The following is a 56,988-nucleotide window of genomic DNA, read 5'->3' as shown; positions in this document are numbered from 1 at the left end:
CCCGCCCGCCTTGGGCTTCTTCAGCTGCGAAGCCTGCTGCCAGCGCTGGTCGTTCGCCGAGCGCCAGTCGCCGGAGCCGTTGCTCTCCGAAGCCGAAGCCGGAGCCGATGCCGGAGCCGACGCTTCCTGGTGCGCGTGCCGCGTGCCGTTCGAGCCGTTCGTACCGCTCGCGAAGGATCCGCGGCGGGGCAGCCCGGCGTCGGTCAGCTGGTGGGCGGCGGAAGGAGCCGGTCCCGGACGGTCGAAGCCTACGCGGTCGCGCTCACTCACGTCAGCGGCCTGCGCAGGTTCCGCTTCCGGAGCGTACTGGTCCGCGTAGCCGTTCTGGTAGCCGTCCTGCTGCGGCCAGTCGTCCTGGTAGCGACGCTGCTCGAAGGCCGAGTAGGTCTCCGGGGCGGCGGCGTGGGCGACCGAGGGCTCCTCCTGCGCCGACTCCGAATAGCCGGGCTCGGGGTAGCCGCCGTTCGACGAGAAGCTGTCGTTCTGCGGCAGGGAGCCGTTCTGCGTGTAGTACGGATCCTGGTACGACGGCTGCTGGGCGGTCTCCTCGTACGCCGGAGCGGCCTGCTCCTCGTACGGGTTCTGCTGCTGCTCCTCGTACGCCGGGCGGGGGTCGAACGAACCGGTCTGCTGCTCGGGGAAGCCGTTGTCGTAGGCCGGCTGCGCGTCGAAGGCGTCCGCGTACGACGACGTCTCGGCGGCCGGGTCCAGCGACTGCGGGTCCTGCGTCTGCTGGGCCTCCAGGGCCGCGCGGCGCTCCTCGCGCATCAGCGAGCGGCCGACCGGGTCGAGCTCGCGGATGTCGTCCGGGACCTCGGAGTAGCGGGTGTCGTCGAAGCCGAGCTCCGCGGCCGTGCGCATCGGCTGGCTGAAGTCCTCACCCTGGAAGTTCTGCTCCGGGATGATCTGCGAGACGGTGAACTCGTCGCGCTGCATCTGCTGCTCGCCGCCACCACCGTGGGTGATCGCGTCCGGCAGCATGACCAGCGAGGTGGTGCCCGCCTGCTCGCCGGAGGGGCGCAGCTGGACGCGGATGCCGTGCCGGTCGGACAGGCGGCCGACCACGAACAGGCCCATGCGCTGCGAGATCGCGGCGTCCACGGTCGGCGGGTTGGCCAGCTTGTGGTTGATGTCCGCGAAGTCCTCGGCGGTCAGGCCGATGCCCTTGTCGTGGATCTCGATCATGATGCGGCCGTCGGGGAGACGGGTCGCGGTGACGCGGACCTTGGTCTGCGGGGAGGAGAACGTGGTGGCGTTCTCCAGCAGCTCGGCGAGCAGGTGCACGAGGTCGGTCACGGCACGGCCGTGGATCTCGGCCTCCGGGACGCCCGACAGCTCGATGCGCTCGTACTGCTCCACCTCGGAGGAGGCGGCGCGCAGCACGTCGACCAGCGGGACCGGCTGGTCCCAGCGGCGGCCGGGCTCCTCGCCGGCGAGGACCAGGAGGTTCTCGCCGTTGCGGCGCATACGGGTCGCGAGGTGGTCCAGGCGGAAGAGGTTCTCCAGCTGGTCCGGGTCGGCCTCGTTGTTCTCCAGGTCGGTGATCAGGGTCAGCTGGCCCTCGATCAGCGACTGGTTGCGCCGAGAGAGGTTGGTGAAGATCGCGTTGATGTTGCCCCGCAGCAGGGCCTGCTCGGAGGCGAGCCGGACGGCCTCGCGGTGGACCTGGTCGAAGGCGCGGGCGACCTCGCCGATCTCGTCCTTCGTGGTGATCGGGATCGGGGCCACCCGGGTGTCGACCCGGCCGGGGTCGGTGCGCGAGAGCTGGTCGACCAGCATCGGCAGACGCTGCTCGGCGATGCCGAAGGCGGCGTTGCGCAGCTGGCGCATGGCGCGGGACATCTGCCGGGCGACCGCACCGGCCAGGATGAACGCGAGGAGCAGGGCGACGATGACGATGGCGCCGGTGATCAGGGCGTCCCGCTTGGCGTTGTCGGCGATGGTCGACGCCTCGCTCACCGCGGTGTCGGCCTTGTCCTTCTCCAGCTTGCGGTACGCGTCGAACTTGAGGGTCGTGAGACCCCACCAGTTCTGCGCGCTGATGCCCTGCTCGGCCAGCGCCTCACGAGCGGCCGGAGCCGTCGTCTGCAGCTGGGACATCCCCGCGATCATGTCCGTGGGGTTGGCCGGCGGCGGCACGTACTTCGGGTTCTGCGCGGCTGCCTGCTTGGCCATCGCCGCGCCGTCGACCTTGATCTGGTTCTCGGCCGTCTTGAGCTTGGCGAGGTCCTCGTCGGTGCCACCGGCCTGGTACTCCTGCAGGGCGATGCCCTCCAGGTAGGCGTACGAGGTCAGGGCGGTGCGCTGGCGCGCAAGATCGGTGTCCTTGGGGCCCGGGTTCACCAGCAGGTGCGTGCCGATGGAGCGCTCGAGCGAGAGCGCGCCCTTGGCCAGGGCTATCGCGTAGACCGAGCGGCCGTAGCTGGTGATGTTGCCGGTGCCGAGACCGAGCTCGTTGGAGAACTCCAGCAGCGGGTGCTCGATGTCGACGTAGGTCTCTTCGGTCTCCACCCCCTTGAACTGGGAGGTGTAGGCCTTCTTCCGGATCGTCGCGAGCTCCGGCTCCACCTTGCGGAAGCGCTCCAGGCGGCGGACCAGGTTGGGCCGGTTCGGCATGTTGCGAGCGGCGGCGTCGAACTCGTCGGCGGCCTGGTCGGTCTGCTTGCGGAGCTTGGCGACCAGGGCCTTGTCGGCGGCGGTCTGGCTCTTGCCCTTCAGCAGCGGCGCGGCGGTGGAGTCACGCTCGACGAGGATCGCGTTGCTGTAGGTGAGGGCGGCCGCCACGAGCCGGGCGGTGTTCTCCGCGTCCTGCGCGTCCTGCCAGGTGTCGATCGAGTTCTTCACCTGGAAGCCGCCCATGACCAGGCCGACGGCCACGGGTATGAGCAGGATCGCGTTCAGCCGGGTGGGCACCCGCCAGTTGCGAGGGGAGAAACGGCCGCCGCTCGAAGCGGGCGCGGCCGTGGGCTCGGATACGGGCACAGGGGCGGGCGCCGCTCCGCGCGGCGGCGGGGTGAAGTTGCCCCGGGCCGACGGCTCGGGACCGTTCTTGCTTCGCCTCACTCGACCAACAACCTCTCGGCGGCGGGCACCAACGTCGTGCCGCAGTGTCTCAGAGCCCAGTACGTCATTGAGTACGCAGTACTACGGAGTACGTCTTTGACTAATAGGCAGTTCAGGCATTCCAGCACGACGGCCTGCGCTCTTCCAAACAGTGGAAAGCGCTGATTCCATGTGATGTAAGCCCCAGATAAAACGGTCATAAAGAGCGAGCCCCGTCAAAAGACGGGGCCTTTGTGTGCGCAGCGACACCAGTTGGCAACGACCCGTGGCCGTACCACCCGATTCCTCTGCCGAAACGTTATGAACACCGGGGCCGACCGTGTCAAAGGCCACAGCCGGCTCCGATGCGTCTACGACAACTGCCGTACGACATGGCTGATTTGAGTGCTATCGCAGCCGTGCCATGAGCGCGTGCTCCACCAGCGTGATCAGCGCACTCTTGGCATCCGCGCGGTGGCGGGCGTCCGTCGTGATGATCGGCGTGTCCGGGCCGATCTGCAGCGCTTCCCGAACCTCCTCGGGGGCGTACGGCTGGTGCCCGTCGAAGCCGTTGAGGGCGACCACGAAGGGCAGACCGCTGTTCTCGAAGTAGTCGACCGCCGGGAAGCAGTCGGCCAGGCGCCGGGTGTCCACGAGCACCACCGCGCCGATCGCGCCACGGACCAGGTCGTCCCACATGAACCAGAAGCGGTCCTGGCCGGGCGTGCCGAACAGATACAGGATCAGGTCCTGGTCGAGCGTGATACGTCCGAAGTCCATGGCCACCGTGGTGGTGGTCTTGTCCCCGGTGTGCGTGAGGTCGTCGATGCCCGCGGACGCGGACGTCATGACGGCCTCGGTGCGCAGCGGGTTGATCTCGGAGACGGCACCCACGAACGTGGTCTTGCCGACGCCGAACCCTCCCGCCACGACGATCTTCGCGGAGGTGGTCGCCCTACCTCCGTCAGAGCTTGCGAAGTCCACTGAGCACCCTTTCGAGCAGGGTCACGTCCGGTGCACCGGTGGTCTCGTCGCCACCCGGCTGGTGGATGGCGACGAGCCCGGCCTCGGCCAGGTCCGCGACGAGAATGCGGGCCACACCCAGTGGCATGGCGAGGAGTGCCGACACCTCGGCCACCGACTTGACCTCACGGCACAGGTGGCAGATGCGCTGGTGCTCCGGGAGCAGCCCCATGAGTGCTGCCGGGTCGGCCGTGGTGCTGATCAGTGCCTCTATGGCGAGCTGATAGCGCGGCCGGGTCCGGCCACCGGTCATCGCGTAAGGACGTACCAGCGGCTGGTCGCCCTCATCCTCGTACGGCTCCGCGTACGGATCATGAGAGGCGGTGGGCGGGGTCATGAATCCTCCGGGCGGGACAGCAAGTCGGTCGGGCAAGCCGTCTGACGGGGCCGGTGGGGGGATTGTGGCGGCCGGACGGTGGTTTGGTGAGACAGGTGGTGCCGGTGAGGGTCAGTGGAGCAGACTGCCTTGGAGTTCGGCGCGCAGGTCGGGCGTGAGGACCGCGCCCGCGCGGTCGACCAGCAGCGCCATCTCGTAGCCGACCAGGCCGATGTCGCACTCCGGGTGCGCGAGCACGGCGAGGGACGAGCCGTCCGAGACGGACATCAGGAAGAGGAAACCCCGCTCCATCTCGACGACCGTCTGCGCCACGGTGCCGCCCTCGAAGATCCGGGAGGCCCCGGCCGTCAGCGAGGTGAGACCGGACGCGACGGCCGCCAGCTGGTCGGCGCGGTCACGCGGGAAGCCTTCGGACATCGCCAGAAGGAGTCCGTCGGCGGATACGACGACGGTGTGGGACACCCCTGGGGTGTTGTCCACGAAGTTGGTGATCAACCAGTTGAGGTTTTGTGCCGCCTGGCTCATCTGGCTCAACTATCGCTCCTGCTGGTGAGTGGGGCTGGGGAAACTTCCGGTCTGGCCGGTACCCGTACCGGCCTGTCGACCCTGTGCGATGCCCCGACGGAGATTGGTCAGCCGGCCGCGTACGTCGTCAGGCGCACGCGAGACCTGCGGACCCGTTTGGTGCTGTTGCTGCTGAGCCGTGCCCGGGACGAGGTTCGCCCGGGGCACCCGGCGCGGCAGGCCGGAGGTGGTGACGCCGCCCGCGGCCGGCTGCCGTACGCGCTCCGCCTGCCGAACGAGGTCGTCGTTCGGAGAGGTGCGCCAGGAAGAGGTCGCGGGACGTTGAGGTGCAGCGGCCTGCGGCTGCTGCTGTGCCGGAGCGGAACCGTTGGCGTCGCCCGGCCGGCCTTCGCCGCCCGGACCGCCGTGGAACCAGTTGGTCTCCAGCGTGTCGTACAGCGGAGTACGGCCGTCGCCCGGACCGGTCGCCGGCGGCAGGGCCTCGGGCTCCTGCCGGACGGGCCGCTGCGGACGCGGCGGGACGGGCTGGCGCGGGGCACCGAAGTCGGCGCCGTTCTGCGGGCGTTCGAACTGGCCGTTGCCGGACGGGTTCTGACGCCCCGGCAGGGAGTGCTGCCCGGTCGAGGAGCCGTCGTAGCCGGGCACCGCGAACTGGCCGGTGGAGCCGACGTCGAACGACGACGGGCTCGCGTACTGGCCGGTGTTCTGCGGGTTGCCGCCCTGGCCCTGGCCGTTCGGGCTGCCGAAGACGTCGGGCCGGACGAACGAGCCCTGGCCCTGCGTGCCGCCGTTCTGCGGAACGCCGTAGTCCTGACGCGGGTACTCGCCGGGGTTCTGCGAACCGTTCGCACCGGGACGGGCGAACTGGCCGGTGTTCTGCGGCGAGTCCGTGCCGGGACGGGCGAACTGGCCCGTGTTCTGCGGGTCGTTGCCGAAGGCGGGCCGGTCGAAGTCGGCGGCCGGACCGAGGCCCTGACGGTCGTCGCCGCGCCCGATGGCCGGCATCTCCGTCGTGGCGCCCGGACCCTGGTGGTCGTCGAAGCGGGGCATCCGCGAGGTCTCGTCGTGGCCGCGCGGGGTGTCCAGCGAGGCACGCGGCACCGGCGGCTGGGCGTTCTCGTCGCTCCAGCTCGGGGTGCGCGGCTGCGTGTCGCCACCGGGCAGCTCGGCGCGCGGACCACCACGGCCCGGCAGCTGCGGCCGGCGGCCACGGCGGCCGCGGCCCTCGTTCTCGGCGGGAGCCTGGGGCTGGGACTGCGGCGGTACGGCGCCACGAGCGCCGCCGAAGCTGTCCTGGCCCGTGGCCTGCAGACCCTGCGGCGCACCCGGCGCCTGACCGAACGCGGCACCGGCGCCCGCGGGGGCCGGCCGGCCCTGCTGCGGAGCGTTCGGAGCCTGCGGTCCGCGCGCGCCACCCGGCCCACCGGGGCGGCCGTTGCCGCCCTGGCCGGTGCCCGGCAGTGCGGCCCGCGGCCCCTGACCGGCCCCGAGCCGACCGCCACCGCTCGCACCGGCACCCAGCGCACCGGCACCCGGAGCGCCGCCGAGGGCGGGACCGCCCTGGGCGCCCGCACCGGCCGCCTGGCGGCGGGCCGCGGCCGCACCGGCTGCGGCCTGCGCGGCGGCCGGACCACCGGCGGCACCGGCGCCCTGACCGGGCTTGCCCTGCGGCTTCTTGCCACCCTGGGCGACGTCGACGGGGAGCATGACCAGCGCGGTCGTACCACCGGAGTCGGACGGACGCAGCTGGATGCGGATGCCGTGCCGCTGCGACAGACGACCGACCACGAACAGACCCATGCGGCGGGAGACCGAGACGTCCACGGTGGGCGGCGAGGCGAGCCGCTCGTTGATCGCCGCGAGGTCCTCGGGGGAGAGGCCGATGCCGGTGTCGTGGATCTCGATCAGGACGCGGCCGTCGGGCAGCGCGTGACCGGTGACCTTGACCTTGGTCTGCGGCGAGGAGAAGGAGGTCGCGTTCTCGAGCAGCTCGGCGAGCAGGTGCACGAGGTCGTTGACCACGCGGCCGGCGACCTCGGTCGTCGGCACGGCGGCCAGCTCGATGCGCTCGTACTGCTCCACCTCGGACGCGGCGGCGCGGAGCACGTCGACCAGCGGGACCGGGCGGGTCCAGCGGCGGCCGGGCTCTTCACCGGCGAGGACGAGGAGGTTCTCACCGTTACGGCGCATACGCGTCGCGAGGTGGTCGAGCTTGAACAGCGAGGACAGCTGGTCCGGGTCGGCCTCGCGGGACTCCAGCTCGGAGATGAGCGAGAGCTGACGCTGGATGAGGCCCTGGGAGCGGCGCGAGAGGTTGGTGAACATCGCGTTGACGTTGCCCCGCAGCAGGGCCTGCTCGGCGGCGAGGCGGACCGCCTCGCGGTGCACGTCGTCGAAGGCCGCGGCCACCTGGCCGATCTCGTCCCGGGAGTGCACACCGACCGACTCGACGGAGGTGTCGACGTCCTGCGGGTCCGACTCCGACAGCTGGGCGACCAGCTCGGGCAGACGGTCCTGGGCGACCTTGTTGGCGGTCTCCTGCAGGCGGCGCAGCGAGCGGATCATGGAGCGGGCGATGACGAAGGCGCCGACGAGCGAGACACCGAGCACGAGCAGGATCAGCGCACCGGAGATGATCGCTTCCTGCTCCGAGGAGTTGCGCAGCTCGCGGGCCTTCTGCTCCATGTCCTCGAGCAGCGAGTGCTCGATCTTCTTCATCTGCTCGATCTTGGTCGAGCTGTCGTCCACCCAGTCCTGGTACGACCGCTTCTGCAGGTCGTCCAGGCCGTTCTGGGCGGCCAGGGCACGGCTGGCGTAGGTGTCGGACGCCTTGATGGTGGCGTTGTTCTCCTCGATGGGCTTGAGGAGAGAGGTCGCCTTGTCCGTGCCGTAGATGCTCCGGAAGCTGCGCAGCTCGGACTTCTGGCTCTCCAGCGCCGACTGGGCGTAGAGCCGGTCGTTCTCGGAGAGCCGGCCGACCGTGGTGTTGTTCGCGGGCAGGGCCGCCGCGAGGACGGCGCGCTGCATGGACGCGTACTCCTTGGCCGAGGAGAAGGCGGCCAGGGAGCGCGTGCGCTGGATCATCTCGGGGTTGCTGGTGGCCTCCGCCATGTCCTGGGAGAGGTCCAGCAGGTGCGTGATCAGACGGTGGTAGGCCTCGACCGTCTGCGAGGAGTTGAGCTTGGCCTCGTACGCAGTGGAGCGGACCTTGGACAGCGTCTCGAGGTCGCCGACGACGCCGACGAGGCTCTCGCGCACACCGAGGAGCGAGCCGTCCTTGTTGGAGGTGTCGATCTCCTCGGCGGCGTCGATGAAGTTCTGCTTGGCCCGGTCCGTCTTGTCCCGGTAGCCCTTGACCGTGTAGTCGCTGACCTTCGAGCCGTGCGCCAGCGGACCGGCGGACTGGTCGCGCTCGTCCTGCAGCGCGGCCGCGAGCTCGGTGGCCTGCTTGGTCATCTCCGTCAGCAGCCGCATGTTGTCGAGCTGCTGGATGTCGTCCATGTTGTCGCTGATGCGCAGCGCGCCCAGCGAGGTGGCCGCGACCACGGGGAGGGCGAGCAGCGACACAAGGCGCGTGGAGATACGCCAGTTGCGCAGCGCTATTCGCGACCCCGGGCCGCTCGGGCCCTGGACCGGCTTGATCGGCGGAGCCGCGGGGCTCGGCGACCCGGCGGGTGCCGACGCGCCGGGGCGCCCTGAGCGCTCACCGCCGTCGCCGGACGCTGCCGGGCCCGGGTTCTGGGCGTGCTGGGGGGAGGGACTGCCGGCATTGGGGCCAGTCCCGCCGTGCGGCTCCGGCTCCGCCGAAGCACTGCCATCCCTCTTGAAACGTCCCTGCACTAGCGTCGCAACCTCTGGACCAGGCGCCCCTCCGCGTGAACGGAAAGACACGGTGTCGGCGTTTTCGAAGGCGCCCTGAACGCGCCCCCTGGTGGTCGTGAGTGACCGGCGCTGGCTCCCCCTTCTCGCCGCCACCCGGCGCTCGTAGCGCCCCCTGTGCGCCGGCTCGATCCTGCGGCGGTCCGTGGCATTCCAGCACAGTGCAGGATCTCCAACAAGGCTCATGGGTCATGCCGTGACCTACGTGACAGCATGTGAGTGCCGAGTCACCTGCCGTAGAAAGATAACTCCCGCATAAGGGGCGTATGCACGCGAGTTCCACAGGATCGGACGCTGTCCCAGTCGCCATGATCAGGAGCGGAATGGTGGCTTCAGGGGGTCAATGTCCGTTTCGGTGGGGTGGGTTGGGGGTCGGAATTGACCGGTTTGTCCATGGGGCCGTGAGCAAACTCACACGGTGATCATGGGGTCTTCACGACTTCGCCGGGGAATCCGATGTTTAGCCTGGCGCTTTACAAGACGTAGGCAACTGCCAACCCCCGACGGACGACAGGGTCGAGAACAACCGTGAAGACGACGATGATGTTCCGCAACATAGCCAACCCGCGGCGCACGACGCTGGCCCACCTCGAGGACGCCGGCGAACTGCAGACCCCGGAGCTGCCGGAGCACTCCCTCGATCTTCCCACCCAGACCGCCAATCCCAGGCGCACCGTCCTCGTGGAGGTCCCCGTCGCGGCCTCCGTCGCCGAGTAGTACGCACGCCGGCGGCTGATCATTCAGCCCGCCCGGCGGAAGATCCTTCGAGGCGCCCCGCGCGGTAATGCGCAAGTCGGCGCCCCCCTGCCGCGTTAGCCTGGAGCGTCAGACTCCAGCCGGCCAAGTGAGGGGCGCAAGGATCCCGTGCGCATCGCCAGATTCTCCATCGACGGGAACGTCGCCTTCGGCGCGGTCGAGGGCGACAAGCCGGACGAGCTCGTCCTCGACATCATCAAGGGCATCCCGTTCGCGGACTTCGAGCTCTCCGGTACGAAGGTCCCGCTGAGCAAGGTCAGGCTGCTGCCGCCGGTGCTCCCCAACAAGGTCGTGGCCTTCGGCCGCAACTACGCGGAGCACGCCCGTGAGCTGGGCAACGAGGTGCCCGACGCCCCGTTCGCCTTCTTCAAGCCGTCCACCTCCGTGATCGGCCCCGGCGACGAGATCCGCTACCCGTCCTTCACCGAGGACCTGCACCACGAGGCCGAACTCGCCGTGGTCATCGGCCGCATGTGCCGCGAGGTCCCGCGTGAGCGGGTCGCCGACGTGATCTTCGGCTACACCTGCGCGAACGACGTCACCGCGCGTGACGTGCAGAAGCGCGAGAAGCAGTGGGCCCGGGCCAAGGGCTTCGACACCTCCTGCCCGCTCGGCCCCTGGGTGGAGACCGGCCTGGACCTCGAGACGGCCTCGGACCTGACCGTCCAGCTCACGATCAACGGCGAACAACGCCAGCTCGGCCGCACCAGCGAGATGATCCACTCCATCGAGGACCTGATCGTCAACATCACCGAGGCCATGACGCTGCTCCCCGGCGACGTGATCCTCACGGGCACCCCGGCAGGCGTCGGACCGCTCACCGTCGGCGACGAGGTCGCCGTCACCATCGAAGGCATCGGCACTCTCACCAACAAGGTTGTCAAGCGTGGCTAGCGCACCCGTCCGCGTACGTTTCTGTCCCTCGCCCACCGGTAACCCCCACGTGGGCCTGGTCCGCACCGCCCTGTTCAACTGGGCCTTCGCCCGGCATCACCAGGGCACCCTGGTCTTCCGCATCGAGGACACCGACGCGGCCCGCGACTCCGAGGAGTCGTACAACCAGCTCCTCGACGCGATGCGCTGGCTGGGCTTCGACTGGGACGAGGGCCCCGAGATCGGCGGCCCGCACGCGCCGTACCGCCAGTCGCAGCGCATGGACATCTACGCGGACGTCGCGCGGAAGCTGCTGGAGGGCGGTTACGCCTACCACTGCTACTGCTCCCAGGAGGAGCTGGACACCCGCCGCGAGGCCGCTCGTGCCGCCGGCAGGCCGTCCGGCTACGACGGCCACTGCCGCGACCTCACCGACGCGCAGGTCGAGGAGTACAAGGCCCAGGGCCGGGCTCCGATCGTCCGCTTCCGCATGCCCGACGAGACGATCACCTTCACGGACCTGGTCCGCGGCGAGCTGACGTTCACGCCGGAGAACGTCCCGGACTACGGGATCGTCCGCGCCAACGGCGCCCCGCTGTACACGCTGGTCAACCCGGTCGACGACGCCCTGATGGAGATCACCCACGTCCTGCGCGGCGAGGACCTGCTCTCCTCCACCCCCCGGCAGGTCGCCCTGTACAAGGCGCTGACCGAGCTGGGCATCGCCAAGCAGACCCCGCACTTCGGCCACCTGCCCTACGTCATGGGCGAGGGCAACAAGAAGCTGTCGAAGCGCGACCCGCAGTCGTCGCTGAACCTCTACCGCGAGCGCGGCTTCCTCCCCGAGGGCCTGCTCAACTACCTCTCGCTGCTGGGCTGGTCGCTCTCGGCGGACCAGGACATCTTCTCCATCGAGGAGATGGTCGCGGCCTTCGACATCGCCGACGTCAACCCCAACCCGGCGCGCTTCGACCTGAAGAAGTGTGAGGCGATCAACGCCGACCACATCCGGCTGCTCGACGTGAAGGACTTCACGGAGCGCTGCGCCCCCTGGCTGCGGGCGCCCTTCGCGCCCTGGGCGCCGGAGGACTTCGACGAGGCGAAGTGGCAGGCGATCGCCCCGCACGCGCAGACCCGTCTGAAGGTCCTGTCGGAGATCACGGAGAACGTCGACTTCCTGTTCCTGCCGGAGCCGGTGTACGACGAGGCATCCTGGGCCAAGGCGATGAAGGAGGGCAGCGACGCCCTGCTCCGCACGGCCCGCGAGAAGCTGGAGTCGGCCGACTGGACCTCCGCGGAGTCGCTGAAGGAGGCCGTCCTGGCCGCCGGCGAGGCCCACGGCCTCAAGCTCGGCAAGGCCCAGGCCCCGGTCCGCGTCGCCGTCACCGGCCGCACGGTCGGCCTGCCGCTCTTCGAGTCCCTGGAGATCCTGGGCAAGGAGCGCACGCTGGCCCGGATCGACGCGGCCCTGGCGAAGCTGACGGCGTAGGCACACCCGCGCGCAAGAGGGGCGGCGGCCGTTGCGGCTGCCGCCCTTCCGCTTTCGTCCATGCCTGCTTGTCCTGATCGACAAGGCGCGTTCATGATCGGTTGGTCCAGGCGTCGCGGGCCGTCTCGATGCTCATGATCATGTCATCCTGGAGAACGTCCCTGAGACTGAGCACCCCGGTGGGCCTCGCCGTCGTGCTTCTCGCGGCCGCCGGCACCCTGACCCCGGCGTCCGCCCAGACCGACTGGACCTACACGAACGACTACGAGGGCAACTGCCTGGTGGCGTCGCCCACCACCGCCAACGTCTGGTCGGGCACCTGCAACGACTCGCTCGTCACCCGCAACTGGCACTGGGGCGCGACGACCACCACCGCATTCGGCTACACCTTTCGCCGGTTGGTGAGCAACGCCAACGGAGACTGCCTCACCACGGACTGGAAGAGCCAGAACAACGCCGTCTGGACGAGTCCCTGCGGCGGCAGCGGTCAGCAGTTCTGGAACGCCGACGACCACCGCATCATGAACACCTGGGGGCATCAACTGCGCACCTCGGACAACGGCGACGCCATCTACAGCAGCACGGCCGAGGTCACGGACCAGATTCCCCTCGCACGGTTCGACTGGTACGGCGCCCACGACTGACGGTTCCGGGGACGGGCCGGCGCGGCCCGGGTTACCGTCGGATCATGAGCATTCGCGCCGTGGTCTGGGACGTCGACGACACCCTCTTCGACTACACCACCGCGGACCGCGAGGGCATGCGGTCGCATCTGTCGGCCGAGGGCCTGCTCGCCGGGGGCGAGACCCCGGAGCAGGCCCTCGCGCGCTGGCGGGAGATCACCGACCGGCAGTGGGTGCGGTTCTCGGCGGGTGAGCTGTCCTTCGAGGAGCAGCGCCGCGAGCGCATCCGGGTGTTCCTGGACACACCCCTGGACGCCGCCGAGGCCGACGCCTGGTTCCGGCGGTACATGACGCACTACGAGGCCGCCTGGGCCCTCTTCCCGGACGTCGTGCCCGTCCTGGACGCCCTCGCCACCAGCCACCGGCACGCCGTGCTGTCCAACTCCAGCCTCACCGTCCAGGACCACAAGCTGCGCACCCTCGGGGTGCACGACCGTTTCGAGACCATCCTGTGCGCCGCGGAACTCGGCATCTCCAAGCCCCAGGCCGGCGCCTTCCTGGCCGCCTGCGCGGCCCTGGACCTCGCCCCGCACGAGGTGGCGTACGTCGGTGACCACCCGGAGATCGACGGGCGGGGCGCGGCCGACGCCGGACTGCTGTCGGTGTGGATCGACCGCAACGGCGTGTACGCCGGCGGCACCGCCCCCTTCGGGCCCCACCGGATCGCCTCCCTCGCCGAACTCCCCGCGATCCTCGGCGCGGATACCCGTTTTGGAGCCCCGTCCACCTTCGGGTAATGTTCTTCCTGCGCCGCCGGGAAGCGGGCCGAAAGGCCGGGAACCGGAGGAGCGAACTAGAACGAGATCCCCGCAGGGGCTTGCGTTCCAGTGGCCTATGGTGTAATTGGCAGCACGACTGATTCTGGTTCAGTTAGTCTTGGTTCGAGTCCAGGTAGGCCAGCTCGCGGATGCTTTGATCCCACACAGCATCCGCACCGCGGATCCCATCCGCAAAGCCCCCGTTGTGTAGCGGCCTAGCACGCTGCCCTCTCAAGGCAGTAGCGCCGGTTCGAATCCGGTCGGGGGTACTGGTTCCGATCAACTCGGGATCGCTAGGGCCCCCGTTGTGTAGCGGCCTAGCACGCCGCCCTCTCAAGGCGGTAGCGCCGGTTCGAATCCGGTCGGGGGTACTGACTGGTCTAAACCATCATTGGTCTATGGTGTAATTGGCAGCACGACTGATTCTGGTTCAGTTAGTCTTGGTTCGAGTCCAGGTAGACCAGCTCGGACCTGCGGAAACGCAGAGTCCAGGCCCCCGTTGTGTAGCGGCCTAGCACGCCGCCCTCTCAAGGCGGTAGCGCCGGTTCGAATCCGGTCGGGGGTACAAACCGGGAAGGCCCTCCGCTTCGGTGGAGGGCCTTCTTCGTGTCCCGGCTCACTCGAAGCCGTATCGCCGTGCCGACTCCTCCTCCTGCGCCAGCCGGTGCAGCGCCCGCAGCACCGGCTCGTTGAGGATCGCGCCCAGGACGGCGAACTCGACCCGCTCGGGCTCCGACGGGTACGCCTCCATGGTGTCCAGGTCGAGGACGGCCGTCCGGTGCATCAACTCGGCGTACGGGGCGAGCTGTTCGGCCCCCCAGCCGTAGCCGAGCCGGCGGAACGCGGCCACCCCGACGACCAGGGAGCGGTACGCGGGGGAGATGGTCGAGAGCCGCTCGGCGTTCCGCCAGCCCAGTCGTTCCAGGAGTGCCCCGATCTCCCGGTGCGCGGCCCGGACGTACTCGTCCTCCTCGTCCGGCTCCGGCACCTGCGGCAGCGCCCACAGGGCCGCGCCCAGGCGGATCGTGCGGCCCAGGGAGTCGTCGTCCACATGGCCGAGCACCTCCCGGACCGTCGTCACCGGGATGCGGCCGACCTGGATCATCGCGCGCACCAGCCGCAGCCGGCGCAGGTGCTCCTCGTCGTACTCGGCGGTCGTCGCGTTGATCTGGCGGCCGGGCGGCAACAGGCCCTCGCGCAGGTAGTACTTGATCGTCGCGGTGGACACCCCACTGCGTTCGCTGAGCTCCGCCAGCCGCATCTCTTGCGCCTCTCCTTGGGAAGTGTCACTATCCAAGCATCGTCCAGAAGGATAGTGCTGCTATCCGAGGGAGCGCAGGGGGCTGCCGTGTTCACGAAACCGGTGCTGGGTCGCACGACCGCGGATGCCGAGGGGGACGTGGTGGTCCTGCTCATCGGGATGCGGGTCAACCGCTTCTGGGCGGTGCACCAGTGGCTGCCGGTCATGCTGGCGATGTTCCGCATGCTTGGGGAGCTTGCGCGGAACGGTGACCGGGGGCTGCTGGGGCACGTGATGCTGACGGCCTCGCCGCGGACGTACTACGTGGTCCAGTACTGGGAGTCCAAGGAGAAGCTGTACGCCTACGCGCACTCGCCCGAGATGTTCCACCACCGGGCGTGGGCGACCGTCAACCGCAAGGAGCGCGCGGGCAGGATGCGCGGGCACGTGGGGCTGTGGCACGAGGCGTACGTGGTGCCCGAGGGGTCGTACGAGGCGATCTACCTCGACATGCCGGCGCTCGGGCTGGCCAGGGCCCACGGACAGGTGCCGGTGGAGCGGCGGGGCCGCTACGCCGAGGACCGGTTCGCGCACCGCTCGGGGCGGAAGGCGGCCGAACAGGCCGGGTGAACGGGGGGATCGGGGGATCGGGGAGGGCCTGCCGCGGCGTTGGGGCGGGCCCTCCCCGATGACGTTCCCGTGGGAAGGCGCCGGGGGTCAGCCCGTGCGGCGCAGGGCCTCCGAGAGGCGGGCGGCGGCGTCGATGACCGCCTGGGCGTGCATACGGCCGGGGTGGCGCGTCAGGCGCTCGATGGGACCGGAGACCGAGACGGCGGCCACCACGCGGTTGGACGGGCCGCGTACGGGCGCCGAGACGGACGCGACGCCCGGCTCGCGCTCGCCGATGGACTGGGCCCAGCCGCGGCGCCGTACGCCCGACAGGGCCGTCGCCGTGAAGCGGGCGCCCTGCAGGCCGCGGTGGAGGCGCTCGGGCTCCTCCCAGGCCATCAGGATCTGCGCGGAGGAACCGGCCTTCATGGTGAGCGTCGAGCCGACGGGCACCGTGTCCCGAAGGCCGGACAGGCGCTCCGCCGCGGCCACGCAGATGCGCATGTCGCCCTGGCGGCGGTAGAGCTGGGCGCTCTCGCCGGTGACGTCCCGCAGGTGCGTGAGCACCGGGCCGGCCGTCGCGAGCAGCCGGTCCTCGCCGGCCGCCGCAGCGAGCTCGGCCAGACGCGGGCCGAGAATGAAACGGCCCTGCATGTCGCGTGCCACCATGCGGTGGTGCTCCAGGGCCACGGCCAGTCTGTGGGCCGTTGGTCGTGCCAGTCCGGTGGCCGCCACCAGTCCCGCGAGGGTGGCCGGGCCGGACTCCAGGGCGCTCAGGACAAGGGCTGCCTTGTCCAGAACGCCGACGCCGCTACTGTTGTCCATGCAACGATACTCACGTCTCACTCTGTGAAACGCAAGTTCCTTTTTTCGTGAGACGCGCAACCCTTGTATGCACAACGGCCCGCCGACCGAACGGGCCGGGTGGCGGGTGCCCGTGAACACGGGCCGGGCACCGTCTCCTCAAGATCTCTAGTTGGGCCGGTGGACGTTTGCCGGCCGAAGGGAAAGCGATGGGTAGGACACTCGCGGAGAAGGTCTGGGACGACCATGTCGTCCGGCGCGCCGAGGGCGAGCCCGACCTCCTCTTCATCGATCTGCACCTGCTGCACGAGGTGACCAGCCCGCAGGCCTTCGACGGCCTGCGCCAGAACGGTCGCAAGGTGCGCCGCCTCGACCTCACCATCGCCACCGAGGACCACAACACCCCGACCCTCGACATCGACAAGCCCATCGCGGACCCGGTCTCCCGGGCCCAGCTGGAGACGCTGCGCAAGAACTGCGCCGACTTCGGCGTCCGGCTGCACCCGCTGGGCGACGTCGAGCAGGGCGTCGTGCACGTCGTCGGCCCGCAGCTGGGTCTGACCCAGCCGGGCACGACCGTCGTCTGCGGCGACTCCCACACCTCCACCCACGGCGCCTTCGGCGCGCTGGCGTTCGGCATCGGCACCTCGCAGGTCGAGCACGTGCTGGCCACCCAGACGCTGCCGCTGGCCCGCCCGAAGACCATGGCCATCACGGTCGACGGCGAACTGCCCGACGGTGTCACCGCCAAGGACCTGATCCTGGCGATCATCGCCAAGATCGGTACGGGCGGCGGCCAGGGCTACATCCTGGAGTACCGCGGCTCCGCCATCGAGAAGCTCTCGATGGAGGCCCGGATGACCATCTGCAACATGTCGATCGAGGCCGGCGCCCGCGCGGGCATGATCGCCCCCGACGAGACCACCTTCGAGTACCTCAAGGGCCGCCCGCACGCCCCCGAGGGCGAGGACTGGGACGCCGCCGTCGCGTACTGGAAGACGCTGAGGACGGACGAGGACGCCGAGTTCGACGCCGAGGTCGTCATCGACGCCGCGTCGCTGTCGCCGTTCGTCACCTGGGGCACCAACCCCGGCCAGGGCGCGCCGCTTTCGGCGTCCGTCCCCGATCCCGCTTCGTACGAAGACGCTTCGGAGCGCCTCGCCGCCGAAAAGGCCCTGGAATACATGGGGTTGGAGGCCGGGCAGCCGCTGCGCTCGATCAAGGTGGACACCGTCTTCGTAGGCTCGTGCACCAACGGCCGCATCGAGGACCTGCGCGCCGCCGCCGAGCTCGTGAAGGGCCGCAAAGTCGCCGACGGCGTACGGATGCTGGTCGTCCCCGGCTCCGCCCGCGTCGGTCTGCAGGCCGTCTCCGAGGGCCTGGACGTCGTCTTCAAGGAGGCCGGCGCCGAGTGGCGGCACGCCGGCTGCTCGATGTGCCTGGGCATGAACCCCGACCAGCTGGCCCCCGGTGAGCGCTCCGCGTCCACCTCCAACCGCAACTTCGAGGGCAGGCAGGGCAAGGGCGGCCGTACGCACCTGGTCTCGCCGCAGGTCGCCGCCGCGACCGCCGTGCTGGGTCACCTGGCCTCGCCCGCCGACCTGTCCGAAGCCCCCGCGCCCGCTGGAGTCTGATCAGTCATGGAAGCATTCACCAAGCACACCGGCCGGGCCGTCCCGCTGCGTCGCTCCAACGTCGACACCGACCAGATCATCCCTGCTCACTGGCTCAAGAAGGTGACCCGGGACGGCTTCGAGGACGGTCTGTTCGAGGCCTGGCGCAAGGACGCGGACTTCATCCTCAACCGCCCCGAGCGGCAGGGCGCCACGGTCCTGGTCGCCGGCCCCGACTTCGGCACCGGCTCCTCCCGCGAGCACGCGGTGTGGGCGCTGCAGAACTACGGCTTCAAGACCGTGATCTCCTCCCGCTTCGCGGACATCTTCCGCGGCAACTCGCTCAAGAACGGCCTGCTCACGGTGGTTCTGGAGCAGAAGATCGTGGATGCGCTGTGGGACCTCACGGAGAAGGACCCCACTGCTGAGGTCACTGTGGACCTTGAGGCGCGTGAGGTGCGTGCCGAGGGCATCACCGCCGCCTTCGAGCTCGACATGAACTCCCGCTGGCGGCTGCTGAACGGGCTGGACGACATCTCCATCACCCTCCAGAACGAGGCCGACATCTCCGCGTACGAGGCGAAGCGGCCGTCCTACAAGCCGCAGACGATCCAGGTCTGACCCCCGGCAGCCGGGCAAGACCAGTTTCGGCCACTCAGTACCCCCGATCAGCTCCGATCGGGGGTACTGCCGTGTCTGCACCCGAACGGTCCCGTCCGAGGGCTGGCCTTTGTTCAACTTCCCACGTTAAAACGGTTGTTGCCGGGGTACGCGAGGTCTGTAGCCGTGGCTTCCGCATACGCCCGGACGGCCGTTTGAGGTGGCAGTTGCACCCTGAGCAGGCGACAACTCGCCCCAGATGGCACAATCTGTGCATGGAACACGACGGCCAACTCGAGCTCTATGCGGCAGTCGCGGACCGACTCAAAGAAGCGCACTCAAGGGTGCGCGCACTGCAAGTCCCGGAGGGCGTACGGATGGCGCTGACCCGGAAGCTGCTGGTCATTACGGCCGCGGCCAAGCACGATCTCGCCGACGCGGCAAGGCGACTGGAGGCGTTCACCGCGGACCTCGACGAGGGGCGAATCCCCGAAGAGGACCGCTGATCGCAGCCGGGCCAGCCGAGTTCGTTGCGGCGCATGGGTGATAAGCCCGTTTCGTGTTTGATTTGCGGTATATATCTGCCTAACGTGCGAAAAAGCTTGAACACTTTCGTTCTGGCGATGTCTCCGAAGGGGAAGACGTGAACAAGGCGCAGCTCGTAGAAGCGATTGCCGACAAGCTGGGCGGCCGCCAGCAGGCCGCCGACGCTGTCGACGCGGTCCTGGACGCCATCGTCCGCGCGACCGTCGCCGGAGACCGGGTCTCGGTCACCGGCTTCGGTTCGTTCGAGAAGGTCGACCGTCCGGCCCGCTACGCCCGCAACCCCCAGACGGGCGAGCGGGTTCGGGTCAAGAAGACCTCCGTTCCGCGCTTCCGCGCGGGCCAGGGCTTCAAGGACCTGGTCAGCGGCTCGAAGAAGCTCCCGCGCGGCGGCGAGGTCGCCGTCAAGAAGGCCCCCAAGGGCAGCCTGAGCGGCGGCGCGACCGCGACCGTCAAGAAGGCCGCGGCGAAGAAGACCACGGGCGCCGCGAAGAAGGCCACCGCGAAGAAGACGACGGCCAAGAAGACCACGGCCGCCGCCGCGAAGAAGACCACCGCCAAGAAGACGACGGCGAAGAAGACCACGGGCGCCGCCAAGACCACCGCGGCGAAGAAGACCACCGCCAAGAAGGCCACGGCCAAGAGCGCCCCGGCGAAGAAGGCGACGGCCAAGAAGGCCCCCGCCAAGAAGTCGTCGGCTCGCACCACCACCGCCAAGAAGGCCACGGCCCGCAAGAGGTAACGGGCACAGGGGCACTCACGCGCCGGGCCGGACTCCGTGACGGAGTCCGGCCCGCGGCGTGTTCAGAACGTCTGGAGCGTGATCAGGGTGATGCGCCGGCCGCTGGTCTCGACACGGACCCGCTGCCCGGGGCGCAGCAGCCGAAGACCGCCCGCGTCGAACGCCTCCCTGTCGAAGGGCATCGGGGTGCCGTCGTCCAGGAGGACCTGTCCGCTGCGGGTCTCGGGGTCGTAGGTGTATGCGGTGGCCTGCATGACGCGCAGCCTACTGCCCGGGAATCAGCAACTGCGCGGCCACCGCGGCCGTCCGGCGCCCCACCCCGAGCGCCAGCGCCGCGCGCAGGTCGTCGCCGGTGTCCACGTCCTGGCGTACGGAATCCACCTCCGTGAGCGCCAGTTCCGCGGCGCCGGACGCGCGGTGCCGGGCGCGGGAATCCGGGCCGAAAGCGGGGCGCAATTCCTGTGCGGGTGACGCGGCCAGCAGGGTGGTGCCGATTGCGGCCGCATCGGCCAGGAAAGCGCGGGGGAATTCCGCGGCCGCGTCCAGGACCCGGCACAATTCCAGCGGGCGCAGCGCCGGCAGATCGGCGTTCAGGGCGGCCACGGCGCTTTCGGGGCGGTCGGCGCGAACGGCGGCCGCGCCGTGCGCCAGGGCGGCGTTGAGCCCGCCGCGCGGCTCGTCGGCGACGATGCGGGCGCCGAGCGCGGCCAGCTCGCGGCCCGCCAGGGCGTCGTCCGTGACGACCGCCACATCCTTCACCGCCGGGCAGGCCAGCGCGGCCGCCACGGTGTCCTGCGCGAACGCGAGGGCGAGGCTCGGGCGCACCTCGGCATGGGCGGTGTCCGAGAGCCTGCTCTTGGCCCGCGCCAAGGGTTTCAGGGGTATGACCAACGTCCACTGCACGAGCGTTCCGCCCCTCTTCCGTCGCGGCCATTGTCACTCAGCCGTCACCCGGGCCATCTGGCGGTCGCGCCGTCGGGGCGTACGGTGTTCTCGACAGACCGGCGGCCTGGAGCGACACTTGTGCGGCCCCCAGGCCCGATGTCCCGGGCCGACGTCCTTGGCCCCTAGAGGAAGGTGCGCGCGTGCCCCGCCGCAGAATCGGCTTCTGGTACCGCTTCGCCGCGGTGATCTGCAAACCGCCGCTGGTGGCTCTGATCAAGCGGGACTGGCGCGGAATGGAGCACATTCCGGCCGAGGGCGGATTTATAACCGCGGTGAACCACAATTCCCACGTGGATCCCTTCGCGTACGCGCACTATCAGTACAACACGGGACGGGTTCCGCGATTCCTCGCGAAGAGCGGCCTTTTCAAGAAGGGATTCGTCGGAGCCGCGATGCGCGGCACCGGACAGATCCCCGTCTACCGCGAGTCCACGGACGCGCTCAGCGCGTTCCGCGCCGCCGTGGCCGCCGTGGAGCGCGGCGAGTGCGTCGTGTTCTACCCCGAGGGAACGATCACCCGGGACCCGAACGGCTGGCCCATGACGGCCAAGACGGGCGCGGCCCGGGTCGCCCTGGAGACCAAGTGCCCGGTGATCCCCATCGCCCAGTGGGGAGCCAACGAACTGCTGCCGCCGTACAGCAAGAAGGCGTACGTCCTGCCGCGCAAGACCCACCACGTGCTCGCGGGCCCGCCCGTGGACCTCTCGCGCTTCTACGACAAGGAGATGACCGCGGAGGTCCTCAAGGAGGCCACCGAGGTCATCATGGCCGCCATCACCCGCCAGCTGGAGGAGATCCGCGGCGAGAAGGCGCCCGACACCCCTTACGACCCGCGCCGGGAGCGGATCGAGCAGCGGCGCAGGACGCGGGCGCAGACGCAGGCCAAGGCAGAGCAGGAAGAGGGGCAGGGTACGTGAGCAAGCCCGTCAAGGCGGCCGTCTTCAGCGCCGGTTCGTGGGGCACCGCGTTCGGGATCGTACTGGCCGACGCGGGGTGCGAGGTCACCCTGTGGGCCCGGCGCCCGGAGGTGGCCGAGGCCATCAACTCCCGCCGTACGAACCCCGACTACTTCCCCGGCGTGGAGCTCCCGGAGAACGTGCGGGCCACCACCGACCCGGCCGAGGCCGCTGCGGGCGCCGACTTCACGGTGCTGTCGGTGCCCTCCCAGACCCTGCGCGCCAACCTCGCCGAATGGGTGCCGCTGCTCGCGCCCGACACGGTCCTGGTGTCGTTGATGAAGGGCGTCGAACTCGGTTCCACCATGCGGATGAGCGAGGTGATCGAGGACGTCGCCAAGGTCGGCGCCGACCGTATCGCCGTCGTCACCGGGCCCAACCTCGCCCGGGAGATCGCCGCCCGGATGCCGGCCGCCGCCGTGGTCGCCTGCACCGACGAAGCGGTCGCCCGGCGGCTGCAGGCCGTCTGCCACACCCCGTACTTCAGGCCGTACACCAACACCGACGTCGTCGGCTGCGAACTCGGCGGCGCCGTGAAGAACGTCATCGGTCTCGCCGTCGGCATCGCCGACGGCATGGGCCTCGGCGACAACGCCAAGGGCTCGCTCATCACGCGCGGGCTCGCGGAGACCACGCGGCTCGGTGTCGCGCTGGGCGCCGACCCGCTGACGTTCGCCGGACTCGCCGGACTCGGCGACCTGGTCGCGACCTGCTCCTCGCCGCTGTCGCGCAACCACACCTTCGGCACCAACCTCGGCAAGGGCATGACCCTGCAGGAGACCATCGCGGTCACCAAGCAGACCGCCGAGGGCGTCAAGTCGTGCGAGTCCGTGCTGGATCTGGCCCGCCGGCACGGCGTCGACATGCCGATCACCGAGACGGTCGTCGCCATCGTGCACGAGGGCAAGCCGCCGGTGGTCGCCGTCAAGGAGCTGATGTCGCGCAGCGCGAAGCCCGAACGACGCTGAGCGACGCCGCCGGTGGCACGCTGTCTCAGGGCACTACCACCGGGTACTCTCAACGCGATATGAGCACCGAGAACCTTCCCCAGAGCCCTGAGCAGCCGCCTCGCAAGCCGCGCGTGGCCGTCGTGTTCGGCGGGCGCAGCTCCGAACACGGGATCTCCGTGGTCACCGCTGGCGCCGTCCTCAAGGCCATCGACCGGACCAAGTACGACGTCCTGCCGATCGGCATCACGCGGGAAGGACGCTGGGCCCTCACCGCCGACGAACCGGAGCGCATGGCGATCACCGACCGCCGTACGCCGGAGGTCGAGGACGTCGCCGAGTCGGGCGAGGGCGGCGTGGTGCTCCCACTGGACCCCGGCAACCGCGAAGTCGTCGTCAGCGAGCCGGGATCGGTGCCCAAGGCGCTCGGTGAGGTCGACGTCGTCTTCCCCGTCCTGCACGGCCCCTACGGCGAGGACGGCACCCTGCAGGGGCTGCTGGAGCTCTCCGGCGTGCCGTACGTGGGTGCGGGTGTGCTCGCCTCGGCCGTCGGCCAGGACAAGGAGTACATGAAGCGGGTGTTCACCTCCTTCGGGCTCAAGGTGGGCCCGTACGTGGTGATCCGGCCGCGCGAGTGGGAGCGGGACGAGGCCGCGGCCCGCAAGAAGATCGTCGACTTCGCCGGCGAGCACGGCTGGCCGCTGTTCGTGAAGCCCGCCCGCGCCGGCTCCTCGATCGGCATCACCAAGGTCGACGACATCGCCGGGCTCGGCGACGCGATCGCCGAGGCCCAGCGGCACGACCCGAAGATCCTCGTCGAGGCCGCCCTGCGGGGCCGCGAGATCGAGTGCGGGGTGCTGGAGTTCGAGGACGGCCCGCGGGCCAGCGTCCCGGCCGAGATCCCGCCGCCGCAGGAGCACGCGTACTACGACTTCGAGGCCAAGTACATCGACTCCACCCCGGGAATCGTGCCCGCGCCCCTGACCCCCGAGGAGACGGCCGAGGTCCAGCGCCTCGCGGTGGACGCCTTCGAGGCGGCCTCGTGCGAGGGACTGGTCCGCGCGGACTTCTTCCTCACCGACGAGGGCTTCGTGATCAACGAGATCAACACGATGCCCGGCTTCACGCCCATCTCGATGTACCCGCAGATGTGGCAGGCGACCGGGGTCACCTACCCGGAACTCGTCGACCGCCTCATCCAGGCGGCCCTCCGCAGGCCGACCGGCCTGCGCTGACCGGCCCGCGACGAGGAGCGAACTAGTCGGCGATCCCCTCGGGGATCGCCTTCTTCACGGCCGGGGCCAGGTCGACGAGCGGGGACATGCCGTCCGCGGTCCGGTCCTTGGGGATCCTGACCTCGACGTACGCCCTGCGCAGGGTCGTCGTGAAGCGGAACGAGCCGTCGCCCCGCTTCTCCAGCAGCCATCCCACGCCGTTCACCTCGACGCCGTCGGCCTCCGGATCGCCCATCTTCGCGGGCCGGTCGACGCCGCAGCGCAGTATGATCGCCGGGTTCCCCCAGCCCGCGGTCAACGCGGACGCGGGCGTGGGATCCCGGCGATCCTGCCCGTCGACCTCGGACGGCAGGGCCTTGTCCAGCTTTTCGCACAACCCGGTGACCTTCGCGCCCGGCGAGGGAACCGACGCCGACGCGCCGTCGTCTGCTGATGAGCAGCCCACGGCAGTGAGCAGGGCGAGTGCGGGCAGCCCGGCAAGGGTGCGGCGCCGGTGACGAAAGAAGTTCACCGGCCAAGGGTAGACGGGGGCTACAGATGGACGACCGGGCAGGTCAGGGTGCGGGTGATGCCGTCCACCTGCTGGACCTTGGCGACCACCAGGCGGCCCAGGTCGTCCACGGTGTCGGCCTGCGCCCGCACGATCACGTCATAGGGTCCTGTCACGTCCTCGGCCTGGATCACCCCAGGAATCTTGCTGATCGTCTCGGCGACGGTCGACGCCTTGCCGACCTCCGTCTGGATCAGGATGTACGCCTGTACCACGGAACCTCCAGGGCGGCCACGAGGATCATGTGGGGAAAAGGAACGCCACGGTATCGCGTCGCCGCGCGCCACGGGGAGACCCGCGGCGACCGTGGTCCCCGCGCCGGGGTGCGGGCAGGACACAGGTTGACGGACAACTCGACCGTATCGAGGACACTGATGACGCGCGACCGGGAACGGCCAGGGACAGAAGGGGAGCAGAGGCAATGAAGGGCACTGTTGGTGAGCTCGGGGAGTTCGGGCTCATCAGGGAGCTCACCTCCCGTCTCACCACCACCCCGGCGGTCCGGGTCGGCCCCGGCGACGACGCCGCGGTGGTCGCCGCGCCCGACCGGCGGGTCGTGGCCTCGACCGACATCCTGCTGGAGGGCCGGCACTTCCGCCGCGACTGGTCCACGGCGTACGACGTGGGCCGCAAGGCCGCCGCGCAGAACCTCGCGGACATCGCCGCCATGGGCGCCGTCCCGACCGCCCTGCTGCTCGGCCTGGTCGTGCCCGCCGAACTCCCGGTGACCTGGCCCAGCGAGCTGATGGACGGCCTGCGCGACGAGTGCCAGGTCGCGGGCGCCTCGGTGGTCGGCGGGGACGTCGTACGGGGCGACACGATCGTGGTGTCGATCACCGCGCTCGGCGATCTGCGCAACCAGGAACCCGTCACCCGGGCCGGCGCCCAGCCCGGCGACCTCGTCGCGGTCACCGGCTGGCTGGGCTGGTCGGCCGCCGGGTACGCCGTGCTGTCCCGGGGGTTCCGCTCGCCGCGCGCCTTCGTCGAGGCCCACCGGCGCCCCGAGCCGCCGTACCACGCGGGACCGGCCGCGGCCGGGCTCGGCGCGACCGCGATGTGCGACGTCAGCGACGGACTGATCGCCGACCTCGGGCACATCGCGGAGGCCAGCAAGGTCCGCATCGACATCCGCTCCGGCGCGATCGACATCCCGTCCCAGATGAACGACATCGGGCAGGCCGTCGGCGTCGACCCCATGCAGTGGGTGCTCAGCGGGGGAGAGGACCACGCGATCGTGGCGACCTTCCCGCCCGACGTGAAGCTGCCCGCCCGCTGGAAGGTGATCGGCGAGGTCCTCAACCCCTCGGCGCTGCCCCAGGTGACGGTCGACGGGGCGCCGTGGACCAGCAAGGGCGGCTGGGACCACTTCGGGGACATCGAGTCGTGAGGCCGCGGGTGCTGACGGTCGCGGGTTCCGACTCCGGCGGAGGGGCCGGGATCCAGGCCGACCTGAAGACGATGCTCGCGCTCGGCGTGCACGGCATGAGCGTCGTCACGGCCGTCACGGCCCAGAACTCCCTTGGCGTGCAGGGGGCTTGGGAGCTGCCCGCGGAGGCGGTGCGGGCGCAGTACCGGAGCGTCGTCGACGACATCGGCGTCCAGGCGGTGAAGACGGGGATGCTGGCCTCGGCCGAACTGGTCGCCCTGGTCGCCGAGTTGATCGCCGGGACGGACGCACCGGCGGTGGTGGACCCGGTGGGCGTCTCCAAGCACGGGGACCCGCTGCTCGCCGAATCCGCACTGGACTCGATGCGCGAACGGCTGCTCCCGGTCGCCACCGTCGCCACCCCGAACCTCGACGAGGTCGCCCAACTCACCGGTGTGCGCGTCCGGTCGGAGGACGAGCTGCGCAAGGCTGCGGCGGCCGTCCTGGCGTACGGCCCGAAGTGGGTGCTGATCAAGGGCGGCCATCTGCCCGGCGACGCCGTGGACCTGCTCACCGACGGCTCGCGGGAGCACTGGCTGCGCGCCCCCCGGTACGACAACCGGCACACGCACGGCACAGGCTGCACCCTCGCGTCCGCGATCGCGTCGCAGCTCGCGAAGGGACAGCCCGTGCCGGAGGCGGTGCGGGCCGCCAAGGAGTACGTCACCGGGGCGATCGCGGCCGGCTTCGCGCTCGGCGGCGGGATCGGGCCCGTCGACCACGGCTGGGCCCTCGCAACAGGTCAGAACGGGTAGTCCCGCAGCATGATGCCCGTCGCCGCCTTCTCGGTCATCCGCTTGAAGAAGCGGGCCAGCGGGCGGGAGGCGAGGATCCGGTACATGCGGTCCCGGCTGCGGATGCGCCGCTCGGTCGGCGGCGCGAAGAACGGGCCCGCGTTGCCGGAGATCTTCTGGCAGCCCTTCGCGAAGTCCCGGACCCGGGTCTCGTACTCGGCGAAGGCGGTACGGAAGTCGCCGCCCGCGAGGGCGAGTTCACCGGCGAGGACGTACGCGCCGACGATCGCCACCCCCGTCCCCATGCCGCCCATGGTCGCCCCGTAGCCGGCGTCCCCGAGGAGCGCCACGCGTCCCTTGGTGAGACGGTCGACGTGGATCTGGGCGATGGCGTCGAAGTACAGGGCGTCGGCCTGTTCGAGGGCCTTGAGGGCGGCCGGGGTCTCCCAGCCCATCCCGGCGAAGCGTTCCATGAGGATCCGCTTGATCGCCGTGACGTCCCGGCGGTCGTACGACAGTTCCTCGGACCGGAAGACCAGCAGCGCGTGGCAGCGGTCCGGGTCGCCGTCGTAGTTGGCCATGACGATCGCGCGGCCGGGCTCGCTGTAGACGCGGCCGGTGCGGTCCAGGCCCAGATGGTTGGGGACGTCGAAGCCGGCCACGTAGTGGTCGAAGAAGCGCAGGTAGCGGGACTCGTCGCCGAAGACCAGCCGACGGGTGTGGGAGTGCAGTCCGTCCGCCCCGACGACCAGGTCGAAGTGGCGGGGCGCGCCCTTGTGGAAGGTGACGTCCACGCCGTCCGCGTCCTCGGTCAGCGAGGCGACCGAGTCGCCGAAGACGTACTCGACGTCGTCCTTCGTCCGCTCATACATGATCTGTGCGAGGTCGCCGCGGAAGATCTCCACGTCGCCGCTCATCAACTCCGCGGGCAGGTCCACGCGCGGGCTGCCGTCCGCGTCGACCACGGTCTGGCGGCCCATGTGGGTCTGGCGGGCGTGGATCTCGTCCCAGATGCCCATGGAGGTGAGGACCCGGCGGTGGACATGGCCGCGGAAGTCGACCGCGAAGCCGCCGCCGCGCATTTCCGGAGCCTTCTCCACGACGGTCACCCGGGCGCCGAGGCGGGCCAGGTTCAGGGCGAGGGCGGGGCCGGCGACGCTCGCGCCGGAGATGAGGACACGGAGGTCGCTGAGGTTCTTCGTCATGCGATCGAGCCTCGGCGAAGGCGCTGACCGTTCCCCTACCGTTCGCTGACCGCCGCTGACCGCAGGGCGCGCCCCTGGTCGAAGGCCTTGTCGTACGCCTGCGCGGACAGTTCCGCGCGCGCGTCCCGTTCCGTGCGTACGACGTCGGGGTCGACGGCGTTGCCCGCGCCCCGCAGGGCCGCCGCGGCGCCCAGCAGTTCGGCGGCCCGCTCCGGGGCGGCGACGGACGCCAGGGCCTCGGCGGCGTCGGCGAGTTCCAGGTCGCCCGGCCCCTCGCCGGCGAGGCCGGCGGCCTGCCGGAACCAGTCGACGGCCTCCTCGGTGTGCCCCTCGGCGGCGGCCGTGCGGCCGAGCCCGATGAGGGCGCGGACGGTCTCGCCGACGCTGAACCAGTTGGCGGCGCAATCCCGCAGGGCGCTCTCGTAGTGCACGCGCGCGCGTGCCGTGTCCCCGGACAGCCGGGCCGCGTCGCCGAGGCCGCGACGGGCGGCCGCCACCTTGTCCGGCAGCCCGGCGCCGCGCGCGAGCGTCAGCGCCTCCTCGAAGTGGCCCACGGCACCGGCCGTGTCGCCGCGGTGCAGCAGGACCGTGCCCCGGGTGCGCAGCAGGTCGGCGGTCTCCTCCGGCGCGGCCAGCTCCCGCACGTACGCCAGCCCCTCGTCGAGCAGCCGCAGAGCGCGCTCGGTCTCACCGCGCGTGTGGGCGAACATGCCGAGCGGGTCGAGGCAGTTGGCCAGGCCCCAGCGGTCGCCGGTGGCCCGGTAGCCACGCAGCGCCCGCGTGAAGAACTCCTCGGCCTCCCGCGGCCGCCCCGCGAACTGCGCCCGGAAGCCGAAGCCCACGTCGAGCAGGGCGTGCGCCCAGGGGGAGCCGGCGGCCAGGGTGCGGGCGTGGTCGTCGGTGGCGGGCCGCGGACCCGCCGCGACCGCCCACAGCACGAGGACGTACGGCAGCCGCAACGGCCCCCGGTAGGCCGCGAGGACGTCGTCCACGCGCGCGATGAGCTCCGGTTCCTCGCCCGCCCCGGAGAGGGCGTTGATCGCGCACAGGACGTACTCCTCCTCCAGCCCGGGCGGCGGCTCGTCCCCGACGGCGGCCAGCAACTCCCGTGCCGTCGCGACCCGTTCGCCGTGCACCCCGCGCAGCCGCCAGAACCAGGACAGGGGCCCCATCAGGCGCAGGGCGCCGAAGTGGTCGTGGCGTACGAGGTGGCGCAGTGCCGTGTCGAGATCGGCGCGCTCGGCGGCCAGCCGGGCCAGCCAGGGCAGCTGCTCGGCGCCGCGCAGATGCGGTTCCGCCCGCTCGGCCAGCCGCAGGAAGTAGGCGGCGTGGGCGTCCCCGAGGTCCGGCGCCTCCTGGGCCGCGAACGCCCGGATCGTCTCCAGCATCCGGTAGCGCCCCTCGGACACCTCCAGGAACGACTTCTCGACCAGCGACGCCAGCACGTCCTCCGGACAGGGCAGCCCGCACACCGCCTCGACGGCCTCCAGGCTCGCGCCGCCGGCGAACACCGTCAGCCGCCGCGCCAGCTCCCGTTCCTCCTCGTCCAGCAGGTCCCAGCTCCATTCGACGACCGCGCGCAGGGTGCGGTGCCGGGGCGCCTTGGAGCGGTCGCCGCGCGAGAGCAGCCGGAACCGGTCGCCGAGGCGGTCGGCCAGCTCGTCCGGGGTCAGGGTGCGCAGCCGGGCCGCCGCGAGCTCGATGGCGAGGGGCAGCCCGTCGAGGGCGGCGCAGACGTCGGCCACGCGCGCGTGCCCGTCGAAGTCCGGGCGCACGGCCCGGGCCCGGTCGAGGAAGAGCCGGACGGCCGGCTCCGACGGCAGCGGCGGCACGGGGACCAGCACCTCCCCGGTGATCCCCAGGGACTCACGGCTGGTGGCGAGGATCCGTACGCCGGGGCAGGCGGACAGCAGCAGCGAGGCCAGCCGAGCGGCGTCCTCGACGAGGTGCTCGCAGTTGTCGAGGACGAGCAGCAGCTCACGGTCCTCCAGGGCGGCCAGCAGACGGTCGGTGACGTCGGTGGCGGGCGAGCGGAACCCGTCGCGCATGCCGAGGGCGGCCAGCACGGCGTACGCGATCCGCCCGCCGTCGGTGACGGGGGCGAGCTCGACGAAGCAGGGGGCGGGGATTCCCGGCAGGGTGGCGGCCGCCTCGATCGCCAGCCGGGTCTTCCCCGCTCCGCCCGGGCCGGTGAGGGTGAGCAGGCGGGAGTCGGGGAGGAGGGCGGCGATGCGGGCGAGTTCGGGCTCGCGGCCGACGAACCGGGTGAGCTGGACCGGGAGGCGGGGGCGCTCGGGTTCCGCGCCCTGGAGCAGCTCCAGGTGCAGCGCCGCCAGCTCGGGCGAGGGGTCGGCGCCCAGCTCGTCGGCGAGCGTCCGCCGGGCCTCCTCGTACACCGTCAGCGCCTCGGCGGGCCGTCCGTCGGCCCGCAGGGCCCGCATGAGCTGCCCGTACAGCCGCTCGCTCAGCGGATGGGCGGCGAGCAGCGTCCGCAGCTCCGGTACGAGCCCGGGGCCGCCCCCGAGCGCCAGCTCGGCCTCGATCCGGTCCTGTGAGGCGGAGAGCCTCAGCTCCTCCAGCCGCGCGGCCTCGGCCCGGGCGTCCGGAAGGTCGGGCAGCGCGGGCCCGCGCCACAGTGCGAGGGCGTCCGCGAGTCTGGCCGCGGCCTGGCGGGGATCCGCGGCCACGGCACGCCCCTGTGCGGCCAGCCGCTCGAACAGGTGGGCGTCGACCGTGTCCGGAGCCGTGACGATGCGATAACCGGCCGGGGTCGCCTCGATCTCGGTGTGCGGGGCGAGCCGGCGGCGCAGGCGGGAGATCTGCGACTGGAGCGCGTTCGCCGCTCCGGCGGGCGGCCGGGCGCCGTACAGGCCGTCGACGAGGCGCTCGGCGGAGACCGTACGGCCCGCGTCGAGGAGCAGGAGGGTGAGCAGGGCGCGGGGGCGGGGGCCGCCGGGGTCGACGGCGGTGCCGTCGTCGGTGCGAACCTCCAGCGGGCCCAGGATCCCGAAGCGCATGCGCCCAGCTTGTCAGGTCCACCTTCGGGCACGGCAAAAAGCCGGCCCACCTCTCGGTGGACCGGCTCAGTGCAGCGAACCAGCAGTGGCCGCGCGCTCAGCTGTTGGCGTCAGCGCGAGACCTTGCCGGCCTTGATGCACGAGGTGCAAGCGTTCACGCGCTTCGGCGTCCCGCCGACCACGGTACGGACGCGCTGGATGTTCGGGTTCCAGCGACGGGACGTACGGCGGTGCGAGTGCGAGATGTTGTTGCCGAAGCCCGGCCCCTTGCCGCAGACGTCGCAGTTGGCAGCCACGGGTCACTCCAAAGACTTCAGATGCACTTACGGTTGGGTCCCGGCATGCCGGGATCGAGATCGCATTGATCAGTGATCTGAGTGGCGGTGCCAGGTGGGAAAAGCCCGATCTGCATCGGGCAACCGGAGCAGCATACAACGACTGCGCCAGTACAACGAAACTACCATGGCTGCTCAGGGGCCCGGCCCCGGCCCTCTTCCGGCGGACACCGGTCCGCGGTCTACGCTGCGTCCAGTCCAGCAGCTACAGGAGGCGCAGGTGGCGCAGGTGCCGCAGACATTCCTCGATGCTCTCGCGGTGCGCACCTGGTGCGGCCTCGCGCTGGAGGCGCTCGGCAGCGCGCGCGAGGAGATCGACGCGATCAACGTGTACCCCGTGGCCGACGGGGACACCGGCACCAACCTGTACCTGACCGTGGAGTCCGCCGTCGCGGCGGTCGAGGCCGTCTTCGCCGCCCACGAGGTGGACTCCCGCGCCCCGGGGAAGCCGGCGCTGGCCGACGCCGTGCGCGCGATGGCGCACGGGGCCCTGATAGGCGCCCAGGGCAACTCCGGGACGATCCTCGCCCAGTTGCTGCGCGGCATGACCCAGGTCCTCGCCGCCGACGGTGAGACGCCTCACACCGACGGCGCCGGCCTGCGGCTCGCCCTGCGGCACGCCGCCGACTCCGCCCGCCAGGCCGTCGCCCACCCCGTCGAGGGCACGGTCCTGTCCGTCGCCGCGGCCGCCGCGGACGCCGCCCACGCGGTCGAGGGCGACTGCGGGACGGTGGCGCGGGCCGCCTACGAAGGAGCCCGCGCGGCCCTCGCCGCGACCCCGCGGCAGCTGGCCGTGCTCAGGCGCGCCGGGGTGGTGGACGCCGGCGGCCGGGGACTGGTGGCGGTGCTCGGGGCGCTGGTGGAGACGTTCACGGGGGAGACCCCCAGGCCGGTCGCGGATGCCGCGAAACTCACGGACACCGTCTACGAGCCCGGAGACGAACCGCTCGCGCGCGTGGACGACGGCCCCGAAGACATCGGTGAGTGCGCGGTGGGCACCTCCGCCCCGGAGGAGGACGGCCCCGCCTTCGAGGTGATCTACCTCCTGGAGGCCGAGGACACGGCCGTCGCGCGGTTGCGGGAGCGGCTGGACGCGCTCGGGGACTCCCTGGTCGTCGTCGGCGGCGACGGGCTGTGGAACGTCCACGTGCACGTGGACGACGCGGGCGCCGCCGTGGAGGCGGGCGTCGAGGCCGGGCGGCCGTACCGGATCCGGATCACCCACTTCGGCGCCGGGGACGTCCACACGGCCCGTGGCGAGCGGCCGCCGCGGCCCAGGGTGCAGCGCGCGGTGGTGGCCGTCGTGCCCGGCGAGGGCCTGGCCGGGCTGTACAGCGAGGCCGGGGCCACCACGGTCCTGGCCTGCCCCGGGGAGCCGCCCGCGAGCGGGGAACTCGTACAGGCCGTACGACGGGCCCACGCGCGCGAGGTCGTACTGCTGCCCAACGACGCGGAGCTGCGGCACACCGCGGCGGCCGCCGCCGAGCAGGCCCGGACCGAGGGCATCCGGGTGGCCCTGATCCCGACCCGCTCCGCCGTCCAGGGCATCGCCGCGCTCGCCGTGCACGAGCCCGAGCGCCGCTTCGACGAGGACGTCGTGTCGATGACCTCGGCGGCCGGCGCGACCCGCTACGCCGAGATCTGCGTCGCCGAGCGCCAGTCCTGGACGATGGCCGGCATCTGCCAGGCCGGTGACGTGCTCGGCCTCATCGAGGGGGACGTCGCCGTCATCGGCGCGGACGTCACCGCCGCCGCCGAGACCGTCCTGGACCGCATGCTTCAGGCCGGCGGCGAGCTGGTCACCCTGGTCCTCGGCGACGACGCGCCCAAGTCCATCGCCGACCACCTTGAAGCACGCGTGCGCGAGACCCATCTCGCCGTGGACACCGTGGTGTACCGGGGCGGACAGGGGGCCCTGCTGCTGATCGGCGTGGAGTGACGGCCGCTCCCTACCGAGCCCCCTGCTCCTCCGCCACCTGCAGCATCTGCTCCGCCTCCGCCCGCCGCGCCTGCGCCGTCTCGTCGGCGCCGTCCGCGCCGTCGTAGGCGGCGAGCACCGCACGCGCGCGTGCCGCCGCCCGCGCGGAGCGGCCGAGGTCGGTCTCCAGCCAGCCCGCGGCGAGTTCGGCGCCGGTACGGCTGTCCAGCGCACCGTCCCCGAGGGAGGCGAACACCGCGGCCGCCTCGACGACCTGGGACAGAGCCTCCTCGAGGGTGGCCCGGATCGCGTCGTCGTCGGCGTCCTCCGCGGCCGATCGGGCCAGCAGGTCGCCGAACTGGCGGTGGGTGTGGCCGAGTTCGGCGACCAGCCGCTCCCGCGCCTCCTCGTCGGCCGTGGCGCCGGCCGCCGCCTCGCACTCGTGGACCGCGCCCGCCATGAGCTCCCGCGCCGCGTCCGCCCCGTCGTCCGCCCGCAGCGCGAGCCACGCGCGGGCGCGCAGAGAGCGCACCAGCCCGTGCACGTTGCCGACAACGCGCCACAGCTCGCCGGCGCGCGCGTACGCCCGCTCCGCCTCCGCCGGCAGCCCCGCCGCTCCCAGCGACTCGGCGGCGAGGTGGGCGAGCGTGGCGTGGTCGTGCTGCTCGGGCCAGTGCCGGGCGATCTCGGCGGCCCGCAGCCGCCGGTCGGCCGCCTCCCGGTGCTCGCCCAGCTCGCTCAGGCAGTCGCCCAGCCACCACTGCGCCTGTACGACCGCCCCGTCGCCGTGCGTCTCCACGCTCAGGTCGGGCAGCGCCGACTCCAGCACCTCCGCGGCCTCGGCCCACCTGCCCTGCCGCAGCAGCAGCCCGCCCAGCTGGTGCCGTGCCCACGCGCCCAGCGTCGGCCCCTCACCGGCCTCGTCGGCCCAGTGCGCGGCCTCCAGGGCGTGCTCGGCGGCCTCCACGGCCTGTCCCCGGCCGCCCAGCACCTCGGCCAGCTGGAGATGCAACTGCGCCCGTCCGACCGCCTCCAGATGCGGTCCGCCGTGCGCGAGGGCCGCCCGCAACGCCCGCTCCGCCTCGGCGATGTCGCCCAGGTGGTGCGCCAGGCCGGCCAGCCGCGCCTCGTACTCCACCGCGAACCAGGGCAGCCCCGCGCCCACGAACCCGGCCGAGGCCCGCCCGAACAACGCGACGGCCTCCTCCAGATCCCCGCGCCGCACCGCCAGCTCCGCGAGCATGGCCCGCGCCTCCGCGTCCCGGGAGACGATCCGCACGTCGTCACCGTCGTACCCGCCGACGAACGCGAGCAGTTCGCGAACGGCGGCCTCGGCATCGCCCAGAACCGTTTCACCGTCGCCCGACGCGGAGCCCTCCGGTGTGACGTCCGCCTCCACCACCCGCCGCATCAGGATCCGGGCCCGCCCCATCAGGACCGACGCCGTCTGGTGCACGCCGGTGGCGTCGTCGGCGTACAGCGCGAGGATCTCGTCGTACGGCTCGGCGACCGCCGCCAGGGCCTCGTCCACCTGACCCGTCAGGGCGCGTACGTACGCCGCACGCGTGCGTGCCGCCAAAGCCTCACCGGGGTCGCCCGCCGCCGCGTAGAGCTCGGCGGCCCGCTCGAAGAGTTCGGCGCCCTCGGGGCCCCGGCCCATCGCCTCGTGGTCGACGACCTCCGCACGGTCACGCGCGTCCAGCTCGACGCCCTCGGCGGCCCGGGCCACCGCCGCCCACGCCTCGACGGCGTTCGGCCGCAGGGTGTCCGACAGACGCCGGGCCTCGGCCAGCAGCGCGGACAGGTCCGGCACGTCCGCCGGCGCCGCCGCCGGAACCGGTGCCGGCGGCACGGGCACGGAGACCGGGCGCACCGCGCGCACACCGAGCGGCAGCCGGTCCGCCAGCGGGCGCTGCCCCATACGCACGCGTGCCCGCTCACTGACATACGCCGTCCCGTTGCGCTCGTCGAAGCGAGCCGCCAGGGCGAGGGCCTCCGCACGCGCGTGCGTGGCCAGCTCGCCCGCGTGCCACACCCGGCCGGCGGGCCCGGGCACCTCGCGCTCGCCCAGCCCCAGCTCGGTCAGACGGTCCATGAGCAGCGCCACCACGGCCAGGAAGTCCAGCCGGCTGCGCGGATGCCCGGTGTCGGTGAAGTACGCCGGCCGCTCCGCGAGCAGCTCCAGGCCGCGCGCCTCGTTGCCGGTCAGCGCGCAGAACTCCACGTGGTCCGCGTACGCGCCCCGCATGCTCTCCATCGGCCGCACGAGCCGGAAGCCCCGCAGGTGGTTGGCGCGCGCCTCGTCCGTACGGCCCAGCCGCAGCAGCGGCACCAGGGACGACGCGAGCACCGTGTGCGGCTCGTGCGCACAGGTGAACTCGCCCTCCAGGACCGGCCGCCACAGCAGCAGCGCCTCCGCGTCCCGTCCCCGCTCCGCCTGCCACCAGCCCTGCCCGTGCAGCTCGCACGCGTGGCAGTCGGCCATGCTGTCCCGGTCCGCCGCCAGCCAGGCGGTGTACGCCCGCTCCGCGCGCGGGATGTCACCGACGTGCGCGGCGACACTGAACTCGGCGCCGCGCACGGCCCTCTCCGAGTGCCCCGCCAGCCGGTAGCGGTGCTCCATCTCGCCGAGCCACTTCTCGATCGAGGCGAGTGGGACGTGCGGCTGGTCGAGCATGCCGGACGACATCCACTTGAACACCCAGTGCAGCGAGTGCGTCTCGTACTCGTCGAAGTCCTCCGGCCGTTCGTCCCACATGCGCAGCAGGCGCGCGAAGGGGACGAACATCTTGTCCTTCTCGGAGCTGTAGTTGTAGACCTTCAGCTGGTGCCCGAGCGCCTCGATCACGGCGAGCGGGATGCCCAGCTTCTCGGCCTCGGCGAGCAGTTGCTCCGCGCGCGCGTTGCGGGCGGGACCCTCCGGCCGTTCGGAGTTGGCCGCCATCTCGCGGCGCAGGGAGTCGAAGTCCGTGATCTCAGCCATCAGCGGCCGTCCTCCCCGTGTGCGGACCCTCCGTGCGTGGACTCCCCGTGGGTCGCCCATTCCAGGAGGCCGATGAACGCCCGGTTCAGCAGGGCGGTGTCCGCCGGCCGCAGCGGCCGCTGCGCCATCAGCAGCGCCTGCCCGTACAGGGACTCGATCGCGGTGCCGATCAGCTCCGCGTCGCCCAGCGAACCGATCCTGCGGACCAGCGGGTTGAGGTGGTTGAGCACCAGACGCGCGCGCGGGGCGCTGCCGCGCAGCGAGCCGAGGATGCCCGCCCACAGGTCGTCGGCCCGCTCCTCCGCCTCGGCGCGGGCCTGTTCGTGCCGGGCGGAACGGTCGTCGAGGTGCAGGGCGGGGACGGAGATGGGGTGGAAGGCGCGCAGTACAATGTCACATTGCACCGAATCCAGCTTCGCCCGCGCCGCCGCCAGGAACCCCGACAGCGCCAGCTCCTCCACCGGATCCACCGCGTCCAGATGAGCCGTCACGGTGTCCGCGTCCAGCTCCGCGACCACCGTCCCCGGCCGCACCGACGGCAGCGCCTCGACCAGCTCGCTGTCGTACGTGTAGCCGCCGTTGATCACCCCGACGCCCTGCGCGGACGCGATCGGCGCCACCTGCCGGTACTCCTCGACCGTCCGCGTGAAGTGCACCACCGCGTGCCGCTGCGCGAACTCCTCCAGGGACAGCCGCCCGTCGGTCGTCTCGAACGGCAGCCACGGCAGCATCGTCCGCAGCATGTCCTTGTCGTGCCGCGCCAGGGACTTCACGCCCAGGTGGTGCACCGACAGGAAGGCCGCCAGCCGCTCCGGATCCCCGGCCGCCAGCCCCGTCAGCCAGGAACGTATCCGTTCCCCGAGCGCCTCCCGCACGGCGGCCAGCGTCTCGTCCTCGTACAGCGACTCGCGCGAGGCCGTCGGCCGCAGACTGTCCGTGTCCAGCACGCACCGCACGAAGAACGCCCAGTCCGGCAGCAGCTGTTCGGCCCGCTCCGTCAGCAGCATGCCCTTGAGGTGCACGCGATGCGTCGCCCGCTGGGCCGGGCTGACCGCCGAGGGCAGGACGTACGCCACCCCCCGGATGCCGGCGAGCGGCACGTCCAGCTCGATCGAGTCCAGCGGGGTGAAGCCGAACAGCTCGTGGCAGTGCCGGGCCAGCGCGACGCGCCGGCCCGCGGGGGAGACGTACGAGCGGTCCCAGGGCGCCGGCAGGTCGGTGACCGCCTCCTCGCCGACCCGGACGTCGTACGGCAGCAGCGACCCGAAGTCCCGCGCCAGCGTCAGCACCCGCTCCGGCGCCAGCCACTCCCCGGCACCGGCCCGCGCCACCAGATGCACGGTGGTGCCCGGTTCCGGCCGCGCCTCGGGCCCCAGCGTCCGCACCGTGTACGAACCGTCGTCGCTCGCCGTCCACTCCACGGGTGCCGCATCCGGCGTACGGGCGCTTCGGCTGACCACCCGGATCCGCTCGGCCACCACGAAACAGGCCAGCAGACCGATGCCGAACTGCCCGAGGAAGTCCGAGCGGGCCGCTTCGAGACCCTCGGCGCGCTTGGAACTGCGGCCGATGGTCGCCAACAGGGTGTGCACGTCCGCCTCGGTGAGCCCCACGCCGGTGTCCTCGACCCGCAGCGACCCGGCCTCCGCGTACAGCCGCACCCGGGCCGGGGCATCGGGCTGCTCGGCGCGCCGGGCGGTGATGGCGTCCACGGCGTTCTGCAGCAGCTCGCGCAGGTAGACCTTGGGACTGGAGTACAGATGGTGCGAGAGCAGGTCCACCAGGCCGCGCAGGTCGACCTGGAAGGTGTGAGACGGCTGGGGTGACTGGGACGGCTGGGATGACTTCGAGGTCTGGGAGTCCATCGTCGCTGCGCCGGTGGGGGGACTTCGGACGGCGCGGGGTCGGGCGGTCCCTGGTGGGGCGGTGACCGCGGGGATGGCCGGAGCGCGCCATCCTAGAGCTCCAACAGCCCGGCTGACCAGGGGTTTCCCCAGACGTTTACGGCATTGTCAGAGGTGTGGTGTGCAATGGATCTCGTGCCCGCACTGGAAGAACCACTGAAAAAGGTGCTCGGCCCCGCCACCGCGAAGGTGATGGCCGAGCACCTCGGCCTGCACACCGTCGGCGACCTCCTGCACCACTACCCGCGCAGATACGAGGAACGCGGCCAGCTCACCCACCTCGCCGACCTCCCCATGGACGAGCACGTCACGGTGGTCGCCATGGTCGCCGACGCCCGTCTGCACACGTTCGCCTCCGCCAAGGCCCCCCGGGGCAAGGGCCAGCGGCTGGAGGTCACGATCACGGACGGCAGCGGCCGCCTCCAACTGGTCTTCTTCGGCAACGGCGTGCACAAGCCGCACAAGGAACTCCTGCCGGGCACCCGCGCGATGTTCTCCGGCAAGGTCTCCGTCTTCAACCGCCGTCTCCAACTCGCCCACCCCGCCTACGAACTGCTGCGAGGCGACAGCGAGGAGACGGTCGAGAGCTGGGCCGGCGCGCTGATCCCCATCTACCCCGCCACCGCCAAGCTGGAGTCCTGGAAGATCGGCAAGGCGATCCAGACGGTCCTGCCCGGCGCCCAGGAAGCCGTGGACCCCCTGCCGCCCGCCCTGCGCGAGGGCCGCGGCCTGGTCACCCTCCCCGAGGCCCTGCTCAAGATCCACCGCCCGCACACCAAGGCCGACATCGAGGACGCCCGCTCCCGCCTGAAGTGGGACGAGGCCTTCGTCCTCCAGGTCGCCCTCGCCCGCCGCCGCCACGCCGACGCCCAACTCCCGGCGGTGGCCCGCCGCCCCAGCCCCGACGGCCTCCTCACCGCCTTCGACGACCGCCTCCCCTTCACCCTCACCGAGGGCCAGCAGAAGGTCTCGAAGGAAATCTTCGACGACCTCGCGACCGAGCACCCGATGCACCGGCTGCTGCAGGGAGAGGTCGGAAGCGGAAAAACGATGGTGGCCCTGCGCGCCATGCTCGCCACCGTCGACGCCGGTGGTCAGGCAGCGATGCTCGCTCCCACCGAGGTGCTCGCCCAGCAGCACCACCGCTCCGTCGTCGAGATGATGGGCGAACTGGCCGAGGGCGGCATGCTCGGTGGCGCGGAGCACGCCACGAAGGTCGTGCTCCTCACCGGATCGATGGGCACGGCAGCCCGCCGGCAGGCGATGCTGGACCTGGCCACCGGAGAGGCCGGCATCGTGATCGGCACGCACGCGCTGATCGAGGACAAGGTCCAGTTCCACGACCTCGGCCTGGTCGTCGTCGACGAACAGCACCGCTTCGGCGTCGAGCAGCGCGACGCCCTGCGCGGCAAGGGCAAGCAGCCCCCGCACCTGCTCGTGATGACGGCCACCCCCATCCCCCGCACGGTCGCGATGACGGTCTTCGGCGACCTGGAGACCTCGGTCCTCGACCAGCTCCCCGCCGGCCGCTCACCCATCGCCTCCCACGTCGTCCCGGCCGCCGACAAACCCCACTTCCTGGCCCGCGCCTGGGAGCGCGTCCGCGAGGAGGTGGAGAAAGGCCATCAGGCCTACGTCGTCTGCCCCCGCATCGGCGACGAGGAGGACGACCCGAAGAAGTCCGACAAGAAGAAGTCCCCGCAGGACGAGGCGGAGAAGCGCCCGCCGCTCGCCGTCCTCGACGTCGCCGCCCAACTCGCCAAGGGCCCCCTCCAGGGCCTGCGGGTGGAGGTCCTGCACGGCCGCATGCACCCCGACGACAAGGACGCGGTGATGCGCCGCTTCGCCGCCGGCGACACCGACGTCCTGGTCGCCACGACCGTCATCGAGGTCGGCGTCAACGTCCCCAACGCCACGGCCATGGTGATCATGGACGCCGACCGCTTCGGTGTCTCCCAGCTCCACCAGCTGCGCGGCCGCGTGGGCCGCGGCTCGGCGCCCGGCCTGTGCCTGCTGGTCACCGAGATGCCGGAGGCCAGCGCGGCCCGCCAGCGACTGAACGCGGTGGCGTCGACCCTGGACGGCTTCGAACTCTCCCGCATCGACCTGGAGCAGCGCCGCGAGGGCGACGTCCTGGGCCAGGCCCAGTCGGGCGCCCGCACCAGCCTGCGGGTCCTCGCGGTGATCGAGGACGAGGAGGTCATCGCGGAGGCGAGGGACGAGGCGGCGCAGGTCGTGGCGGCAGATCCCGAGCTGACGGCGTTTCCCGGCCTGCGGGTCGCGTTGGACGCCCTCCTGGACGAGGAGAGGGAGCAGTACCTGGAAAAGGGCTGATGCATGCCGACCGAGGGGCGCCGGGCCGTATCGCACGTGCCGCTACCGCCGCGCGGGCGCGACCAGCCACAATGAACCTGTAGCCGCCCACGAACGAGGAACCGAAGATGACCCGCGTGATCGCCGGCGCAGCCGGCGGACGTCGACTCGCCGTGCCGCCCGGCAACGGCACCCGCCCCACCTCCGACCGCGCACGCGAAGGCCTCCTCTCCACCTGGCAGTCCCTCCTCGGCGGTCCCCTCGACGGCGAACGAGTCCTCGACCTGTACGCGGGTTCGGGGGCGGTCGGCCTGGAAGCCCTCTCCCGGGGCGCGAGCCACACCCTCCTGGTCGAGGCCGACGCACGGGCCGCCCGCGTCATCCGGGAGAACGTCAAGAGCCTCGGCCTGCCCGGCGCCGAGGTCAGGTCCGGCAAGGCCGAGCAGATCATCCAGTCGGCGCCCACGGACCCGTACGACCTCGTCTTCCTGGACCCTCCGTACCGTGTGACAGATCACGATCTTCGCGAGATCCTGCTCACACTCCGCACTGAACACTGGCTCGCGCCGGAGGCGATCGTCACCGTGGAGCGCAGCACCAGAGGCGGAGAATTCAGGTGGCCCGAGGGTTTCGACGCGGTCAAGGCCCGTCGCTACGGCGAGGGAACGTTTTGGTACGGTCGCGCCGCCTCTACGTGCGAAGACGCACGATGACCGGACCGGAGAGCGAGGGATCTCAAGTGCGCCGCGCCGTCTGTCCCGGGTCGTTCGACCCCATCACCAACGGACACCTCGACATCATCTCCCGCGCCTCCCGCCTCTACGACGAGGTCTACGTCGCGGTGATGATCAACAAGTCCAAGAAGGGCCTGTTCGAGATCGACGAGCGGATCGACCTGATCCGCCAGGTCACCGCCGAGTACGGCAACGTGATCGTCGAGGCCTTCCACGGCCTGCTCGTCGACTACTGCAAGGAACGCGACATCCCGGCCATCGTCAAGGGCCTGCGCGCGGTCAGCGACTTCGACTACGAGCTGCAGATGGCCCAGATGAACAACGGCCTGTCCGGCGTGGAGACCCTCTTCGTGCCGACCAACCCCACCTACAGCTTCCTGTCCTCCTCGCTCGTCAAGGAGGTCGCCACCTGGGGAGGCGACGTCTCCCACCTCGTACCGCCGACCGTCCTCGAAGCCCTCAACGAACGCCTCCGCCAGAACTGATGGGACTACAGTCGTCCCGTCCGTCTCCAACACATCGGTAGAGAGTGGCGAGCACACGGTGGACGTGCAGAAGAAGCTCGACGAGATCGTGGCCGCGGTCTCCGGCGCCCGGTCGATGCCCATGTCGGCCTCGTGCGTGGTCAACCGCGCCGAACTGCTCTCGATGCTGGAAGAGGTGCGCGCTGCGCTGCCCGACTCCCTCGCGCAGGCCCAGGAGCTGATCGGCGACCGTGCGCAGCTGGTCGAGCAGGCCCGCCAGGAGGCCGACCGGATCATCCAGGGCGCGCACGCCGAGCGCGGCTCGCTGATCTCCGACACCGAGATCGCCCGCCGCTCCCAGGCGGAGGCCGACCGGATCCTCGCCGAGGCCCGCCAGGAGGCCGAGGAGGTCCGCGCCGAGGCCGACGACTACGTCGACTCCAAGCTCGCCAACTTCGAGGTCGTCCTCACCAAGACCCTCGGCTCCGTCGGCCGCGGCCGCGAGAAGCTCCTCGGCACCGGCCCGGGCCTCGACGAGCAGGGCTACGAGGACGAGGACGCCCCCGAGCGCAGCCACGACCCGGAGATCCTGCGCAAGGACGCCGACGCCTACGTCGACGCCAAGCTGGGCGCCTTCGAGGCGGTCCTGGCCAAGACGCTGGAGGCGGTCGGCAAGGGCCGGGCCAAGCTGCACGGCCGTATCGCCACCGACGACCTCGGCGCCCTCGCCGACGACACCACGTCCTACCAGCACTCCAGCGACGCCGACTACCTCGCCGACCTCGCCGCGCTCACGCAGCAGGAGACCCCGGCCGAGCAGCAGCCCGTCCCGCAGCAGGACTACGCCGAGCCGCAGCCGGCGTACGGCTACCAGCAGCAGACGGACCCGTACGCGGGCCAGTACCAGCAGCAACAGGGCTACGGCCAGCAGGACGCCTACGGCTACCAGCAGGCCGACCCCTATGCGTACCAGGGCTACGACACCCAGCAGTACGACCCGAACCAGGGCCAGCAGCCGCAGCAACCGCAGCAGTCGTACGCCCTCGACGAGACCAGCCTCTTCGACACCGGCATGATCACGCCGGAGCAGCTGAGGGCGTACGAGCAGGGCCGCGGCCAGTAAGGACCGACCGGATTGGGCCGTGAGCGAAAGGTCCAGTATCCTGGCTCTTCGGTCGCGCGTACGTCCGCGATCAACGCTGCCCGGGGACACCGAAGGGCAGCGTCCCTCTGAGCTCGAAGATCGAAAGCAGGAATGGCTCCCAACGCTCGCCTCGACCATCGAAACCCTCTCGTGTTCGACACACACGAGCTGGGTCGGCGTCCTGGTGCGCTGCAGCGGCTGACCCGCTCGATCGACGCCCCCAAGGACTTCGGAATCCAGGGAGTCATCGGAGTGCCGGAAGGCGCCCCGGTGGAGCTCGAACTCCGGCTCGAGTCGGTCATGGAAGGGGTGCTTGTCACAGGCACCGCCCGTGCACAGGCCGAGGGAGAGTGCGTAAGGTGTCTGGAGCCGCTTCAGCTGGACGTCGAAGCGGACTTCCAGGAGCTGTTCACGTACCCTGACGCCGACGACCGGGGCCGTGTGATCGCGGAACCGGGCGACGACGCCGAGGACGACGAGGACAGGTTCTTCCTCGAGGACGGACTTTTCGACCTCGAACCTCTGCTGCGCGATGCGGTGGTGCTCGCACTGCCGATGCAGCCGGTGTGCCAGGAAGACTGCCCGGGACTGTGCGCCGAGTGCGGAGCACGTCTCGCGGACGACCCGGACCACCACCACGACGCCGTCGACATCCGTTGGGCGGCTTTGCAGGGACTCGCCGGCACCATGCAGGACGGCGAGAAGGACGAGATGAGCGGCGCCGAACCGGGCGTCGACGAGAAGCAGGAGAAGTAGCCGTGGCTGTTCCGAAGCGGAAGATGTCGCGCAGCAACACGCGCCACCGCCGGTCGCAGTGGAAGGCTGCGGTCCCCACCCTGGTTGCGTGCGAGCGCTGCCACGAGCCCAAGCAGCAGCACATCGCGTGCCCGTCTTGCGGCACCTACAACAAGCGCCAGGTCCTCGAGGTCTGAGCGGCTGGTGAGAGGCACCGTGTCCACTGCCAAGAAGGCGGATGACGCCATGGCGGACCCATCCGCCAAGAAGAAAGCGGACAACACGGCCTCGTCCCACACGCTTCTGGAAGGGCGGCTCGGGTACAAACTCGAGTCCGCCCTTCTGGTGCGAGCGCTGACCCACCGTTCCTACGCGTACGAGAACGGCGGTCTGCCGACCAACGAGCGGCTGGAGTTCCTCGGGGACTCCGTGCTCGGCCTGGTCGTCACGGACACGCTGTACCGCACCCACCCCGACCTGCCCGAGGGCCAACTGGCCAAGTTGCGGGCCGCGGTGGTCAACTCGCGTGCGCTGGCGGAGGTCGGTCGTGGCCTGGAACTGGGCTCCTTCATCCGGCTGGGCCGTGGTGAAGAGGGCACGGGCGGCCGGGACAAGGCGTCCATCCTCGCCGACACCCTGGAAGCGGTGATCGGCGCGGTCTATCTCGACCAGGGTCTCGATGCGGCGAGCGAGCTCGTCCACCGGCTGTTCGACCCGTTGATCGAGAAGTCCTCCAACCTCGGAGCCGGCCTGGACTGGAAGACCAGTCTCCAGGAGCTCACCGCGACCGAGAGCCTCGGCGTGCCCGAGTACCTGGTCACGGAGACCGGCCCCGACCACGAGAAGACCTTCACTGCTGCCGCCCGCGTCGGAGGCGTCTCGTACGGCACCGGCACCGGCCGCAGCAAGAAGGAGGCGGAGCAGCAGGCCGCCGAGTCCGCATGGCGGTCCATCCGGGCCGCGGCGGACGAGCGCGCCAAGAAGGCGGCCGCGGAGCGGGCCGCCCACGACGGCGAAGGCCCCACCTCCGTCTCTGCCTGACAGAAGAGTCTTGTCCTACGTACAGCGCGTCCCGAGCGCCCGTCCCCGCCGTGGGACGGGCGCTCGGACCGTTCACCGGTAGTCACGGGGGAGCGCATGCCCGAGTTGCCCGAGGTCGAGGTCGTCCGGCGTGGTCTGGAGCGGTGGGTCGCCCACCGCGTGGTCGCCGACGTCGAGGTTCTGCATCCGCGTGCCGTGCGCCGGCACATCGCCGGGGCGGACGAATTCGCGCACCGGCTCAAGGGCCATCGTGTCGGCGTCCCCAGCCGCCGCGGCAAGTACCTGTGGCTGCCCCTGGAGGACACCCACCAGTCGGTCCTGGCCCACCTCGGCATGAGCGGCCAGCTGCTGGTCCAGCCGGAGTCGGCCGCGGACGAGAAGCACCTGCGCATCCGCGTGAGGTTCGCCGACGACCTGCGGACCGAACTCCGCTTCGTCGACCAACGCACCTTCGGCGGACTGTCGTTGCACGACAACACCCCCGTCGGCCTGCCCGACGTCATCGCGCACATCGCCCGCGATCCCCTCGACCCGCTGTTCGACGAGGACGCCTTCCACCAGGCACTGCGCCGCAAGCGCACGACGATCAAACGGGCCCTGCTGGACCAGTCGTTGATCAGCGGGGTCGGCAACATCTACGCGGACGAGGCCCTTTGGCGCTCCCGCGTCCACTACGAACGCCCGACGGCCGGCTTCACGCGCCCGCGCACCGCCGAACTCGTGGGCCACATCAGGGACGTGATGAACGCGGCCCTCGCCGTCGGCGGCACCAGCTTCGACAGCCTCTACGTCAACGTCAACGGACAGTCGGGCTACTTCGACCGGTCCCTCGACGCGTACGGCCGTGAGGGCCTGCCGTGCAAGAGATGCGGGACACCGATGCGCCGGCGCCCCTGGATGAACCGGTCCAGCTACTTCTGCCCGAAGTGTCAGAGGGCGCCGCGCGTCTCGTCGTAACGGGCCCGGGCGGCCAGGACGTCGTCCATGCGCCCCTCCACCAGGTGGATGAGGCCGAGCAGCCGCTCGGCGACGTCCCGGCCGAGGGGCGTCAGCTCGTAGTCCACGCGCGGCGGGTTGGTCGGCTGCGCCTCGCGGTGCACCAGGCCGTCGCGCTCCAGCGCGTGCAGGGTCTGGGACAGCATCTTCTCGCTCACGCCGTCGACACGGCGGCGCAGCTCGTTGAAGCGCAGCGAGCCCTCGTGCAGGGCGCCCAGCGTGAGCGCGCCCCAGCGGCCCGTGACGTGCTCCAGCGTGCCGCGCGAGGGGCAGGCCTTGGCGAACACGTTGAAGGGGAGGTCCCGCGCCTCCGCGCGCTCCTGCGTGATGTCCATACCTCAAGCGTACTCGAAAGCAGCGCTAACTGGCAGGTTGCACTAACTGGAAGTTAGTGCTTTCCTTTTGTCATTGCCACTGACCTGCTGATCCAGGAGTTCGCATCGTGACCACCCCTGTTGTCTCCATCGCCTACCACTCCGGCTACGGCCACACCGCCGTGCTCGCGGAAGCCGTCCGAGCCGGTGCCGCCGAGGCGGGTGCCGAGGTGCACCTGATCAACGTGGACGAGATCACCGACGAGCAGTGGGCGACGCTGGACCGCTCCGACGCGATCGTCTTCGGCTCGCCCACGTACATGGGCACCGCCTCCGGTGCCTTCCACGTCTTCGCCGAGGCGTCCTCGAAGCGCTGGTTCGGCCAGGACTGGAAGGACAAGCTGGCCGCCGGCTTCACCAACTCCGGCTCCAAGAGCGGCGACAAGCTGCACACCCTGCAGTTCTTCCAGATCCTCGCCGGGCAGCACGGCATGCACTGGGTCAACCTCGGTCTGCACCCCGGCTGGAACAACAGCGAGGGCAGCGAGCACGACCTCAACCGCCTCGGCGTCTTCGCGGGCGCGGCCGCCCAGACCAACGTCGACGAGGGCCCGGACGCCGTCCACAAGGCGGACATCCAGACCGCCGAGCACCTCGGCCGCCGCGTGACCGAGACGGCGCGGGTGTTCCTCCAGGGCCGCGCCGCCTGACCGCCGTACCGGACTAGTACCCGAAGTCCTGCGTCCACCAGGGACCGCCGGTCCCGAAGTGGACGCCGACCCCGAGGGTCTTGAAGTCGCAGTTCAGGATGTTCGCCCGGTGGCCCGGGCTGTTCATCCAGGCGTCCATCACGGCCGCAGCATCCGTCTGGCCCCGGGCTATGTTCTCCCCGCCCAGGTTGGAGATGCCGGCCTTCGCCGCCCGGTCCCACGGGGTGGCGCCGCTGGGGTCGGTGTGGTCGAAGAAGTCCTGCGCGGCCATGGCGTCGCTGAAGTTCTCGGCGAGGTCCGTGAGCGCGCTGTTGGCGGACACCGGGCTGCAGCCGACCTTGGCCCGCTCCACGTTGACCAGGCGCAGCACCTCCGCCTCGGCGGCGGCCTGGGTGGACACCGTCACCGCCGCGGAGGCCGCCGGCGCGGAGGTCTTCTCCTTCTTCGGGGGCGCGGTCGCCTTCGGCTTCTTGCTCGGGGTGGCCTTCGGCTTCTTCGTCGGGGCCTGGGTCGGCGCGGCCGTGGAGGCGGACACGCTCGGCGCGGGCGAGGCGGCGCGGCCTGCGCCGCGGCTCGTGGAGGAGCCCTCGTCACGCCTGTCGGCGCTGCCCGAGGCACCGCCCTGCTCGCTGGCCGAGTTGGTCGGCGAGCCGGCGGCCTGCACCTTGTCGCCGCCCGAGCCGCCGCCGAGCTTGTAGTTGTCGAGCCCGGGCATCGCGCCCGTGGCCATCGCGACCGTGCCGATGGCGACGGCCGCCGAGACGCCGAGCAGCCCGGTCTTCACCGGCGTCGCGGCGCGCTTCTTGCGCCGGCGCGATCCGCCCCGGCGGGCGTCCTTGCCGGAGTCCGGCCCGTGCTCGGGGAAGACCGTGCGGTAGTCGTCCTCCGTGGCGAACAGGTACGCCGCGCTGCGCGCGGAGGCCTCGGCGTACTCCTCGGTGTTCAGGTACGGGGCGGTGCCCATGACGGGCGTGGAGCCCCCCGTGAACGACTCCCGCGTGTCGTGCGTGAACGACTCCGTCGTGCCGTGAGTGAACGACTCCGGCGGGTCGTAGCTGTACGAGTACTGCTGAGGGTCGTAGCCGCCCGCGTACGAGCCGTCCGTTCCCGTGACTGTCGTGGCGCGGCCCGTGGCGGCGCGGCCGGCGGCGGAGCGTCGGTGGCGTCCCATGTCCTGGCCTTCCTCGTCCTGTCGGTCGACACGTCCCCCCGGTCAACCATGATCACAAAACTCACACCTTCGAGTGAGTTTCGTGTGAGATTGCTTGGCAGGGGACGGTACCGCATGGCGCCAGGGGAGGAAGTGTCCGGAGGGACATTGGCCGGTTAGGTTGCACCCATGAGCGAGGATGTACGACTGGTCGCCTGGGTGCGCGGACGGGTCCAAGGTGTGGGTTTCCGCTGGTTCACGCGGGCCAAGGCCCTGGAGCTCGGCGGCCTGAGTGGCTTTGCTCTCAATTTGGGCGACGGACGGGTCCAGGTGGTCGCGGAAGGCGCCCGGGAGCGGTGCGAAGGACTGCTGGACTGGCTCCAGGGTGACGACACGCCCGGTCGCGTGGATGGCGTCACCGAGATCTGGGACACACCCCGCGGGGGCTACGACGGCTTCGCCATCCGCTGAGCCGCTTCCGTGAAGCGGGCCGGGCGGAAGCGCGCGGAGATGCTTCCGGCGACCGCCCCGAGCAGAAAATTGCCTGGTGGTTGCCAAGAACAGGCTTGCTCTGGCAGGCTCCGCACGCAAGGATGATCGTCACGCCCCCACAGGCCCGCGGGAGTCGCAGCGCCGCCAGTTCCAGGCCGCTTGCCCCCCGGATGCCCGCCAATACGGGGCGTGATCGTGTTGACCGTCAAACTTTTTGGTGAGACGCTGAAAGCACCCCGCGCACCTTCGCTGTTTGGCATGGATGAACAGCAACACGAACTCAACAGTGTCAAGCACCGCGGGTGCGAATCCCTCACGACCCACACCGCTTCGGTCGGTCACTCAGTGTGGAGGACCATCCATCATGGCAAAGGCGCTTCTCGGTTACGTCGGCGGCTCCGACCCTCGACTCCTCGCCGAGATGCGACGGCTCCAGCAGCGCGTCCAGGACCTGGAATCCGAGCTCGTACGTATCCAGGCCGAGAACGACGCCCTGACGGCTGCCGCTTCTCACGACAGGATCATGGAGAGCATCGACGCACACCAGGCGGAGCCCGCGCTCACCTGATCACTGCATCGCATCATGACAACAGGGGTTGGACTGCCCGTGCCAATCGCTGAGTTGTCGGATGTGCAAGGGACGCTTCGGCGTCCCTTCTTTCTTTCCCCCGCACCCTTTCACTCTCTTTAACGTTTGGTGTGCCCTGCACGTTCAAGGGTGAAACCGCGGGTTCATGGAGTGAGACACCGGCGGAAGGTAGAGTCCGGCGGCGTGCACCTCAAGGCCCTGACCCTCCGGGGGTTCAAGTCGTTCGCCTCGGCGACCACGCTCCGGTTCGAGCCCGGCATCACGTGTGTCGTGGGGCCGAACGGCTCGGGCAAGTCCAACGTCGTCGACGCCCTCAGCTGGGTGATGGGCGAGCAGGGTGCCAAGTCGCTGCGCGGCGGCAAGATGGAGGACGTCATCTTCGCCGGCACCACCGGCCGCCCGCCGCTGGGCCGCGCCGAGGTGTCCCTTACCATCGACAACTCCGACGGCGCCCTGCCCATCGAGTACGCCGAGGTCACCATCACGCGGATCATGTTCCGCAACGGCGGCAGCGAGTACCAGATCAACGGCGACACCTGCCGCCTGCTGGACATCCAGGAACTCCTCTCCGACTCCGGCATCGGCCGCGAGATGCACGTCATCGTCGGCCAGGGCCAGCTCGACTCCGTCCTGCACGCCGACCCCATGGGCCGCCGCGCCTTCATCGAGGAGGCGGCCGGCGTCCTCAAGCACCGCAAGCGCAAGGAGAAGGCCCTGCGCAAGCTGGACGCGATGCAGGCCAACCTCGCGCGCGTGCAGGACCTGACCGACGAACTCCGCCGGCAGCTCAAGCCCCTGGGCCGCCAGGCCGCCGTCGCCCGCCGGGCAGCCGTCATCCAGGCGGACCTCCGGGACGCCCGGCTGCGCCTGCTGGCGGACGATCTCGTACGACTGCGCCAGGCGCTGCAGACCGAGGTCGCGGACGAGGCCGCGCTGAAGGAACGCAAGGAGGCCGCGGAGCAGGAGCTGCGGAAGGCCCTCCAGCGCGAGGGCCTGCTGGAGGACGAGGTCCGCCGGCTCGCCCCGCGCCTCCAGCGTGCCCAGCAGACCTGGTACGAGCTCTCCCAGCTCGCCGAACGCGTCCGCGGCACGATCTCGCTGGCCGACGCGCGCGTGAAGAGCGCGACCTCGGTGCCGCCGGAGGAGCGGCGCGGACGCGACCCCGAGGACATGGAGCGCGAGGCGGCCCGCATCCGGGAGCAGGAGGCCGAACTCGAAGCGGCCCTGGAGGCGGCCGAACGGGCCCTGGAGGACACCGTCGCGCACCGCGCCGAGCTGGAGCGCGAACTCGCGCAGGAGGAGCGGCGTCTGAAGGACGTCGCCCGCGCCATCGCCGACCGCCGTGAGGGCCTCGCCCGGCTGGGCGGGCAGGTCAACGCGGCCCGTTCGCGCGCCGCCTCCGCCCAGGCCGAGATCGACCGCCTGGCCGCGGCGAGGGACGAGGCCCAGGAGCGTGCCGTCGCCGCGCAGGAGGAGTACGAGGCCCTGAAGGCCGAGGTCGACGAACTCGACGCCGGCGACACGGAACTGGCCGAACGGCACGAGGCGGCGAAGGCCGCGCTGGCCGAGGCGGAGGCACAGCTGAGCGCCGCCCGCGAGGCTGCCACGGCGGCGGAACGCAAGCGCGCGGCGACCCGGGCCCGCCACGAGGCGCTGGCACTGGGCCTGCGCCGCAAGGACGGCACGGGCGCGCTGCTGGGAGCGAAGGATCGTCTCTCCGGCCTGCTGGGCCCGGCCGCCGAACTGCTGACCGTCACCCCGGGCCACGAGGTCGCGCTGGCGGCGGCTTTCGGCGCGGCCGCGGACGCACTGGCGGTCACGTCACCGTCGGCGGCGGCGGACGCGATCCGCCTGCTGCGCAAGCAGGACGGCGGACGAGCGTCACTCATCCTGGCGGGGTCCCCGGAGACCCCAGGGGACGCGGGGAACCACGCGACCGGCCCCCACGAACCCGCGGGTGCCACACGGCAGCACGCCGCGGACCTCGTCCGCGCTCCCTCCGACCTGCTGCCCGCCATCCGCCGCCTCCTCCACGGCATCGTGGTCGTGTCCACCCTCGAAGACGCCGAGGAACTGGTCTACTCCCACCCCCACCTCACCGCCGTCACCGCCGAAGGCGACCTCCTCGGTGCCCACTTCGCCCACGGCGGCTCCGCGGGCGCCCCGAGCCTGCTCGAAGTACAGGCCTCCGTGGACGAGGCCGCCGCCGAACTGGAAGAGCTGGAAGTCCGCTGCGAGGCACTCACCGAGGCCCAGCACACGGCGCAGCAACGCCGCAGGGAGTGCGCCGCCCTGGTGGAGGAACTCGGCGAGCGCCGCCGGGCCGCCGACCGGGAGAAGTCGGCCGTGGCCCAGCAGCTGGGCCGCCTCGCCGGACAGGCCAGAGGCGCGGCCGGTGAGGCGGAGCGCTCCGCAGCGGCGGCCTCCCGCGCCCAGGAAGCCCTCGACAGGGCCCTGCAGGAGGTCGAGGAACTCGCCGAGCGCCTCGCCGTCGCCGAGGAGATGCCGGTCGAGGAGGAGCCCGACACCTCGGTCCGCGACCGCCTCGCCGCAGACGGCGCCAACGCCCGCCAGACCGAGATGGAGGCCCGCCTCCAGGTCCGTACGCACGAAGAGCGGGTGAAGGGCCTGGCCGGCCGTGCCGACTCCCTCGACCGTGCCGCCCGAGCGGAGCGCGACACACGCGCGCGTGCCGAGCAGCGGCGGGCGCGGCTGCGACACGAGGCGGCCGTCGCCGAGGCCGTCGCCTCCGGTGCGCGCCAGCTGCTCGCGCACGTCGAGGTCTCCCTGCGCCGCGCCGAGGAGGAGCGCACGGCCGCCGAGGCCGCCAAGGCCCGCCGGGAACAGGAGCTCACCGCCGCCCGCACCGCCGGCCGCGACCTCAAGGCCGAGCTCGACAAGCTCACCGACTCCGTCCACCGCGGCGAGGTCCTCGGCGCCGAGAAACGGATGCGGATCGAGCAGCTGGAGACCAAGGCGCTGGAGGAGCTGGGCGTGGAGCCGGCGGGGCTCGTCTCCGAGTACGGCCCCCACCAGCTCGTACCGCCCTCCCCGCCCGCCGAGGGCGAGGAGCTGCCGGAGGACCCGGAGCACCCGCGCAACCGGCCGAAGCCGTTCCACCGGGCCGAGCAGGAGCGGCGGCTCAAGGCGGCCGAGCGCGCCTACCAGCAGCTCGGCAAGGTCAACCCGCTGGCGCTGGAGGAGTTCGCCGCGCTGGAGGAGCGCCACAAGTTCCTCAGCGAGCAGCTGGAGGACCTGAAGAAGACCCGCGCCGACCTGCTGCAGGTCGTCAAGGAGGTCGACGAGCGCGTCGAGCAGGTCTTCACCGAGGCCTACCGGGACACCGCCCGGGAGTTCGAGGGCGTCTTCAGCCGGCTCTTCCCCGGCGGCGAGGGCCGGCTCATCCTGACCGACCCGGACAACATGCTCACCACGGGCGTGGACGTGGAGGCGCGTCCGCCGGGCAAGAAGGTCAAGCGGCTGAGCCTGCTCTCCGGTGGCGAGCGCTCGCTCACCGCCGTAGCGTTGCTGGTGTCGATCTTCAAGGCCCGGCCGAGCCCGTTCTACGTCATGGACGAGGTCGAGGCGGCGCTCGACGACACCAACCTGCAGCGGCTGATCCGGATCATGCAGGAGCTGCAGGAGGCCTCCCAGCTCATCGTGATCACCCACCAGAAGCGCACGATGGAGGTCGCCGACGCGCTCTACGGCGTCTCCATGCAGGGCGACGGCGTGTCGAAGGTCATCAGCCAGCGGCTGCGCTGAGCGCCGTCCACCCGCCGCTCCACCACCGCATCTCTTCAAGACTTGAACACTCGCCCGTTACCCCTGCGCTAAAACTTCACACGTGGGCCCTCTTGACTTCGAAACTTGAAGGCATAGTCTCGGCAATGTTGCTTTTACCTTCAGGTACCACCTTGGAAGGGTCCCCCACCCGGCAGCGTTGCCGGTGGCCCGAGGAGTTGAACGCGTGACCACAGCGCAGACACAGAAGTCCGGAGCCGGAACGGCTCATCCCGATCATCTCGGGCATGTCATCTTCATCGCGGCCGCGGCCGCGATGGGCGGATTCCTCTTCGGCTACGACAGCTCCGTGATCAACGGCGCCGTCGAGGCCATCCGGGACCGCTACGACATCGGCTCCGCTGCGCTCGCGCAGGTCATCGCCATCGCCCTGATCGGCTGCGCCATCGGCGCCGCGACCGCCGGCCGCATAGCCGACCGGATCGGCCGCATCCGGGTCATGCAGATCGCCGCCGTGCTGTTCACCGTCAGCGCCGTCGGCTCGGCGCTGCCCTTCGCGCTGTGGGACTTCGCCTTCTGGCGGGTCGTCGGCGGCTTCGCCATCGGCATGGCCTCGGTCATCGGCCCCGCCTACATCGCCGAGGTCGCCCCGCCGGCGTACCGAGGCCGGCTCGGCTCCTTCCAGCAGGCGGCGATCGTCATCGGCATCGCCATCTCCCAGCTGGTCAACTGGGGCCTGCTCAACGCCGCCGACGGCGACCAGCGCGGCAAGCTGATGGGCCTGGAGGCCTGGCAGGTCATGCTCGGCGTCATGGTGGTCCCGGCCGTCCTGTACGGCCTGCTCTCCCTCGCCATCCCCGAGTCCCCCCGCTTCCTGATCTCCGTCGGCAAGCGCGACAAGGCCCGCGAGATCCTCGCCGAGGTCGAGGGCGACAACGCCGACCTGCACGCCCGGGTCGCCGAGATCGAGCACGCCATGAAGAGCGAGCACAAGTCCACCTTCAAGGACCTGCTCGGCGGCGGCTTCTTCTTCAAGCCGATCGTCTGGATCGGCATCGGCCTGTCGGTCTTCCAGCAGTTCGTCGGCATCAACGTCGCGTTCTACTACTCCTCGACGCTGTGGCAGTCGGTCGGCGTGGACCCGACGGACTCGTTCTTCTACTCCTTCACCACGTCGATCATCAACATCATCGGCACCGTGATCGCGATGCTCTTCGTGGACCGCGTCGGCCGCCGTCCGCTCGCCATCATCGGCTCCGTCGGCATGGTGATCGGCCTCGCGCTGGAGGCCTGGGCCTTCTCCTTCGACCTCGTCGACGGCAAGCTGCCGGCCGCGCAGGGCTGGACCGCCCTGATCGCCGCCCACGTCTTCGTCCTCTTCTTCGCCCTGTCCTGGGGTGTGGTCGTCTGGGTCATGCTCGGCGAGATGTTCCCGAACAAGATCCGCGCCGCCGCGCTGGGCGTGGCCGCCTCCGCGCAGTGGATCGCCAACTGGGCCATCACCGCGAGCTTCCCGTCGCTGTCCGACTGGAACCTCTCCGCGACCTACGTGATCTACACGGTCTTCGCCGCGCTCTCCATCCCCTTCGTCCTGAAGTTCGTCAAGGAGACCAAGGGCAAGACGCTGGAGGAGATGGGCTGACCGCCCTCACCGACTCGGGGAGAAGGGCCAAGTCCCCGCTGCCCCTCTCCTCGTATCGTCGCCGCCCCCGCCCGGACTCACCGTCCGGACGGGGGCGGCGGTGCGTGGCCCACGCCCCGTGCCGCCTCGGCCCCGGCTCGTGGGATGCCGTCCGGCTCGCGCTCGCGGGATGCCGCCCGGATCGCACTGTCGGACGCCGCCCGGCTCAGCCCTCCAGCCCCGGCATCACCCGCTCCGCGAACAGCCGCAGGCTGCGCCACCCCTCCTCCAGCGGCATCCCGCCCACCAGGGGATGCAGGACGAGGTTGTCCAGCCCCTGCTCCACGCACTGGTCCGGCGTCAGAATCCGGTACACACCCTCCGCGCGCAGCTCGGCCACGGTCGTCGCCGCCGACTTCACGGCCGAGCGGATGTCGCCGGACTGCCAGGAGGCGTAGGTCCGCGCCTCGTGCAGGAAGTGCTCGCCGTAGGTGCCCCACGCCCGGTCCGGGTCCTCGGCGATGTGCAGGAGCGGGGTCTCGGAGGTCGGCATCATGGTCCAGCCCTCGGTGCCGTACTCGACGAGCCGTTCCTTGTAGTACGCCTCCAGCTCGGGCAGGTGCGCGCTGGGGAAGAAGGGCAGGCCGACACGGGCGGCCCGGCGGGCGGCGGCCTTGGAGGAGCCCCCGACCAGCAGCAGGGGGTGCGGCTCGGTGAAGGGGCGCGGGGTGACCCGTACCGTACGGCCCCGGTACTCGAACTCCTCCCCGGTCCAGGCCTTCAGCAGCGTCTCCAGCAGCTCGTCCTGCAGCTTTCCGCGCCGCTTCCAGTCGACGTCGAACAGCGCGTACTCCTCGGGGCGGTAGCCGATCCCGGCGACCGTGACCAGCCGTCCGCCGCTCAGCAGGTCCAGTACGGCGATCTCCTCCGCCATCCTCAGCGGGTCGTGCAGCGGGCCGATCACCGCCGAGACGGTCACCGCGATCCGGCTGGTCGCCCCGAACACGGCGGCCGCGAAGGCGAACGGCGACGGCAGCCAGTTGTTCGCGACGCCGTGGTGCTCCTCCGTCTGCACGGTGGTGATCCCCTGCCGGTCCGCGTACGCGGCCATCTCCAGGGCGGCCCGGTAGCGGGCGCCCAGCTCGGCGGGGGTGGCGCCGGGCGCGACGAGGTTGAAGCGTACGACCGTGACGGGCATGGGGGTCCCCTTCGCCGGGCGGATGTGCGGGGGACGGTAGCTGACGCAGCGTCAGATAGCCATGGGTGCGCAAGCCGCCACCGTCCCGGGTGGGCGGCTCTTTGGAGGAACCCACGAGACCGGCACGCACTCCGCACTGGGCCCGGCCTGGGCCATGGCCGATACTGGACGGGTTATGGAAACCGTCATCCTTGCTGTAGTCATCGCCGTGGTCGTGCTCGGCGCGCTCGGCGGGCTCGTCGTCGGCAGCCGACGCAAGAAGTCGCTGCCCCCGCCACCGCCCTCCGCGCCCGACATCACCGCCCCGCCGGCCGAGCCGCACGTCGGCGACGAGGCCGAGACCCCGCGCGACGAACCGCGCCGGACGATAGAGGAGGTGGATCTTCCGGACGGCTCGGCGCCGGTCGTCGTCGAGGAACCGCCGGCTCTGGAAGTCCCCGAGATCGAGGTGCCCGAGCCGACCGCCGGCCGGCTCGTCCGCCTCCGCGCCCGACTCTCCCGCTCCCAGAACGCGCTCGGCAAGGGTCTGCTCACGCTCCTGTCGCGCGAGCACCTCGACGAGGACACCTGGGAGGAGATCGAGGACATCCTGCTCACCGCCGACGTCGGTGTGCAGCCCACCCAGGAGCTGGTCGAGAGCCTTCGCGAGCACGTGAAGGTGCTCGGCACCCGCACCCCCGAGGAACTGCGCGGCCTGCTGCGCGGGGAGCTGCTGAAGCTGGTCGGCCCCGACATGGACCGCACGGTGAAGACCGAGCCGGAGAACAGCAAGCCCGGCATCGTCATGGTCGTCGGCGTCAACGGCACCGGCAAGACCACCACCACCGGCAAGCTCGCCCGCGTCCTGGTGGCCGACGGGCGCTCCGTCGTGCTCGGCGCCGCCGACACCTTCCGTGCCGCCGCCGCCGACCAGCTGCAGACCTGGGGCGAGCGGGTCGGCGCCTACACCGTGCGCGGGCCGGAGGGCGGCGACCCCGCCTCCGTGGCCTTCGACGCGGTGAAGGAGGGCAAGGAGATGGGCTCGGACGTCGTGCTCATCGACACCGCCGGCCGCCTGCACACCAAGACCGGCCTCATGGACGAGCTCGGCAAGGTCAAGCGGGTCGTGGAGAAGCACGCGCCGCTCGACGAGGTGCTGCTCGTCCTCGACGCCACCACCGGGCAGAACGGTCTCGTCCAGGCACGCGTCTTCGCCGAGGTCGTCGACATCACCGGCATCGTCCTGACCAAGCTGGACGGCACGGCCAAGGGCGGCATCGTGGTCGCCGTGCAGCGCGAGCTGGGCGTGCCGGTCAAGCTGGTCGGGCTGGGGGAGGGCGCCGACGACCTGGCGCCGTTCGAGCCGGAGGCGTTCGTTGACGCCCTTATCGGGGAGTGACCCCACCACCTGCCGATCCGGTACGTGGTCCGAGAAGCGCCCGTCTCCCGATGTACGGTCCGGGAGGCGGGCGCTTCGCCGTGTGTGGGGCCGGGCCCGCCCGGAGGCGTCCGGGCCTTAGGCCCGTGACCGGTGCGCCACGTAGGCCAGCGTCCCCAGCAGCAGCCGGGCCGCCGGTGGCCGGGTCGCCGAGTCCAGGGCCGGCGGGCGCAGCCAGCGGACCGGACCCAGCCCGCCCCGGTCCGACGGCGGAGCGGTGATGCACGTGCCGGGGCCGAGGCCGCGCAGATCGAGGGCCGTGGGGTCGTCCCAGCCCATGCGGTACAGCAGGTCGGGGAGCTCGGCGGCGGCGCCGGGGGCGACGAAGAAGTGCGCGCGGCCGTCCGGAGTGGCGGTGACCGGGCCGAGGGGGAGGCCCATGCGTTCCAGGCGGGCCAGGGCGTTGCGGCCGGCGGCCTCGGCGACCTCGATGACGTCGAAGGCCCGGCCGACGGGGAGCATCACCGCCGCTCCGGGGAACTCGCCCCAGGTCTTGGTGACCTCGTCGAGGGTGGCGCCGGCCGGGACCTGGGGCGCGAACTCGAGCGGGTGCGCCCCCGGTGCGCCACAGTCCACCCGGCCGCAGGAGCAGGCGCCCGCGGCGGCCCGCGCCCCCGCCACGACGTCCCAGCCCCACAGGCCGGTGAACTCGGCG

General features: G+C 71.2%; 50 protein-coding genes and 5 tRNA genes (2 of these 55 running past the window's edge). 35 read left to right on the top strand and 20 right to left on the bottom strand.

The annotated features are described in order from the left end of the window. The 5 genes from ACIGDI_RS31180 to ACIGDI_RS31160 all read right to left on the bottom strand — a co-directional run. On the bottom strand, positions 1–3,063 hold the 5' portion of the coding sequence (locus tag ACIGDI_RS31180) for a nitrate- and nitrite sensing domain-containing protein (protein WP_399903543.1). 222 nt of this gene lie to the left of the window's left edge; 3,063 of the gene's 3,285 nt are visible here — the first part of the coding sequence; it begins with the start codon at positions 3,061–3,063; its stop codon lies off the left edge, out of view. Positions 3,064–3,450: 387 nt separating this feature from the next. Beyond that, positions 3,451–4,026 carry an ATP/GTP-binding protein gene (locus ACIGDI_RS31175; RefSeq protein WP_058922977.1) on the bottom strand — a complete coding sequence of 192 codons (576 nt, stop codon included), beginning with the start codon at positions 4,024–4,026 and terminating at the stop codon, positions 3,451–3,453. Next, the gene (locus ACIGDI_RS31170) at positions 4,007–4,402 is read right to left on the bottom strand and encodes a DUF742 domain-containing protein (RefSeq protein WP_016432454.1); all 396 of its coding nucleotides are present in this window, start codon (positions 4,400–4,402) and stop codon (positions 4,007–4,009) included. Before ACIGDI_RS31170 ends, ACIGDI_RS31175 begins: the two co-directional genes overlap by 20 nt. A gap of 111 nt (positions 4,403–4,513) precedes the next feature. Then, the gene (locus tag ACIGDI_RS31165; RefSeq protein WP_023546525.1) at positions 4,514–4,927 is read right to left on the bottom strand and encodes a roadblock/LC7 domain-containing protein; all 414 of its coding nucleotides are present in this window, start codon (positions 4,925–4,927) and stop codon (positions 4,514–4,516) included. Positions 4,928–4,936: 9 nt separating this feature from the next. Beyond that, entirely contained in the window at positions 4,937–8,767 is a 3,831-nt protein-coding gene (locus tag ACIGDI_RS31160) for a nitrate- and nitrite sensing domain-containing protein (protein ID WP_399903539.1), read from the bottom strand. Positions 8,768–9,334: 567 nt separating this feature from the next. On the opposite strand from ACIGDI_RS31160, the gene ACIGDI_RS31155 reads away from it, so the two are divergent. From ACIGDI_RS31155 to ACIGDI_RS31110, 10 genes are all read left to right on the top strand, one after another. Further along, positions 9,335–9,523 carry a hypothetical protein gene (locus ACIGDI_RS31155; protein WP_399903536.1) on the top strand — a complete coding sequence of 63 codons (189 nt, stop codon included), beginning with the start codon at positions 9,335–9,337 and terminating at the stop codon, positions 9,521–9,523. A 147-nt stretch (positions 9,524–9,670) separates the two neighbouring features. Further along, complete coding sequence (locus ACIGDI_RS31150; RefSeq protein ID WP_399903533.1) at positions 9,671–10,456, top strand: fumarylacetoacetate hydrolase family protein; 786 nt, start codon at positions 9,671–9,673, stop codon at positions 10,454–10,456. Continuing rightward, complete coding sequence (gene gltX / locus ACIGDI_RS31145) at positions 10,440–11,924, top strand: glutamate--tRNA ligase (RefSeq protein ID WP_399903530.1); 1,485 nt, start codon at positions 10,440–10,442, stop codon at positions 11,922–11,924. The genes ACIGDI_RS31150 and gltX overlap by 17 nt, the downstream gene beginning before the upstream one ends. A 140-nt stretch (positions 11,925–12,064) precedes the next feature. After that, the gene (locus ACIGDI_RS31140) at positions 12,065–12,568 is read left to right on the top strand and encodes a hypothetical protein (protein ID WP_399903527.1); all 504 of its coding nucleotides are present in this window, start codon (positions 12,065–12,067) and stop codon (positions 12,566–12,568) included. A gap of 44 nt (positions 12,569–12,612) precedes the next feature. Next, a complete protein-coding gene (locus tag ACIGDI_RS31135) occupies positions 12,613–13,344 on the top strand; it encodes an HAD family hydrolase (protein WP_399903524.1) in 732 nt (243 codons plus the stop codon). A gap of 91 nt (positions 13,345–13,435) precedes the next feature. Further along, positions 13,436–13,507: transfer RNA gene (locus ACIGDI_RS31130), tRNA-Gln, on the top strand. Positions 13,508–13,561: 54 nt separating this feature from the next. After that, positions 13,562–13,634: transfer RNA gene (locus tag ACIGDI_RS31125), tRNA-Glu, on the top strand. Positions 13,635–13,663: 29 nt separating this feature from the next. Next, a tRNA-Glu gene (locus tag ACIGDI_RS31120) sits at positions 13,664–13,736 on the top strand. A 21-nt stretch (positions 13,737–13,757) separates the two neighbouring features. After that, positions 13,758–13,829 (top strand) — tRNA-Gln (locus tag ACIGDI_RS31115). Between the two features lie 28 nt (positions 13,830–13,857). Further along, positions 13,858–13,930, top strand: a tRNA-Glu gene (locus ACIGDI_RS31110). A 51-nt stretch (positions 13,931–13,981) separates the two neighbouring features. Here the strand turns inward: ACIGDI_RS31110 and ACIGDI_RS31105 are convergent. Beyond that, a complete protein-coding gene (locus ACIGDI_RS31105; RefSeq protein ID WP_399903521.1) occupies positions 13,982–14,626 on the bottom strand; it encodes a MerR family transcriptional regulator in 645 nt (214 codons plus the stop codon). A gap of 87 nt (positions 14,627–14,713) precedes the next feature. Here ACIGDI_RS31105 and ACIGDI_RS31100 point away from each other — a divergent pair, with 87 nt between their 5' ends. Next, entirely contained in the window at positions 14,714–15,235 is a 522-nt protein-coding gene (locus ACIGDI_RS31100; protein ID WP_399903518.1) for a DUF4188 domain-containing protein, read from the top strand. A gap of 87 nt (positions 15,236–15,322) precedes the next feature. On the opposite strand, the gene ndgR is transcribed toward ACIGDI_RS31100, so the two are convergent. Continuing rightward, on the bottom strand, positions 15,323–16,039 hold the full coding sequence (gene ndgR, locus ACIGDI_RS31095; protein ID WP_015036427.1) for an IclR family transcriptional regulator NdgR: 717 nt from the start codon (positions 16,037–16,039) through the stop codon (positions 15,323–15,325). 188 nt (positions 16,040–16,227) lie between these two features. Here ndgR and leuC point away from each other — a divergent pair, with 188 nt between their 5' ends. The 4 genes from leuC (at position 16,228) to ACIGDI_RS31075 (ending at position 19,516) form a co-directional block, all read left to right on the top strand. After that, positions 16,228–17,652 (top strand): 3-isopropylmalate dehydratase large subunit, encoded by a 1,425-nt coding sequence (gene leuC / locus ACIGDI_RS31090; RefSeq protein ID WP_200698412.1) that lies wholly within the window; start codon positions 16,228–16,230, stop codon positions 17,650–17,652. 6 nt (positions 17,653–17,658) lie between these two features. Continuing rightward, complete coding sequence (leuD, locus tag ACIGDI_RS31085) at positions 17,659–18,252, top strand: 3-isopropylmalate dehydratase small subunit (RefSeq protein ID WP_399903515.1); 594 nt, start codon at positions 17,659–17,661, stop codon at positions 18,250–18,252. A gap of 254 nt (positions 18,253–18,506) precedes the next feature. Beyond that, positions 18,507–18,737, top strand: a complete 231-nt coding sequence (locus tag ACIGDI_RS31080; RefSeq protein ID WP_058922967.1) for a hypothetical protein — start codon at positions 18,507–18,509, stop codon at positions 18,735–18,737. Between the two features lie 137 nt (positions 18,738–18,874). Beyond that, the gene (locus ACIGDI_RS31075; RefSeq protein ID WP_200698410.1) at positions 18,875–19,516 is read left to right on the top strand and encodes an HU family DNA-binding protein; all 642 of its coding nucleotides are present in this window, start codon (positions 18,875–18,877) and stop codon (positions 19,514–19,516) included. A 62-nt stretch (positions 19,517–19,578) separates the two neighbouring features. Here the strand turns inward: ACIGDI_RS31075 and ACIGDI_RS31070 are convergent, their stop codons facing one another. After that, entirely contained in the window at positions 19,579–19,770 is a 192-nt protein-coding gene (locus ACIGDI_RS31070; protein ID WP_200698409.1) for a hypothetical protein, read from the bottom strand. 10 nt (positions 19,771–19,780) lie between these two features. Continuing rightward, positions 19,781–20,419, bottom strand: a complete 639-nt coding sequence (gene cofC / locus ACIGDI_RS31065) for a 2-phospho-L-lactate guanylyltransferase (protein WP_399903511.1) — start codon at positions 20,417–20,419, stop codon at positions 19,781–19,783. 182 nt (positions 20,420–20,601) lie between these two features. Between cofC and ACIGDI_RS31060 the strand changes: the two genes are divergently transcribed. The 3 genes from ACIGDI_RS31060 to ACIGDI_RS31050 are packed head-to-tail and all read left to right on the top strand — an operon-like array spanning position 20,602 to position 23,599. Continuing rightward, complete coding sequence (locus ACIGDI_RS31060; RefSeq protein ID WP_399903508.1) at positions 20,602–21,378, top strand: lysophospholipid acyltransferase family protein; 777 nt, start codon at positions 20,602–20,604, stop codon at positions 21,376–21,378. Next, on the top strand, positions 21,375–22,385 hold the full coding sequence (locus tag ACIGDI_RS31055) for an NAD(P)H-dependent glycerol-3-phosphate dehydrogenase (protein ID WP_200698406.1): 1,011 nt from the start codon (positions 21,375–21,377) through the stop codon (positions 22,383–22,385). The genes ACIGDI_RS31060 and ACIGDI_RS31055 overlap by 4 nt, the downstream gene beginning before the upstream one ends. Positions 22,386–22,444: 59 nt before the next feature. Further along, on the top strand, positions 22,445–23,599 hold the full coding sequence (locus tag ACIGDI_RS31050) for a D-alanine--D-alanine ligase family protein (RefSeq protein WP_399903504.1): 1,155 nt from the start codon (positions 22,445–22,447) through the stop codon (positions 23,597–23,599). A gap of 22 nt (positions 23,600–23,621) precedes the next feature. Here the strand turns inward: ACIGDI_RS31050 and ACIGDI_RS31045 are convergent, their stop codons facing one another. Together ACIGDI_RS31045 and ACIGDI_RS31040 are read right to left on the bottom strand one after the other, a co-directional pair. Then, positions 23,622–24,110, bottom strand: a complete 489-nt coding sequence (locus ACIGDI_RS31045; protein ID WP_399903502.1) for a DUF3515 domain-containing protein — start codon at positions 24,108–24,110, stop codon at positions 23,622–23,624. A gap of 20 nt (positions 24,111–24,130) precedes the next feature. Further along, positions 24,131–24,364 carry an Lrp/AsnC family transcriptional regulator gene (locus ACIGDI_RS31040; RefSeq protein WP_020121007.1) on the bottom strand — a complete coding sequence of 78 codons (234 nt, stop codon included), beginning with the start codon at positions 24,362–24,364 and terminating at the stop codon, positions 24,131–24,133. A 206-nt stretch (positions 24,365–24,570) separates the two neighbouring features. Between ACIGDI_RS31040 and ACIGDI_RS31035 the strand changes: the two genes are divergently transcribed. Together ACIGDI_RS31035 and thiD are read left to right on the top strand one after the other, a co-directional pair. Further along, positions 24,571–25,536, top strand: coding sequence for a thiamine-phosphate kinase (locus ACIGDI_RS31035; protein WP_058922959.1), 966 nt, complete (start codon positions 24,571–24,573; stop codon positions 25,534–25,536). Further along, the gene (gene thiD, locus ACIGDI_RS31030) at positions 25,533–26,330 is read left to right on the top strand and encodes a bifunctional hydroxymethylpyrimidine kinase/phosphomethylpyrimidine kinase (RefSeq protein ID WP_399903500.1); all 798 of its coding nucleotides are present in this window, start codon (positions 25,533–25,535) and stop codon (positions 26,328–26,330) included. The genes ACIGDI_RS31035 and thiD overlap by 4 nt, the downstream gene beginning before the upstream one ends. Here the strand turns inward: thiD and ACIGDI_RS31025 are convergent. The 3 genes from ACIGDI_RS31025 to rpmB all read right to left on the bottom strand — a co-directional run bounded on the left by ACIGDI_RS31025 (position 26,318) and on the right by rpmB (position 30,827). Beyond that, a complete protein-coding gene (locus ACIGDI_RS31025) occupies positions 26,318–27,514 on the bottom strand; it encodes an FAD-dependent monooxygenase (RefSeq protein WP_399903497.1) in 1,197 nt (398 codons plus the stop codon). The genes thiD and ACIGDI_RS31025 overlap by 13 nt on opposite strands. A gap of 35 nt (positions 27,515–27,549) precedes the next feature. Beyond that, positions 27,550–30,531 (bottom strand): BTAD domain-containing putative transcriptional regulator, encoded by a 2,982-nt coding sequence (locus ACIGDI_RS31020; protein ID WP_399903494.1) that lies wholly within the window; start codon positions 30,529–30,531, stop codon positions 27,550–27,552. Positions 30,532–30,641: 110 nt separating this feature from the next. Next, a complete protein-coding gene (gene rpmB, locus ACIGDI_RS31015; RefSeq protein WP_003993230.1) occupies positions 30,642–30,827 on the bottom strand; it encodes a 50S ribosomal protein L28 in 186 nt (61 codons plus the stop codon). Between the two features lie 259 nt (positions 30,828–31,086). Between rpmB and ACIGDI_RS31010 the strand changes: the two genes are divergently transcribed. After that, positions 31,087–32,805, top strand: a complete 1,719-nt coding sequence (locus ACIGDI_RS31010; RefSeq protein ID WP_399903491.1) for a DAK2 domain-containing protein — start codon at positions 31,087–31,089, stop codon at positions 32,803–32,805. Positions 32,806–32,815: 10 nt separating this feature from the next. Here the strand turns inward: ACIGDI_RS31010 and ACIGDI_RS31005 are convergent, their stop codons facing one another. Both ACIGDI_RS31005 and ACIGDI_RS31000 read right to left on the bottom strand, forming a co-directional pair. Further along, positions 32,816–35,767, bottom strand: a complete 2,952-nt coding sequence (locus ACIGDI_RS31005; protein WP_399903488.1) for a tetratricopeptide repeat protein — start codon at positions 35,765–35,767, stop codon at positions 32,816–32,818. Further along, positions 35,767–37,632, bottom strand: a complete 1,866-nt coding sequence (locus ACIGDI_RS31000) for an HSP90 family protein (RefSeq protein WP_399903485.1) — start codon at positions 37,630–37,632, stop codon at positions 35,767–35,769. The genes ACIGDI_RS31005 and ACIGDI_RS31000 overlap by 1 nt, the downstream gene beginning before the upstream one ends. Before the next feature lie 165 nt (positions 37,633–37,797). Here ACIGDI_RS31000 and recG point away from each other — a divergent pair, with 165 nt between their 5' ends. From recG to mutM, 8 genes are all read left to right on the top strand, one after another. Further along, complete coding sequence (gene recG / locus ACIGDI_RS30995) at positions 37,798–40,005, top strand: ATP-dependent DNA helicase RecG (protein ID WP_399903482.1); 2,208 nt, start codon at positions 37,798–37,800, stop codon at positions 40,003–40,005. A gap of 107 nt (positions 40,006–40,112) precedes the next feature. Beyond that, positions 40,113–40,697, top strand: coding sequence for a 16S rRNA (guanine(966)-N(2))-methyltransferase RsmD (rsmD, locus tag ACIGDI_RS30990; protein WP_399903479.1), 585 nt, complete (start codon positions 40,113–40,115; stop codon positions 40,695–40,697). Between the two features lie 26 nt (positions 40,698–40,723). Then, entirely contained in the window at positions 40,724–41,203 is a 480-nt protein-coding gene (gene coaD, locus ACIGDI_RS30985) for a pantetheine-phosphate adenylyltransferase (RefSeq protein ID WP_272177448.1), read from the top strand. Between the two features lie 58 nt (positions 41,204–41,261). Next, positions 41,262–42,305, top strand: a complete 1,044-nt coding sequence (locus tag ACIGDI_RS30980) for an ATP synthase F0 subunit B (protein ID WP_399903476.1) — start codon at positions 41,262–41,264, stop codon at positions 42,303–42,305. Between the two features lie 132 nt (positions 42,306–42,437). After that, on the top strand, positions 42,438–43,082 hold the full coding sequence (locus ACIGDI_RS30975) for a YceD family protein (RefSeq protein ID WP_399903473.1): 645 nt from the start codon (positions 42,438–42,440) through the stop codon (positions 43,080–43,082). A gap of 2 nt (positions 43,083–43,084) precedes the next feature. Further along, on the top strand, positions 43,085–43,258 hold the full coding sequence (gene rpmF / locus ACIGDI_RS30970; protein WP_003951102.1) for a 50S ribosomal protein L32: 174 nt from the start codon (positions 43,085–43,087) through the stop codon (positions 43,256–43,258). 7 nt (positions 43,259–43,265) lie between these two features. After that, positions 43,266–44,102, top strand: coding sequence for a ribonuclease III (rnc, locus tag ACIGDI_RS30965; protein WP_399903470.1), 837 nt, complete (start codon positions 43,266–43,268; stop codon positions 44,100–44,102). A gap of 96 nt (positions 44,103–44,198) precedes the next feature. Further along, on the top strand, positions 44,199–45,059 hold the full coding sequence (gene mutM / locus ACIGDI_RS30960; protein WP_399903467.1) for a bifunctional DNA-formamidopyrimidine glycosylase/DNA-(apurinic or apyrimidinic site) lyase: 861 nt from the start codon (positions 44,199–44,201) through the stop codon (positions 45,057–45,059). Here the strand turns inward: mutM and ACIGDI_RS30955 are convergent. Further along, a complete protein-coding gene (locus tag ACIGDI_RS30955; RefSeq protein WP_142142713.1) occupies positions 45,032–45,433 on the bottom strand; it encodes a helix-turn-helix domain-containing protein in 402 nt (133 codons plus the stop codon). The genes mutM and ACIGDI_RS30955 overlap by 28 nt on opposite strands. A 107-nt stretch (positions 45,434–45,540) precedes the next feature. On the opposite strand from ACIGDI_RS30955, the gene ACIGDI_RS30950 reads away from it, so the two are divergent. Continuing rightward, positions 45,541–46,122, top strand: a complete 582-nt coding sequence (locus ACIGDI_RS30950) for a flavodoxin family protein (RefSeq protein WP_351568364.1) — start codon at positions 45,541–45,543, stop codon at positions 46,120–46,122. A 13-nt stretch (positions 46,123–46,135) separates the two neighbouring features. Here ACIGDI_RS30950 and ACIGDI_RS30945 read toward each other — a convergent pair whose 3' ends face one another. Next, positions 46,136–47,293 (bottom strand): CAP domain-containing protein, encoded by a 1,158-nt coding sequence (locus tag ACIGDI_RS30945; protein WP_399903463.1) that lies wholly within the window; start codon positions 47,291–47,293, stop codon positions 46,136–46,138. A gap of 168 nt (positions 47,294–47,461) precedes the next feature. On the opposite strand from ACIGDI_RS30945, the gene ACIGDI_RS30940 reads away from it, so the two are divergent. From ACIGDI_RS30940 to ACIGDI_RS30925, 4 genes are all read left to right on the top strand, one after another. Then, positions 47,462–47,743, top strand: coding sequence for an acylphosphatase (locus tag ACIGDI_RS30940; RefSeq protein ID WP_384814943.1), 282 nt, complete (start codon positions 47,462–47,464; stop codon positions 47,741–47,743). 385 nt (positions 47,744–48,128) lie between these two features. After that, positions 48,129–48,332: a hypothetical protein gene (locus tag ACIGDI_RS30935; RefSeq protein WP_058922942.1), complete on the top strand. Its 204-nt coding sequence runs from the start codon at positions 48,129–48,131 to the stop codon at positions 48,330–48,332. Between the two features lie 204 nt (positions 48,333–48,536). Then, positions 48,537–52,118, top strand: coding sequence for a chromosome segregation protein SMC (smc, locus tag ACIGDI_RS30930; protein ID WP_399903459.1), 3,582 nt, complete (start codon positions 48,537–48,539; stop codon positions 52,116–52,118). 205 nt (positions 52,119–52,323) lie between these two features. Then, on the top strand, positions 52,324–53,739 hold the full coding sequence (locus tag ACIGDI_RS30925) for a sugar porter family MFS transporter (RefSeq protein WP_399903457.1): 1,416 nt from the start codon (positions 52,324–52,326) through the stop codon (positions 53,737–53,739). A gap of 205 nt (positions 53,740–53,944) precedes the next feature. On the opposite strand, the gene ACIGDI_RS30920 is transcribed toward ACIGDI_RS30925, so the two are convergent. Next, positions 53,945–54,916 (bottom strand): LLM class flavin-dependent oxidoreductase, encoded by a 972-nt coding sequence (locus ACIGDI_RS30920; RefSeq protein WP_399903454.1) that lies wholly within the window; start codon positions 54,914–54,916, stop codon positions 53,945–53,947. A gap of 175 nt (positions 54,917–55,091) precedes the next feature. Between ACIGDI_RS30920 and ftsY the strand changes: the two genes are divergently transcribed. After that, on the top strand, positions 55,092–56,294 hold the full coding sequence (gene ftsY, locus ACIGDI_RS30915; protein ID WP_399903451.1) for a signal recognition particle-docking protein FtsY: 1,203 nt from the start codon (positions 55,092–55,094) through the stop codon (positions 56,292–56,294). Positions 56,295–56,411: 117 nt separating this feature from the next. Here ftsY and ACIGDI_RS30910 read toward each other — a convergent pair whose 3' ends face one another. Continuing rightward, positions 56,412–56,988, bottom strand: partial view of a bifunctional DNA primase/polymerase gene (locus ACIGDI_RS30910; RefSeq protein ID WP_399903448.1) — the 3' portion only. It continues 83 nt past the right edge of the window; only the last 577 of its 660 coding nucleotides appear in the window; its start codon lies beyond the right edge, outside the window; the stop codon is at positions 56,412–56,414.

It is taken from the genome of Streptomyces sp. NPDC085900 (genome assembly GCF_044540925.1).
Classification (GTDB): domain Bacteria; phylum Actinomycetota; class Actinomycetes; order Streptomycetales; family Streptomycetaceae; genus Streptomyces; species Streptomyces gilvifuscus.
The sequence above is the reverse complement of the archived record's forward strand: the minus strand, read 5'-3'. Positions and strand labels throughout refer to the sequence as shown.

Coding starts and splice junctions, on each gene's coding strand:
- ACIGDI_RS31170 (WP_016432454.1), bottom strand. CDS start 4,402: ATGACCCCGCCCACCGCCTCTCATGATCCGTACGCGGAGCCGTACGAG.
- ACIGDI_RS31165 (WP_023546525.1), bottom strand. CDS start 4,927: ATGAGCCAGGCGGCACAAAACCTCAACTGGTTGATCACCAACTTCGTG.
- ACIGDI_RS31140 (WP_399903527.1), top strand. CDS start 12,065: ATGTCATCCTGGAGAACGTCCCTGAGACTGAGCACCCCGGTGGGCCTC.
- ACIGDI_RS31135 (WP_399903524.1), top strand. CDS start 12,613: ATGAGCATTCGCGCCGTGGTCTGGGACGTCGACGACACCCTCTTCGAC.
- ACIGDI_RS31105 (WP_399903521.1), bottom strand. CDS start 14,626: ATGCGGCTGGCGGAGCTCAGCGAACGCAGTGGGGTGTCCACCGCGACG.
- ndgR (WP_015036427.1), bottom strand. CDS start 16,039: ATGGACAACAGTAGCGGCGTCGGCGTTCTGGACAAGGCAGCCCTTGTC.
- leuC (WP_200698412.1), top strand. CDS start 16,228: ATGGGTAGGACACTCGCGGAGAAGGTCTGGGACGACCATGTCGTCCGG.
- leuD (WP_399903515.1), top strand. CDS start 17,659: ATGGAAGCATTCACCAAGCACACCGGCCGGGCCGTCCCGCTGCGTCGC.
- ACIGDI_RS31080 (WP_058922967.1), top strand. CDS start 18,507: ATGGAACACGACGGCCAACTCGAGCTCTATGCGGCAGTCGCGGACCGA.
- ACIGDI_RS31070 (WP_200698409.1), bottom strand. CDS start 19,770: ATGCAGGCCACCGCATACACCTACGACCCCGAGACCCGCAGCGGACAG.
- ACIGDI_RS31050 (WP_399903504.1), top strand. CDS start 22,445: ATGAGCACCGAGAACCTTCCCCAGAGCCCTGAGCAGCCGCCTCGCAAG.
- ACIGDI_RS31035 (WP_058922959.1), top strand. CDS start 24,571: ATGAAGGGCACTGTTGGTGAGCTCGGGGAGTTCGGGCTCATCAGGGAG.
- ACIGDI_RS31025 (WP_399903497.1), bottom strand. CDS start 27,514: ATGACGAAGAACCTCAGCGACCTCCGTGTCCTCATCTCCGGCGCGAGC.
- ACIGDI_RS31020 (WP_399903494.1), bottom strand. CDS start 30,531: ATGCGCTTCGGGATCCTGGGCCCGCTGGAGGTTCGCACCGACGACGGC.
- ACIGDI_RS31005 (WP_399903488.1), bottom strand. CDS start 35,767: ATGGCTGAGATCACGGACTTCGACTCCCTGCGCCGCGAGATGGCGGCC.
- ACIGDI_RS31000 (WP_399903485.1), bottom strand. CDS start 37,632: ATGGACTCCCAGACCTCGAAGTCATCCCAGCCGTCCCAGTCACCCCAG.
- recG (WP_399903482.1), top strand. CDS start 37,798: ATGGATCTCGTGCCCGCACTGGAAGAACCACTGAAAAAGGTGCTCGGC.
- rsmD (WP_399903479.1), top strand. CDS start 40,113: ATGACCCGCGTGATCGCCGGCGCAGCCGGCGGACGTCGACTCGCCGTG.
- ACIGDI_RS30975 (WP_399903473.1), top strand. CDS start 42,438: ATGGCTCCCAACGCTCGCCTCGACCATCGAAACCCTCTCGTGTTCGAC.
- mutM (WP_399903467.1), top strand. CDS start 44,199: ATGCCCGAGTTGCCCGAGGTCGAGGTCGTCCGGCGTGGTCTGGAGCGG.
- ACIGDI_RS30955 (WP_142142713.1), bottom strand. CDS start 45,433: ATGGACATCACGCAGGAGCGCGCGGAGGCGCGGGACCTCCCCTTCAAC.
- ACIGDI_RS30945 (WP_399903463.1), bottom strand. CDS start 47,293: ATGGGACGCCACCGACGCTCCGCCGCCGGCCGCGCCGCCACGGGCCGC.
- ACIGDI_RS30940 (WP_384814943.1), top strand. CDS start 47,462: ATGAGCGAGGATGTACGACTGGTCGCCTGGGTGCGCGGACGGGTCCAA.
- ACIGDI_RS30935 (WP_058922942.1), top strand. CDS start 48,129: ATGGCAAAGGCGCTTCTCGGTTACGTCGGCGGCTCCGACCCTCGACTC.
- ACIGDI_RS30920 (WP_399903454.1), bottom strand. CDS start 54,916: ATGCCCGTCACGGTCGTACGCTTCAACCTCGTCGCGCCCGGCGCCACC.
- ftsY (WP_399903451.1), top strand. CDS start 55,092: ATGGAAACCGTCATCCTTGCTGTAGTCATCGCCGTGGTCGTGCTCGGC.